Origin of the sequence: Flavobacterium sp. PL12, assembly GCF_039123485.1 — a bacterium.
GTDB classification, from domain to species: Bacteria; Bacteroidota; Bacteroidia; order Flavobacteriales; family Flavobacteriaceae; genus Flavobacterium; species Flavobacterium weaverense.
Genome location: NZ_JBANDI010000004.1, coordinates 115,343 through 173,013 on the forward strand (window position 1 = coordinate 115,343; position 57,671 = coordinate 173,013).

General features: G+C 32.6%; 60 protein-coding genes and 1 riboswitch (2 of these 61 running past the window's edge). Of the genes, 25 read left to right on the forward strand and 35 right to left on the reverse strand.

Features of this window, described 5'->3' with window-relative positions:
- From RCH19_RS03245 to RCH19_RS03260, 4 genes are all read right to left on the reverse strand, one after another.
- A protein-coding gene (locus RCH19_RS03245; protein ID WP_343022013.1) for an ABC transporter ATP-binding protein crosses the window boundary here: on the reverse strand, positions 1–217 show its start. 1,652 nt of this gene lie to the left of the window's left edge; the window shows 217 of its 1,869 coding nt (coding positions 1–217); it begins with the start codon at positions 215–217; the stop codon falls past the left edge of the window.
- A gap of 75 nt (positions 218–292) precedes the next feature.
- Positions 293–2,020 carry a phospho-sugar mutase gene (locus RCH19_RS03250; protein WP_343022014.1) on the reverse strand — a complete coding sequence of 576 codons (1,728 nt, stop codon included), beginning with the start codon at positions 2,018–2,020 and terminating at the stop codon, positions 293–295.
- 360 nt (positions 2,021–2,380) lie between these two features.
- Entirely contained in the window at positions 2,381–3,340 is a 960-nt protein-coding gene (locus tag RCH19_RS03255; RefSeq protein ID WP_121926016.1) for a glycosyltransferase family 2 protein, read from the reverse strand.
- 6 nt (positions 3,341–3,346) lie between these two features.
- Entirely contained in the window at positions 3,347–3,877 is a 531-nt protein-coding gene (locus RCH19_RS03260) for a DUF4199 domain-containing protein (RefSeq protein ID WP_343022015.1), read from the reverse strand.
- 242 nt (positions 3,878–4,119) lie between these two features.
- On the opposite strand from RCH19_RS03260, the gene RCH19_RS03265 reads away from it, so the two are divergent.
- From RCH19_RS03265 to RCH19_RS03275, 3 genes are all read left to right on the forward strand, one after another.
- Entirely contained in the window at positions 4,120–4,371 is a 252-nt protein-coding gene (locus tag RCH19_RS03265; protein WP_121926018.1) for a type B 50S ribosomal protein L31, read from the forward strand.
- A gap of 177 nt (positions 4,372–4,548) precedes the next feature.
- Positions 4,549–5,724: a GlmU family protein gene (locus tag RCH19_RS03270; RefSeq protein WP_343022016.1), complete on the forward strand. Its 1,176-nt coding sequence runs from the start codon at positions 4,549–4,551 to the stop codon at positions 5,722–5,724.
- A gap of 302 nt (positions 5,725–6,026) precedes the next feature.
- Positions 6,027–7,490 (forward strand): alanine/glycine:cation symporter family protein, encoded by a 1,464-nt coding sequence (locus tag RCH19_RS03275; RefSeq protein WP_343022017.1) that lies wholly within the window; start codon positions 6,027–6,029, stop codon positions 7,488–7,490.
- Between the two features lie 217 nt (positions 7,491–7,707).
- Here RCH19_RS03275 and RCH19_RS03280 read toward each other — a convergent pair whose 3' ends face one another.
- The gene (locus RCH19_RS03280) at positions 7,708–8,241 is read right to left on the reverse strand and encodes a murein L,D-transpeptidase catalytic domain-containing protein (RefSeq protein ID WP_121926021.1); all 534 of its coding nucleotides are present in this window, start codon (positions 8,239–8,241) and stop codon (positions 7,708–7,710) included.
- 339 nt (positions 8,242–8,580) lie between these two features.
- Here RCH19_RS03280 and RCH19_RS03285 point away from each other — a divergent pair, with 339 nt between their 5' ends.
- On the forward strand, positions 8,581–10,215 hold the full coding sequence (locus tag RCH19_RS03285) for an ABC-F family ATP-binding cassette domain-containing protein (RefSeq protein ID WP_343022058.1): 1,635 nt from the start codon (positions 8,581–8,583) through the stop codon (positions 10,213–10,215).
- Positions 10,216–10,271: 56 nt separating this feature from the next.
- Here the strand turns inward: RCH19_RS03285 and RCH19_RS03290 are convergent, their stop codons facing one another.
- Both RCH19_RS03290 and RCH19_RS03295 read right to left on the reverse strand, forming a co-directional pair.
- Positions 10,272–10,574, reverse strand: a complete 303-nt coding sequence (locus RCH19_RS03290) for an N-acetyltransferase (protein WP_343022018.1) — start codon at positions 10,572–10,574, stop codon at positions 10,272–10,274.
- An 11-nt stretch (positions 10,575–10,585) separates the two neighbouring features.
- Positions 10,586–11,302 (reverse strand): pirin family protein, encoded by a 717-nt coding sequence (locus tag RCH19_RS03295; protein WP_343022019.1) that lies wholly within the window; start codon positions 11,300–11,302, stop codon positions 10,586–10,588.
- Between the two features lie 112 nt (positions 11,303–11,414).
- Here RCH19_RS03295 and RCH19_RS03300 point away from each other — a divergent pair, with 112 nt between their 5' ends.
- Positions 11,415–12,128 carry an alpha/beta hydrolase gene (locus RCH19_RS03300; protein ID WP_343022020.1) on the forward strand — a complete coding sequence of 238 codons (714 nt, stop codon included), beginning with the start codon at positions 11,415–11,417 and terminating at the stop codon, positions 12,126–12,128.
- Positions 12,112–13,005, forward strand: coding sequence for a lytic transglycosylase domain-containing protein (locus RCH19_RS03305; protein ID WP_343022059.1), 894 nt, complete (start codon positions 12,112–12,114; stop codon positions 13,003–13,005). Before RCH19_RS03300 ends, RCH19_RS03305 begins: the two co-directional genes overlap by 17 nt.
- 52 nt (positions 13,006–13,057) lie before the next feature.
- On the opposite strand, the gene RCH19_RS03310 is transcribed toward RCH19_RS03305, so the two are convergent.
- Entirely contained in the window at positions 13,058–13,573 is a 516-nt protein-coding gene (locus tag RCH19_RS03310; protein WP_121926025.1) for a DUF2892 domain-containing protein, read from the reverse strand.
- Between the two features lie 162 nt (positions 13,574–13,735).
- Between RCH19_RS03310 and rpmH the strand changes: the two genes are divergently transcribed.
- Positions 13,736–13,897: a 50S ribosomal protein L34 gene (gene rpmH / locus RCH19_RS03315; protein ID WP_007136275.1), complete on the forward strand. Its 162-nt coding sequence runs from the start codon at positions 13,736–13,738 to the stop codon at positions 13,895–13,897.
- A 157-nt stretch (positions 13,898–14,054) separates the two neighbouring features.
- A complete protein-coding gene (carB, locus tag RCH19_RS03320; protein ID WP_121926026.1) occupies positions 14,055–16,907 on the forward strand; it encodes a carbamoyl-phosphate synthase large subunit in 2,853 nt (950 codons plus the stop codon).
- Positions 16,908–17,091: 184 nt separating this feature from the next.
- On the opposite strand, the gene RCH19_RS03325 is transcribed toward carB, so the two are convergent.
- The 9 genes from RCH19_RS03325 to RCH19_RS03365 form a co-directional block, all read right to left on the reverse strand.
- Positions 17,092–17,676: a zeta toxin family protein gene (locus tag RCH19_RS03325; RefSeq protein WP_121926027.1), complete on the reverse strand. Its 585-nt coding sequence runs from the start codon at positions 17,674–17,676 to the stop codon at positions 17,092–17,094.
- A 216-nt stretch (positions 17,677–17,892) separates the two neighbouring features.
- On the reverse strand, positions 17,893–18,339 hold the full coding sequence (locus tag RCH19_RS03330) for a hypothetical protein (RefSeq protein ID WP_343022021.1): 447 nt from the start codon (positions 18,337–18,339) through the stop codon (positions 17,893–17,895).
- Positions 18,340–18,347: 8 nt separating this feature from the next.
- A complete protein-coding gene (locus RCH19_RS03335) occupies positions 18,348–18,734 on the reverse strand; it encodes a helix-turn-helix domain-containing protein (protein ID WP_343022022.1) in 387 nt (128 codons plus the stop codon).
- Positions 18,735–18,740: 6 nt separating this feature from the next.
- Positions 18,741–19,265: a hypothetical protein gene (locus tag RCH19_RS03340; RefSeq protein ID WP_343022023.1), complete on the reverse strand. Its 525-nt coding sequence runs from the start codon at positions 19,263–19,265 to the stop codon at positions 18,741–18,743.
- A 354-nt stretch (positions 19,266–19,619) separates the two neighbouring features.
- On the reverse strand, positions 19,620–20,228 hold the full coding sequence (locus RCH19_RS03345; protein WP_343022024.1) for a YkgJ family cysteine cluster protein: 609 nt from the start codon (positions 20,226–20,228) through the stop codon (positions 19,620–19,622).
- 98 nt (positions 20,229–20,326) lie between these two features.
- Positions 20,327–23,467, reverse strand: a complete 3,141-nt coding sequence (locus tag RCH19_RS03350) for a DUF3427 domain-containing protein (protein WP_343022025.1) — start codon at positions 23,465–23,467, stop codon at positions 20,327–20,329.
- Positions 23,464–23,865 (reverse strand): (deoxy)nucleoside triphosphate pyrophosphohydrolase, encoded by a 402-nt coding sequence (locus RCH19_RS03355; RefSeq protein ID WP_343022026.1) that lies wholly within the window; start codon positions 23,863–23,865, stop codon positions 23,464–23,466. Before RCH19_RS03355 ends, RCH19_RS03350 begins: the two co-directional genes overlap by 4 nt.
- A gap of 350 nt (positions 23,866–24,215) precedes the next feature.
- The gene (locus tag RCH19_RS03360; protein ID WP_343022027.1) at positions 24,216–25,085 is read right to left on the reverse strand and encodes a DUF808 domain-containing protein; all 870 of its coding nucleotides are present in this window, start codon (positions 25,083–25,085) and stop codon (positions 24,216–24,218) included.
- Between the two features lie 3 nt (positions 25,086–25,088).
- The gene (locus tag RCH19_RS03365; RefSeq protein WP_343022028.1) at positions 25,089–25,982 is read right to left on the reverse strand and encodes a dienelactone hydrolase family protein; all 894 of its coding nucleotides are present in this window, start codon (positions 25,980–25,982) and stop codon (positions 25,089–25,091) included.
- A 598-nt stretch (positions 25,983–26,580) separates the two neighbouring features.
- Between RCH19_RS03365 and RCH19_RS03370 the strand changes: the two genes are divergently transcribed.
- The 6 genes from RCH19_RS03370 (at position 26,581) to RCH19_RS03395 (ending at position 32,383) form a co-directional block, all read left to right on the forward strand.
- Positions 26,581–27,477, forward strand: coding sequence for a MerR family transcriptional regulator (locus RCH19_RS03370; RefSeq protein ID WP_343022029.1), 897 nt, complete (start codon positions 26,581–26,583; stop codon positions 27,475–27,477).
- 36 nt (positions 27,478–27,513) lie between these two features.
- Positions 27,514–28,983, forward strand: a complete 1,470-nt coding sequence (gene crtI / locus RCH19_RS03375; RefSeq protein ID WP_343022030.1) for a phytoene desaturase family protein — start codon at positions 27,514–27,516, stop codon at positions 28,981–28,983.
- Position 28,984: 1 nt separating this feature from the next.
- Positions 28,985–29,827 carry a phytoene/squalene synthase family protein gene (locus RCH19_RS03380; protein WP_343022031.1) on the forward strand — a complete coding sequence of 281 codons (843 nt, stop codon included), beginning with the start codon at positions 28,985–28,987 and terminating at the stop codon, positions 29,825–29,827.
- A 45-nt stretch (positions 29,828–29,872) separates the two neighbouring features.
- Positions 29,873–30,313: a sterol desaturase family protein gene (locus RCH19_RS03385; protein ID WP_121926039.1), complete on the forward strand. Its 441-nt coding sequence runs from the start codon at positions 29,873–29,875 to the stop codon at positions 30,311–30,313.
- Between the two features lie 313 nt (positions 30,314–30,626).
- Positions 30,627–31,088: an SRPBCC family protein gene (locus tag RCH19_RS03390; RefSeq protein ID WP_343022032.1), complete on the forward strand. Its 462-nt coding sequence runs from the start codon at positions 30,627–30,629 to the stop codon at positions 31,086–31,088.
- The gene (locus RCH19_RS03395) at positions 31,088–32,383 is read left to right on the forward strand and encodes a deoxyribodipyrimidine photo-lyase (protein ID WP_343022033.1); all 1,296 of its coding nucleotides are present in this window, start codon (positions 31,088–31,090) and stop codon (positions 32,381–32,383) included. Before RCH19_RS03390 ends, RCH19_RS03395 begins: the two co-directional genes overlap by 1 nt.
- Positions 32,384–32,858: 475 nt before the next feature.
- Here the strand turns inward: RCH19_RS03395 and RCH19_RS03400 are convergent, their stop codons facing one another.
- The 9 genes from RCH19_RS03400 to RCH19_RS03440 all read right to left on the reverse strand — a co-directional run bounded on the left by RCH19_RS03400 (position 32,859) and on the right by RCH19_RS03440 (position 41,087).
- A complete protein-coding gene (locus RCH19_RS03400; RefSeq protein WP_343022034.1) occupies positions 32,859–34,277 on the reverse strand; it encodes an SDR family oxidoreductase in 1,419 nt (472 codons plus the stop codon).
- Between the two features lie 242 nt (positions 34,278–34,519).
- Positions 34,520–35,119, reverse strand: a complete 600-nt coding sequence (folE, locus tag RCH19_RS03405) for a GTP cyclohydrolase I FolE (protein WP_343022035.1) — start codon at positions 35,117–35,119, stop codon at positions 34,520–34,522.
- A 41-nt stretch (positions 35,120–35,160) separates the two neighbouring features.
- Positions 35,161–35,844: an SDR family oxidoreductase gene (locus RCH19_RS03410; RefSeq protein WP_121926044.1), complete on the reverse strand. Its 684-nt coding sequence runs from the start codon at positions 35,842–35,844 to the stop codon at positions 35,161–35,163.
- 46 nt (positions 35,845–35,890) lie between these two features.
- Complete coding sequence (locus RCH19_RS03415) at positions 35,891–36,175, reverse strand: TIGR03643 family protein (protein WP_121926045.1); 285 nt, start codon at positions 36,173–36,175, stop codon at positions 35,891–35,893.
- Positions 36,176–36,215: 40 nt separating this feature from the next.
- Positions 36,216–37,700 carry an FAD-binding domain-containing protein gene (locus tag RCH19_RS03420; RefSeq protein WP_343022036.1) on the reverse strand — a complete coding sequence of 495 codons (1,485 nt, stop codon included), beginning with the start codon at positions 37,698–37,700 and terminating at the stop codon, positions 36,216–36,218.
- Positions 37,701–37,706: 6 nt separating this feature from the next.
- The gene (locus tag RCH19_RS03425) at positions 37,707–39,011 is read right to left on the reverse strand and encodes a DASH family cryptochrome (protein WP_343022037.1); all 1,305 of its coding nucleotides are present in this window, start codon (positions 39,009–39,011) and stop codon (positions 37,707–37,709) included.
- Positions 38,987–39,121, reverse strand: a complete 135-nt coding sequence (locus RCH19_RS03430; protein WP_121926048.1) for a DUF2256 domain-containing protein — start codon at positions 39,119–39,121, stop codon at positions 38,987–38,989. Before RCH19_RS03430 ends, RCH19_RS03425 begins: the two co-directional genes overlap by 25 nt.
- Positions 39,121–40,428, reverse strand: coding sequence for an AarF/UbiB family protein (locus RCH19_RS03435; RefSeq protein ID WP_343022038.1), 1,308 nt, complete (start codon positions 40,426–40,428; stop codon positions 39,121–39,123). Before RCH19_RS03435 ends, RCH19_RS03430 begins: the two co-directional genes overlap by 1 nt.
- On the reverse strand, positions 40,428–41,087 hold the full coding sequence (locus RCH19_RS03440) for a TetR family transcriptional regulator C-terminal domain-containing protein (RefSeq protein WP_121926050.1): 660 nt from the start codon (positions 41,085–41,087) through the stop codon (positions 40,428–40,430). The genes RCH19_RS03435 and RCH19_RS03440 overlap by 1 nt, the downstream gene beginning before the upstream one ends.
- A 117-nt stretch (positions 41,088–41,204) precedes the next feature.
- On the opposite strand from RCH19_RS03440, the gene RCH19_RS03445 reads away from it, so the two are divergent.
- Positions 41,205–42,119 carry a TIGR01777 family oxidoreductase gene (locus RCH19_RS03445; protein ID WP_343022039.1) on the forward strand — a complete coding sequence of 305 codons (915 nt, stop codon included), beginning with the start codon at positions 41,205–41,207 and terminating at the stop codon, positions 42,117–42,119.
- A 2-nt stretch (positions 42,120–42,121) separates the two neighbouring features.
- Here RCH19_RS03445 and RCH19_RS03450 read toward each other — a convergent pair whose 3' ends face one another.
- The 4 genes from RCH19_RS03450 to rmuC all read right to left on the reverse strand — a co-directional run bounded on the left by RCH19_RS03450 (position 42,122) and on the right by rmuC (position 45,114).
- A complete protein-coding gene (locus tag RCH19_RS03450) occupies positions 42,122–42,661 on the reverse strand; it encodes a YceI family protein (protein WP_343022040.1) in 540 nt (179 codons plus the stop codon).
- A 161-nt stretch (positions 42,662–42,822) separates the two neighbouring features.
- A complete protein-coding gene (locus tag RCH19_RS03455; protein WP_343022041.1) occupies positions 42,823–43,371 on the reverse strand; it encodes an acyl-CoA thioesterase in 549 nt (182 codons plus the stop codon).
- Positions 43,372–43,737, reverse strand: a complete 366-nt coding sequence (locus RCH19_RS03460) for a 6-phosphogluconate dehydrogenase (protein ID WP_343022042.1) — start codon at positions 43,735–43,737, stop codon at positions 43,372–43,374.
- Positions 43,738–43,743: 6 nt separating this feature from the next.
- Positions 43,744–45,114 (reverse strand): DNA recombination protein RmuC, encoded by a 1,371-nt coding sequence (gene rmuC / locus RCH19_RS03465; RefSeq protein ID WP_343022043.1) that lies wholly within the window; start codon positions 45,112–45,114, stop codon positions 43,744–43,746.
- A gap of 214 nt (positions 45,115–45,328) precedes the next feature.
- Here rmuC and RCH19_RS03470 point away from each other — a divergent pair, with 214 nt between their 5' ends.
- Both RCH19_RS03470 and RCH19_RS03475 read left to right on the forward strand, forming a co-directional pair.
- Positions 45,329–45,568 (forward strand): CopG family transcriptional regulator, encoded by a 240-nt coding sequence (locus RCH19_RS03470; protein WP_121926055.1) that lies wholly within the window; start codon positions 45,329–45,331, stop codon positions 45,566–45,568.
- Positions 45,561–45,836 (forward strand): type II toxin-antitoxin system RelE/ParE family toxin, encoded by a 276-nt coding sequence (locus RCH19_RS03475; RefSeq protein ID WP_343022044.1) that lies wholly within the window; start codon positions 45,561–45,563, stop codon positions 45,834–45,836. The genes RCH19_RS03470 and RCH19_RS03475 overlap by 8 nt, the downstream gene beginning before the upstream one ends.
- Before the next feature lie 230 nt (positions 45,837–46,066).
- Here the strand turns inward: RCH19_RS03475 and RCH19_RS03480 are convergent, their stop codons facing one another.
- Positions 46,067–46,441 (reverse strand): hypothetical protein, encoded by a 375-nt coding sequence (locus RCH19_RS03480; RefSeq protein ID WP_343022045.1) that lies wholly within the window; start codon positions 46,439–46,441, stop codon positions 46,067–46,069.
- Between the two features lie 172 nt (positions 46,442–46,613).
- Between RCH19_RS03480 and RCH19_RS03485 the strand changes: the two genes are divergently transcribed.
- Entirely contained in the window at positions 46,614–47,180 is a 567-nt protein-coding gene (locus RCH19_RS03485; RefSeq protein ID WP_343022046.1) for a pseudouridine synthase, read from the forward strand.
- A gap of 80 nt (positions 47,181–47,260) precedes the next feature.
- Positions 47,261–47,716, forward strand: coding sequence for a tRNA (cytidine(34)-2'-O)-methyltransferase (locus RCH19_RS03490; RefSeq protein WP_343022047.1), 456 nt, complete (start codon positions 47,261–47,263; stop codon positions 47,714–47,716).
- A gap of 1 nt (position 47,717) precedes the next feature.
- Here the strand turns inward: RCH19_RS03490 and RCH19_RS03495 are convergent, their stop codons facing one another.
- Genes RCH19_RS03495 through RCH19_RS03505 form a run of 3 tightly spaced genes read right to left on the reverse strand, consistent with a single transcriptional unit; the run spans position 47,718 to position 50,669 of the window.
- Positions 47,718–48,500 (reverse strand): ABC transporter ATP-binding protein, encoded by a 783-nt coding sequence (locus RCH19_RS03495; protein WP_343022048.1) that lies wholly within the window; start codon positions 48,498–48,500, stop codon positions 47,718–47,720.
- Positions 48,500–49,531, reverse strand: coding sequence for an iron ABC transporter permease (locus RCH19_RS03500; RefSeq protein ID WP_343022049.1), 1,032 nt, complete (start codon positions 49,529–49,531; stop codon positions 48,500–48,502). Before RCH19_RS03500 ends, RCH19_RS03495 begins: the two co-directional genes overlap by 1 nt.
- Before the next feature lies 1 nt (position 49,532).
- Positions 49,533–50,669: an ABC transporter substrate-binding protein gene (locus RCH19_RS03505; RefSeq protein ID WP_343022050.1), complete on the reverse strand. Its 1,137-nt coding sequence runs from the start codon at positions 50,667–50,669 to the stop codon at positions 49,533–49,535.
- A 318-nt stretch (positions 50,670–50,987) separates the two neighbouring features.
- Positions 50,988–51,187: riboswitch (cobalamin riboswitch) on the forward strand.
- A 29-nt stretch (positions 51,188–51,216) separates the two neighbouring features.
- On the opposite strand from RCH19_RS03505, the gene RCH19_RS03510 reads away from it, so the two are divergent.
- Complete coding sequence (locus tag RCH19_RS03510) at positions 51,217–53,052, forward strand: TonB-dependent receptor (RefSeq protein WP_343022051.1); 1,836 nt, start codon at positions 51,217–51,219, stop codon at positions 53,050–53,052.
- 3 nt (positions 53,053–53,055) lie between these two features.
- Positions 53,056–54,084, forward strand: coding sequence for a DUF5074 domain-containing protein (locus RCH19_RS03515; RefSeq protein ID WP_121926064.1), 1,029 nt, complete (start codon positions 53,056–53,058; stop codon positions 54,082–54,084).
- Between the two features lie 170 nt (positions 54,085–54,254).
- On the opposite strand, the gene RCH19_RS03520 is transcribed toward RCH19_RS03515, so the two are convergent.
- Positions 54,255–55,706 (reverse strand): S41 family peptidase, encoded by a 1,452-nt coding sequence (locus tag RCH19_RS03520; protein WP_343022052.1) that lies wholly within the window; start codon positions 55,704–55,706, stop codon positions 54,255–54,257.
- 123 nt (positions 55,707–55,829) lie between these two features.
- On the opposite strand from RCH19_RS03520, the gene RCH19_RS03525 reads away from it, so the two are divergent.
- The 4 genes from RCH19_RS03525 to RCH19_RS03540 form a co-directional block, all read left to right on the forward strand.
- Entirely contained in the window at positions 55,830–56,339 is a 510-nt protein-coding gene (locus tag RCH19_RS03525; RefSeq protein WP_343022053.1) for a sigma-70 family RNA polymerase sigma factor, read from the forward strand.
- Positions 56,326–56,823 (forward strand): hypothetical protein, encoded by a 498-nt coding sequence (locus RCH19_RS03530; RefSeq protein ID WP_343022054.1) that lies wholly within the window; start codon positions 56,326–56,328, stop codon positions 56,821–56,823. The genes RCH19_RS03525 and RCH19_RS03530 overlap by 14 nt, the downstream gene beginning before the upstream one ends.
- Before the next feature lie 180 nt (positions 56,824–57,003).
- Entirely contained in the window at positions 57,004–57,498 is a 495-nt protein-coding gene (locus RCH19_RS03535; protein WP_343022060.1) for a DUF4252 domain-containing protein, read from the forward strand.
- 4 nt (positions 57,499–57,502) lie between these two features.
- On the forward strand, positions 57,503–57,671 hold the start of the coding sequence (locus RCH19_RS03540) for a DUF4252 domain-containing protein (protein WP_343022055.1). It continues 365 nt past the right edge of the window; only the first 169 of its 534 coding nucleotides appear in the window; its start codon is at positions 57,503–57,505; its stop codon lies beyond the right edge, outside the window.

The window sequence follows — 57,671 nt, forward strand, 5'->3', positions numbered from 1 at the left end:
TTACATCCTCAAAAAAATGATTAGTACTTACATATCCATTGTACAATGGTAGAACTGTATTTTTCTTTGTTTGGTCAAATAAAACCTGCATCATTGGTATCAGCGCCATGAAAGACAAAGTACTAAATAGGGCATAGAGAACGTTAAAAAAAATATTTAAGTAAGCATATCTTTTATAAGGAACTATAAAGGGGAAAATTTTCTTAAAATTACTCATTATGTTTTTTTTACCATCAAGACCCGACCGGTTTTAAAGCGGGTCGGGTCTCTCAGAAAAATTATTGTATTGTAATTAACTCAATTGCATCGCTGCAATAATGTTTTTTATTTTATTGTCTAAGATGTTTTCTACTTCTTTAAAATCTTCGACATCTTCTAATTCTGTATTTACACTGATGTAGAATTTTATCTTAGGTTCTGTACCACTTGGTCTCGCACAAATTTTAGAGCCATCTTCCATATAGTAAATCAATACATTTGATTTTGGAATATCTAAAGTTGTAACTTCATCATCCAACAAGTTTTTAGCAGTTGAAGACTGATAATCCTCTAACATAACAACACGTTGGCCATTTATTTCTTTTAAAGGATTTTCTCTCATGTCAATCATCATCTGACTGATTTCTTGCAAACCGTCCATTCCTTTTTTAGTCAATGAAACTAAATGTTCTTTATAAAATCCATTATCTACATAAAGTTTTAATAACTCTTTGTAAACTGTGCTTCCTTTTGCTTTAGCTTGAGCGGCCATTTCGCAAATTAATAAAGTAGCAGCAACTGCATCCTTATCACGAACGGCATCGCCTACCATAAATCCAAAACTCTCTTCTCCACCACCTATAAATTCAAGTTCTGGAAAGTCTTTTATCATTTTTGCAATCCATTTAAAACCTGTCAAACCTATCTTGCATTCCACTCCATAGCTAGTTGCTAATTCCATCATCATAGGAGTAGAAACAATTGTAGAACCTACGAATTGCTTTCCATTTATTTTGTCTTTCTTTTTCCATTGTTCTAATAGAAAAGCAGTCATTAATATCATGGTTTGGTTCCCATTCAATAAAGTCATTTCACCTTCATTGTTTCGAACAGCAACTCCTAATCGGTCGCAGTCAGGATCAGTACCAATCACGATATCCGAGTTTGTTTTTTCAGCTAATGCTGTAGCCATCGCTAATGCTTCTGGTTCTTCAGGATTAGGTGATTTAACTGTTGGGAAATCTCCATTAGGGACTGCTTGCTCAGGAACAATGTGAACATTTGTATAACCTGCCTGATCTAAAACATCAGGAACTAATGTTATTGATGTGCCGTGTAGCGATGTAAAAACAATTTTTAAATTTTCTTTGGCTTCAGCCGAAGTATTAAAACTTGCATTTTCGATTGAAGACTTTATAAATGCTTTATCAACTTCTGTATCAATATAATGAATCAAACTTTCATTAGCTGTAAATTTAATTTCGTTATAATTTAAATTTTCTATAGTAGCAATTATACCTTCATCTTCTGGAGGAACAATTTGTCCACCATCTTCCCAATACACTTTGTAACCATTGTATTCGGGTGGATTATGAGAAGCAGTAAGCACAATTCCAGCTTGACAACCCAAATGTCTAACCGCAAAAGATAACTCCGGAGTAGGACGTAAATCTGAAAATAGATAAACTGAAATTCCGTTAGCACTAAAAACATCAGCAACTAATTTAGCTAATGATTTGCTGTTATGACGACAATCGAAAGCTATTGCAACCTTTAAATCTTTGTTAGGGAATACTTGGCGCATGTAGTTAGAAAGGCCTTGTGTGCTCTTTCCAAGAGTATATTTATTAATGCGATTGTTACCAACGCCCATCACACCGCGCATTCCGCCTGTGCCAAATTCTAAATTTTTATAAAAACTTTCCTCTAACTCTGCAGGAGATGTAGTCAACAATTCCTTAATTGCAACGTGAGTTTCGTTATCAAATGTTGGTGTTAACCATTCATTTACAGCGTCTAATATGTTTTGTTTGATCTCCATTTTGAGTGATTTTGTATTATTTATCTAAAAAAGAACATTTCTGATTTCGATAATTCAATCCGTTGAACTCCACTAAAAAAAATGGGTTTTAGTTGCATTAAATCTTCTTTGTCAGCAATTCTAATTTCTAAATTATTTTGTTATTCTTCTAATTATCCAGCGCAACTCTTATGATTAATCGCGAAATAAGTTTTTCATATTCTTGAAATCTTGTTTGCTCGAAAAATTACAGCTAAAAATGTATTGTATTTAATATTTTATAAGATAAATGGGTAAGTCAAGCGTATTGTTGTTTTATATTTAAGTTTTGCATCAATTTTAGTTTCTAATTTTGATTCAATATAAAATCAGAATTCTAATTTACAAAAAATTCACTTCGCTCGACACTTTATAACGTTCTTCGTTGTTTTTAGTTCGCAAAATTATCTCGCCAAGAAAACCAGCAAGAAATAATTGTGTCCCTAAAACCATTGAAGTCAGTGCGATGTAGAACCACGGATTGTTAGTTACTAATGTATAGCGCATGTCATTATACATATGATACAATTTTGCAACACCAATAAAACCTGCAACTATAAAACCGATAATAAACATCAGCGATCCTATGGCGCCAAATAAGTGCATTGGTCGTTTGCCAAAGCGAGAAAGAAACCAAATGGTAATTAAATCTAGGAAACCATTAACAAATCGTTCCATACCAAATTTAGTCTCACCATATTTTCTAGCTTGATGTTGGACTACTTTTTCACCAATTTTTCCAAAACCTGCATTTTTTGCTAGAACAGGAATATAACGGTGCATTTCCCCAGAAACTTCGATGTTTTTAACAACGATATTTTTATATGCTTTTAGACCACAGTTAAAATCATTCAATTCTACTCCTGATGTTTTTCTAGCAGCCCAATTAAATAATTTTGAAGGTAGATTTTTAGCAACTACTGAATCGTATCGTTTCTTTTTCCAACCAGAAACTAAATCATATTTGCCTTTGACAATCATTTCGTACAGTCCAGGAATCTCTTCAGGGCTATCTTGTAAATCGGCATCCATCGTGATAATTACATCACCTTGCGCTTTAGCAAATCCAGCATGTAGAGCTTGAGATTTTCCAAAGTTTTTCATGAAACGCACTCCCTTAACAGCTGTGTTTTCTTGCGCAAAACTTTCAATAATAGACCACGAATCATCAGTACTACCGTCGTCTAAGAAAATAATTTCATAACTATAATTATTTTCTTGCATCACTTTAATAATCCAAGTGTACAATTCTTTAAGTGATTCCTCTTCGTTGAGAAGCGGTATGAGTATGGATAAATTCATTTTTAATTATTCTTGTGTAGATCTAGTTTTGAAAAATGCAGCTAAAATTAATCCAAAAACAGAACTGAATATGATGCTAAAAACCGCTCCTTTTAATAATTCGATAGTCGAATAAGGATTAGTCTCTCTCATTTTTGCCATAGCTTCATTGATTGCAGCAGCAGGTGTGCCAAACTTTTGCATCATATTAGAAGTTATCTTCATTGTCATTTCATGCAAAGTATCTTTAGCAGAAGGATCAATCACATTAAATAAAAGAACATTAAACAGAACAGAAATTAATATACCCACCACAGCAGCAATAAAATAAGTGGTAAAAGCATCTTTAAAAGTGTATATGGTTTTGACTTCTTTCTTTGTTTTCGCAAGTAACATTATTCCTAATATCAAATAGATAGCAATGCTAGAAAGTCCAATCCACCATGAAGAAAAAAGATTTAAATCAATAGCATATATTGACGCCGTGATTAATGCTGAAACAATTCCAATTAACACTCCAAAAGTAATTCCGTTTCTTTTTATGATTTCATTTATCATTGTGAGGATTTTTTATATTAAAGCACAAATATAACAATTCCCAATATATAGAGGTGTAAAAATCTATTTTTACGATTATATAAAAAAAGTGAAGCAAAGAGTTGAATATTGAAAAATAATTGTAAATTTGCAAACTCAAAATAATATTGTAAAACAAAAAGTTGTAATGAGTTTATACCTTTTCTGTTAGAGGAAAAGCTTCAAAACAAGTTATAGCCAACAAATAAAAAAAGATTAACAAGATGAAAAAAGGAACGCACCCAGAAAATTACAGATTAGTTGCATTTAAAGACATGTCGAATGACGAAATCTTTATCACTAAATCTACTGCAGATACTAGAGAAACAATTACTCACGATGGTGTTGAATACCCAGTAGTGAAAATGGAGATTTCTAGAACTTCTCACCCTTTTTACACAGGTAAATCTAAACTTATTGATACTGCAGGACGTATTGATAAATTTAAAACTAAATATGCTAAGCACGCTAAATAATTATAGCTTGTTTTTAAATATACTGAAGCCACGTTTTATAAACGTGGCTTTTTTGGTTCAATTATTTAATATAATTGTCTAATTTTTATTTAAAATTAAGTTAAAAAATGCATTATTATGATTAATTTCGCGTTTAAAAAACAATACTATATTAAAACCAACAAATAACTTCTTTTTATGAATTATATCCTTTTTGACGGTCCTGCACGAAATGCATTATTGCCTTTCACTTTTACACGTCCAGTTGCTGACATCCTTGTAGGGATAATGACGATTCGTCAAAAATGGGAGATGCGTTTGGGTTCGACCACAACAACTTTGACAGAGGAATATTTATCGGATAAATTTCCAATGGTCGAGTTAGAACAAAACGTAATGATTAATGCTTCTTTTCTTCCTAATGATGTTTTGGCGGAAATGGTAGGTAACTTAGAATCTAATCAAGCTATTTTTAAAGGAGATGAAGTGATTGCTTTTTATACTAACGATGAGCAAGAAGAAGTAGATTTTGATACTTATGATATTATCGAATTCCATGACGAGTGTATTACAATTAAAAACACATGGGATATTTTTTCGAAAAATAACCTAGCAATCGAAGAGGATTTTAAATATATAACAGAGGGTAGAAAATCACAAGGTATTCCAAGAAGCGTAAACGTTATCGCTGCTGACAATATATTTATTGAAGAAGGAGCTAAGTTAGAATTTGTTACTCTTAATGCTTCAACTGGTCCTATATATATAGGTAAAGACGCAGAGATAATGGAAGGTTCGATGATAAGAGGTCCTTTTGCTTTATGCGATAACGCATCAGTTAAGATGGGTTCAAAAGTATATGGCGCTACTACAGTTGGTCCGCACTCTAGAATAGGTGGTGAAGTTAAAAACACAGTTATTTTTGCACATTCTAATAAAGGTCATGAAGGTTATTTAGGTGACTCAGTTATTGGGGAATGGTGTAATATGGGTGCTGACACTAATAATTCAAATTTAAAGAATAACTACGAAGAAGTGAAACTGTGGAGTTATGAAACAGAGGGTTTCATAAAAACAGGATTGCAATTTTGTGGTTTGATGATGGGTGATCACAGTAAATGCGGAATAAATACAATGTTTAACACAGGAACTGTCGTTGGGGTGAGTGCTAATGTTTTTGGAACCGGATTCCCGCGTAACTTTATACCAAGTTTTTCTTGGGGTGGTGCTGCGGGTTTTACGACATACATAACTAAAAAAGCATTTGAAACGGCGCGCTTAGTAATGGGACGTAGAGAAATAGAGTTTGATGAAAGAGAGGCTGCTATTTTAGAACATGTTTTTGAAGAAAGTAAAAAGTGGAGGAAAGATTAATTTCTTTAATCTAAACCAATATATACTAAAAAACTGACTCATTGATTGTAATGAGGCAGTTTTTTTATGACTTTTAGTTTCGTAATAAAATTTCGTTATGTGAAAATTTATTGTTAATAATGGTCTTATATAGTAATAAATCTAGTTTTTATTAACAGTTGATTTTTAGCCAATTAATGTTTTTTTAATTTTTATAATACTAATAGTTAGTTTTTTTTGTAAGTATGTTTTAGTTTTATCGAAAATTAGTAATAAAACTATTGTTTTGTTGGTTTTATGATAATTATAAATGAAATAAATATATGGAGAATTTTGTTGGTGTCGTAAACGACATTGTTTGGAGTAATGCTTTAATTATTTTATGCTTAGGAACCGGTCTTTATTTTTCTTTACGTACGCGCTTTTTACAAGTGCGACACTTTAGAGAGATGTTTCGCTTATTATTTGATGGAAAAAGCACAGAATCGGGAGTTTCTTCTTTTCAAGCATTATCGATGTCATTAGCAGGTAGAGTAGGGACAGGAAATATAGCGGGAGTTGCAACAGCGATCGCCTTTGGTGGACCTGGTGCAATGTTTTGGATGTGGTTAGTTGCTTTTTTAGGAGCAAGTACAGCGTTTATTGAAGCTACTTTAGCCCAAATTTATAAAGAGAAACATTTAGGACAGTTTCGTGGTGGACCTGCATTTTATATTGAACGTGGATTAGGTATAAAATGGTTTGGAGTTTTATTTGCAATCGTTTCCGTAATTTCTGCGGGTGTTCTATTGCCTGGTGTTCAAGCCAACTCAGTGGCTGATGGAATAAAAAATGCATTTAATTTAGATACATGGATTACTGGTCTTGGAGTAGTTTTAATATTTGCAGCAATTGTTTTTGGTGGCGTTAAGAGAATTGCAAAATTCACTGAATATATTGTGCCGTTTATGGCAATTGGTTACATGTTAATAGCTGTAGTTATCATTGCATTTGATATTCAAAACTTACCTAATGTTGTGCTTTTAGTTTTTAAAAGTGCATTTAACATGGAAGCAGGTTTTGGAGCTGTATTTGGTTTAGCAGTTCAATGGGGTGTAAAGAGAGGAATTTATTCTAATGAAGCAGGACAAGGAACGGCTCCGCACATTGCTGCTGCTGCAAATGTATCTCATCCAGCCAAACAAGGTTTGGTACAATCATTCTCTGTTTACATTGATACTTTATTAGTATGTTCAGCTACTGGATTTATGTTGTTGATGACTGGAAAATATAACGTTTATAATCCAGCGTATGGCGCAGGCGATACAGCTGAATTTTTATATGCTGGTGCTCAGAATATTGCTGTAGGACCAGGGTTTACTCAAAGTGCTATGGATAGTGTTTTTCCAGGTTTTGGCTCTTACTTTGTAGCCATTGCATTATTCTTCTTTGCCTTCACAACAATTTTAGCATATTACTATATTGCAGAAACTAATATTTCATATTTGACTAGAAAATTTGAATCGCCAGTTTTTAATTATGTTCTTAAAATAATTATGATGCTAGTTATTATGTACGGTTCCGTGAATCAAGCTAAATTAGCTTGGGATATTGGAGATATTGGCGTTGGATTAATGGCTTGGTTTAATATCATTGCAATTCTCTTGCTACAAAAACCTGCCTTAGCTGCTTTAAAAGATTATGAAAAACAAAAGAAACAAGGTTTAGATCCTACTTTCAATCCAGATGATATAGGAGTTAGCAATGCTCATATTTGGCATACAATAAATAATAATAAGCAGTTGTAGACACAATTGCTTATACATTAAAAAGCTTCTTACGCAGATATAAATCTGTTTAAGAAGCTTTTTTTATTTTAATGGAATCGTATATAAAGTTGAAAGTATAAACGCCGTTGTTGCACTAAATATTTATTTCTACTCAATAAATTTTATTTAATTACTACTTTTTTAATTTGCTGTTGTTTAAAGATAATTTATCTACTAGGAGAGAAATCTTAAACTCTTACTGATAAGCATAAATTAGCGAACCATTTTTAATCAAATCAATAAGTGCATTTGAATCTTTATCTGGAACAGAAAAGCAACCTAAGCTGAATTTACTATACATTTTTCTAGAAGAGTGCACTACTATATTTCTTTTAAGTGCATTAGAGTTTTTGTCTTCTTCTAATCCATTAAGTCTTAAAGAATATCCCCATGTTCCATTGTATGTTTGCATGGTAACGTAACAACCTAATGAAGTGGCGTTACTTCCTACTACATTGCTGAATGAGCTCGGAGTTTGTCCAGTACCAGAACCAAAACCGTGGTCAACATTACTAGTTAAAAGTATTTTACTATTTTTTACATCAACAACATAAAGTCTTGCTTCGTCTATTGATTTTGAAAAATCAATCAGCGTAATAATACTTTTGTTTTTAGCTTTAGAACCCCATTTTGTTCCAATTTCACTCGCTTTTTTTAAAATTTCTTCATTGCCTTGTGCGACCATAGAATGTAAAGCGCCTAGTAGAATCAATGTTAGTATTTTTTTCATGAACTGCTGGTTAAGATTTATAAACCCTTATGGAGTGGGTTTTTTGTTGTGGTATTGGTATTGTTCATTATACTTTTGTCGTTTTAACACTGAACAAGCGGCAATTAAGATCAGTCCGATAGAACGGGGTCAATACTTCTTTAAACAACTGTCTATCAATTACAAAACTAATAAAATATATTATTAATGTTACATAATTTTAATTTATTTTTATATTATTTTACGATAAAAATGTTGTAGCGTTATCAATTGCTCAATAACTGAATTAATCTATATTTGCATTTTTAAAAAATGACGCTGATTCAACGACGATTAGCAAATAAACAACTTGATATAATAATGATTACAGTTAACGATATTTCCGTGCAATTTGGTGGAACAACTCTTTTTAGTGATGTTTCTTTTGCAATTAATGAAAATGATAAAATTGCCCTCATGGGTAAGAATGGAGCTGGAAAATCTACGCTACTTAAAATAATCGCAGGTCAAAGCAAACCATCAACAGGAAATATATCAGCACCAAAAGATGCTGTCGTTGCTTATTTGCCTCAGCATTTGTTGACTACTGATGGCGCAACTGTGATGGAAGAGACTTCTAAAGCTTTTGGAGAAATCTTCTCTATGAAAGCTGAAATAGATGACATTAACGAACAGTTGACAATTCGTACGGATTACGAAAGTGATGCGTACATGAAATTGATTGAAAGAGTTTCTGATCTTAGCGAGAAATTTTACGCTATCGAAGAGGTGAATTACGAAGCGGAAGTCGAAAAAATATTAATCGGTTTAGGATTTGTTAGAGAAGATTTTGGTCGTCAAACTTCTGAGTTTTCTGGCGGTTGGAGAATGCGAATTGAGTTGGCCAAAATCCTTTTACAAAAACCAGATTTAATTTTATTAGATGAGCCTACGAATCACATGGATATTGAAAGTATTCAGTGGCTTGAGGACTTCTTAATAAATTCAGCTAAAGCGGTTGTAGTAATTTCGCACGATAGAGCGTTTGTAGATAATATTACTAATCGTACTATCGAAGTTACGATGGGACGTATTTATGATTACAAAGCGAAGTATTCTCACTATTTAGAATTGAGAAAAGACCGCAGAATGCACCAGCAAAAAGCATACGACGAGCAACAGCGCATGATTGCTGATAACAGAACTTTTATTGATCGTTTTAAAGGAACTTTTTCTAAAACGGATGCGGTTCAATCGCGTGTTAAAATGTTAGAGAAATTGGTTATTGTACAAGTTGACGAAGTTGATACTTCGGCACTGAAATTAAAATTCCCTGCTGCAGTTCGTTCTGGTCAATATCCAGTAATTGTAAAAGATTTATCTAAAACCTACGGCGAACATGTTGTTTTCAAAGATGCAAATATTGTTATTGAAAGAGGAGAGAAAGTAGCTTTCGTAGGTAAAAATGGAGAAGGGAAATCGACAATGATTAAAGCCATTATGAAGCAAATCGAAATCGATGGCGGAAGTCTCGAAATTGGTCATAATGCTCAAATTGGCTATTTTGCTCAAAATCAAGCTTCGTTATTAAATGAAAACGCTACCATTTTTGAAACTATAGATGATATTGCTGTTGGTGATGTTCGAACAAAAATCAAAGATATTTTAGGTGCTTTTATGTTTCATGGTGACGATGTGACTAAGAAAGTAAAAGTTCTTTCTGGTGGAGAAAAAACACGTTTGGCAATGATAAAACTATTGTTAGAACCAGTAAACTTGCTAATTCTGGATGAACCTTCAAATCACTTAGATATGAAGACTAAAGATATTATTAAAGATGCTTTGCGCGACTTTGACGGAACTTTAATCTTAGTGTCCCACGATAGAGATTTTCTTGATGGTTTAGCAACTAAGGTTTTTGAATTTGGCAATAAAAGAGTAGTGGAGCACTTTGAAGATATAGCTGGTTTCTTAGCGCACAAGAAAATGGATAGTATGACGGAAATTGATAAATAATCGATTTTATTACATAAAAAGAAAAGGCTGTATTTTACGATACAGCCTTTTCTTCTTTACAATCTAATTCCCGGAGGAAGCAACTCTTTATACACTGGGTTTTTCTTGAAAAACACCACTATTTTTGGAAGAATAGGAACTACTTTGAATTTTCGTTCTACAGCGATTTCCATAATATTCTTTAAAAAATTACAGATAAACTCTTCATTTTCATACGATTCTGGAACGTTGATTTTCGTTAAAAATATCTTTTTCTCTTGAAAAGAATATTCTACTGAAACTAATCCTTCTTCAACCGTAGTTTCAAATTGTCGTGCAAAAGTGTTGTCTTTAATTTCGATAGTGATTAATCCATCCATGATAATTAACTCTAATTCATTGGTACTTCGACCAAAAGTATTTTTGATTTGGTTATAATCTCGATTTCAAAATTTTCAAAATCTGTTATTCCCATGGCATCTCTTGCCTTTAAAACTTGATTATTTATTCGTATTTCGCCTTCAATCAAAAATAAATAAACACCATTTTTAGGGATTCTTACTGTATAATTTGAAGTGGTATTTCTTTCAAAAATTCCTAAATGTAAAAAGGTTTTCTGGTAAACCCAAAGTGCATTCCCGTCATTCATATCGTTTGGCGAAACAATATTTACAAAGGTATTGATTTGATTTTCAATATCAAATGATTTTTGGTCGTATCTTGGTGTAGCATTTTCTCTATTTGGAAAAACCCAAAGTTGCAGTGTTTTTGCTCGTTCTTCTTTACTTGCATTCATTTCAGAATGTTCTACACCCGATCCGGCACTCATTACTTGCACTTCACCAAATCGGATTACTCCTTCGTTACCCATGCTATCTCTATGCTCTAAACCTCCTTCAAGCGGAATAGTGATTATTTCCATATTTGCGTGACCATGGGTGCCAAAGCCAGTTCCGCCAGCAATAGTGTCATCATTTAAAACGCGAAGCATTCCGAACTGCATTTGCTCTGGATTGTAATAATTCCCAAAGGAAAACGAAAAATTAGCGTTCAACCAGCCGAAATTAGCGGTACCTCTAGTATGTGATTCTATATATTGTGTTGTCATAAATTAATGGTAATAAAGATAGAAGAGCCGTGATTTTGAATAAAAAAAATTAATTTTATACAAAATTCGAGATTAAAAATCAGAATATTGTTATAAAATCGTTAAAACACTTATGAGTAAAATACCCGTTTATATGATGCCAGGATTGGCTGCTAGCACCGCTATTTTTGAACGAATTGCTCTTCCAGAGGATGATTTTGAAATTCATTTACTAGAGTGGGAAATCCCATTAAAGAGTGAATCTTTAACCGAATATGCTAAGAGAATTGTTGAGAAAATTAAACATCCCAATCCAGTGTTGATAGGTGTGTCTTTTGGCGGTATTTTAGTTCAGGAAATGGCTCGATTTATAAAGGTTAGAAAAGTGATTATTATTTCTAGCGCTAAAAGTAATTTAGAGTTTCCACGCAGATTCAAACTTGGAAAAACTACAAAAGCATACAAATTAATTCCTATGAGCTTGTTATTGAATATTGAGAATCTTGCAAAGTTCTCTTTTGGGGCAACCATTAATAAACGAATCAAGCTTTATGAAAAGTTTCTTTCGGTTCGTGATATTGGATATTTAGAATGGGCAGTGGAGCAAATTATACTGTGGGATCGAACAGTAATTGATGAAAGTGTAATTCATATTCATGGAGATGCGGATGATATATTCCCTATCAAATATATAAGTAATTGCATTGTTGTAAAAGGAGGGACGCATATTATGATATTGAACAAATACAAATGGTTGAATGAAAACTTAACTGCGATAATAATGGGTACATGGAAGGACGAAGAGGATAAAGATCAAATAAAAAAAGATGATGAAACAAATTCATAAAATACTGCTACTTACGGCCGTTGTTCTTGCAAGTGGGATCTTTATTTACGCGAGCACGTATACTGTCAAAGATAAAACCGCTACGGTAGAAAACGAAAGCCGTTTTCCATCAAAACTAGATTTTGCTGGTGAGAACACACCACTACAATTGGATGATGTAGGAGAACGATTTGATCGTGAATTATTGGTAAACGTAAATTTACATGCATCGACGATTTTAGCCATTAAAAGAGCACATCGTGCGTTTCCAATTATTGAACCTATTTTAAAGAAAAATGGGATTCCAGATGATTTTAAATATCTAGCGGTTATTGAAAGTGGATTAGTGAATGCAGTTTCTTCGGCTGGTGCGAGAGGGATTTGGCAATTTATGCCAGAAACGGCTAAAGAGCGCGGTATGGAAGTAAATGACAATGTTGATCAACGCTACGATCTGGCAAAATCTACTCAAGCAGCTTGTAGTTATTTGCTAAATGCCAAAGCAAAATTAGGAAGTTGGACTTTAGCTGCAGCTTCATACAATGGAGGAATGGCAGGTGTAAATAAACAAATTGCAATTCAGAAAGTTTCTAATTATTATGATTTGCTGTTAACAGAAGAAACGTATCGCTATGTATTCAGAATTTTAGCTTTAAAGGAAATTATGAATAATCCGGTAAAATACGGCTACACTATTGCAAAAGATGAAATGTATAGTGGATTACCAACACGCAAAATCGAAGTGGATAGTTCCATAAGTGATTTGGCTGATTTCGCTAAAGCGCAAGGGATTAATTATAAAATATTAAAAATTCATAATCCGTGGCTTCGGGAAACAAAATTGATTAATGCAGAAGGTAAAAAATACCAAATCGAAATTCCATTAAAAGGATATTGATTGCGTGAAAATGAAAAGGGCCAAATGTGTATCATTTGGCCCTTTTTTAAATTTAGATCTTTTTCATCTGATCTTTCATCATTACAATTTGCTCTTTCAACATGCCTTGCTTGTCGAGTCTTTTAGCTTCATTCAATAAAGTTGTCGCTTCTAACTTTCTTCTTCGTGACATTGCTACTCCTGCAAGGTTTAATTTGGCTACAGCCAAATCCATATCCATTGATAATCCCAGTTCGATTGCTTTTTTGAAATATTTCTCTGCTTGGTTGATATTGGTTTGAGAAAGCATGATACCATGTAAATAATTAAAATAGCCTTGTTGTTTTTTCACCAATGCTGTATCTGGATTTTTGATGTAGGCTAGCCATTTTTTAGCACCTTCAAAATCTTGTTTTCTTAGTTTTAAGAACGCTAATAAGATGAATTCATTTTTGAAGTAAAGGAAAATAGGAATTGCACTTAATAATATAAGGAAAATTCCGTTACCAATATTACTTTCAGTAAATTGCCAAAAGCCAGTAGCAATGATAAGTCCGGCGATAATAAGTTTAATATTTCTGTGAAACATAGTGTGATTATTTTAAGTTCACAAATATAGTAAAATGAATTGAAAATATTTTTACAAAACTACTTGTGAGGAAAAAAAGTCTTTGTATATTTGCACTCGGATTTCGGGTAACAGGTATCCGAATTAAGAAAGATATAAATAAGTTTTTAAAGATACAAAGCAATGAGCAAAAGAACGTTTCAACCATCGAAAAGAAAAAGAAGAAATAAGCACGGATTTATGGACAGAATGGCTTCTGCGAATGGAAGAAAAGTTCTTGCTAGAAGAAGAGCTAAAGGAAGACATAAATTGACTGTATCTTGCGAACCAAGACACAAAAAATAATGTTTGTATAAACATAAATAAGGCGTTACTTTCTTTAGTATCGCCTTTTTTTATACCTAATCGGTACTTAAAGCCTAGGAGTCAGCGCTTAAAGCAGTAAATTGACACCGCTTTATCTGTTCAAAATATAACTACACAACACAATAATTACAATAAAATGCCAAAAGATACATCCATAAAATCAGTTTTAATAATAGGCTCAGGTCCTATTGTTATTGGTCAAGCATGCGAATTTGATTACGCAGGATCACAATCTGCTCGTTCTATTCGTGAAGAAGGAATTGAAGTTATTTTAATAAATTCGAATCCAGCAACGATTATGACCGACCCATCTATGGCCGATCATATTTACTTGAAGCCATTAACGACTAAGTCGATTATTGAAATTTTGAAAGAGCATCCTCAAATCGATTCTGTTTTGCCTACAATGGGTGGACAAACTGCTTTAAACTTGTGTCTGGAAGCAGATGAAAAAGGGATTTGGAAGGATTTTGGTGTAAAAATGATTGGTGTTGATGTAAACGCAATCAATATTACTGAAGACAGAGAGCAGTTTAAACAATTGCTTAAAAAAATAAATGTACCGTCTGCACCTGCAGAAATATGTACATCTTACCTTAGAGGTAAGGAAATTGCACAAGAATTTGGATTTCCATTAGTAATTCGTCCTTCATTTACACTTGGTGGAACTGGAGCTGCGATTGTATATAAGAAAGAAGATTTTGACGAACTTTTAACTAGAGGTTTAGAAGCATCACCTATTCATGAGGTGTTGATTGATAAAGCTTTGATGGGTTGGAAAGAATATGAACTGGAATTGTTAAGAGATAAAAACGACAACGTAGTTATTATCTGTTCGATCGAAAATATGGATCCTATGGGAATTCATACTGGAGATTCAATCACGGTTGCACCAGCAATGACTTTATCAGATACTACTTTCCAAAAAATGCGTGATTATGCGATCTTGATGATGCGTAGCATCGGAAACTTTGCAGGAGGTTGTAACGTGCAGTTTGCCGTTTCGCCAGACGATAAAGAAGATATTGTAGCAATCGAGATTAACCCTCGTGTTTCTCGTTCTTCGGCTTTAGCATCGAAAGCGACTGGTTATCCAATTGCAAAAATTGCTTCTAAACTAGCTTTAGGATATAATTTAGATGAATTGCAAAATCAGATTACTAAATCAACTTCGGCATTATTCGAACCAACTTTAGATTATGTGATTGTGAAAATTCCACGTTGGAACTTTGATAAATTTGAAGGTGCTGATAGAACTTTAGGGCTTCAAATGAAATCAGTAGGTGAAGTAATGGGAATTGGACGTTCGTTCCAAGAAGCATTGCACAAAGCCACTCAATCATTAGAAATTAAAAGAAATGGTTTAGGTGCTGATGGAAAAGGATACACAAACTACGAACAAATTATCGAGAAACTGACTTATGCGAGTTGGGATCGTGTTTTTGTGATTTATGATGCGATTGCGATGGGAATTCCATTGAGCCGTATTCACGAAATCACTAAAATCGATATGTGGTTCTTAAAACAATATGAAGAGCTTTACACTTTAGAGAAAGAAATTTCTAATTATAAAGTGGATACTTTGCCAAAAGAATTATTGCTAGAAGCCAAACAAAAAGGTTTTGCTGACAGACAAATTGCGCACATGATGGCTTGTCTAGAAAGCGAAGTACACAGTTTGCGTGATGTAATGAATGTGAATCGTGTATTTAAATTAGTAGATACTTGTGCAGCTGAATTTAAAGCAAAAACACCGTATTACTATTCAACTTTTGAAGCTGAAATAGAAAAAGCTGACGGAACGCGCTACGTGGATAACGAAAGTGTAGTTTCAGATAAAAAGAAAATCATTGTTCTTGGATCAGGTCCAAACAGAATTGGTCAAGGAATCGAATTTGATTATTCTTGTGTGCATGGTGTGCTTGCCGCTAAAGAATGTGGTTACGAAACGATAATGATCAACTGTAATCCAGAAACGGTTTCGACTGATTTTGATACAGCAGATAAATTGTACTTCGAGCCTGTTTATTGGGAACATATTTACGACATTATACAGCATGAAAAACCAGAAGGTGTAATCGTGCAACTTGGTGGTCAAACTGCTCTTAAATTAGCGGAAAAACTATCAAAATACGGTATAAAAATTATAGGAACTAGCTTCGATGCTTTAGATTTAGCTGAAGATAGAGGACGTTTCTCTGAATTACTAACCGAATTAAAAATTCCTTTCCCACAGTTTGGAATTGCTGAAACAGCTGATGAAGCTTCTGCATTAGCAGATACTTTAGACTTTCCTCTATTGATTCGTCCTTCTTATGTGTTGGGTGGTCAAGGAATGAAAATTGTAATCAACAAACAAGAACTAGAAGAGCACGTTATCAATTTATTGAAAACTATTCCAGGGAATAAATTACTATTAGACCACTATCTTGATGGTGCTATTGAAGCAGAAGCGGATGCAATTTGCGACGGTGAAAATGTGTACATCATAGGAATTATGGAGCACATTGAACCTTGCGGAGTACACTCTGGAGATAGTAATGCAACTTTGCCTCCTTTTAACTTAGGAGAATTTGTAATGCAACAAATAAAAGATCATACTCATAAAATTGCTTTGGCATTGAAAACAGTTGGTTTAATCAACATTCAGTTTGCGATTAAAGATGACACCGTTTATATTATTGAAGCAAATCCTAGAGCGTCTCGTACGGTTCCTTTTATCGCAAAAGCATACGGTGAGCCTTATGTGAATTATGCAACTAAAGTAATGTTAGGTCACAATAAAGTAACTGATTTCAAATTCAACCCACAATTGAAAGGTTATGCAATCAAGCAACCGGTTTTCTCTTTCAGTAAGTTCCATAATGTAAACAAAGCATTAGGTCCAGAAATGAAATCAACAGGAGAAAGCATCTTGTTTATTGACGACTTAAAAGACGATCAATTCTACGAATTGTACTCTAGAAGAAAAATGTATTTAAGTAAGTAATACTTAGATTATACATATCGAAAAAGCCCCGTCTGGGGCTTTTTGCATTTATTATGGTTTTACTCTAACTATTTTATTATCCTTAAGAATGACTAGTTCACTATTTGATTTCTTTTTGAACTCGATTAATTTTTCATATACTTTGCTCATTCCATCAATTATTTTTTGTTGGTTCAGCGATCTTTTATATTCTTTCATTCCAATTTTTTTTTAAGTTATTGAATTTAATAGGACTTAAAATTTTCATTTCACTATCGAGAGATTTTTCAGCAATTAACTCCGGTACTCCAAATGAATTATCAAAAATAAGTACTTCGTCTGCAATATCAACATAAATTTCAAAAAGATTTTTAATACCGTTTTTATATCTTCTTTTTATAACGTCTGTATCGATGTTGTGACCACCTTCAAGAACTCGTGTTCTGACTCTTTCAATTGCTAGATCTACATTTTCTAACCAAAAAAACAAAAGAGTTACGTTATAGTTGTGCTTTTTTGCCTTTATAATTTTTCCTCTATAGCTTTTAGTAGCTAGAGTGGTTTCAAAAGCAAATGATTTTTCTGCATCTAGTAGTTCGTTGATTCTTTTTATCATTATTCTTCCGGCTTCAAAGGCAACTTTCTCAGGTTGAAAAGGAGATAAACCTTTGGCTATTTCATCAGCGTTTACAAATTCTTTACAGCTTAAGATATCAGGTAAAATTGTAAACGAAGCAGTTGTTTTGCCCGCTCCATTACAACCTGCTATGACGTAAAGTTTCTTGTTCATTTATCAAAGATAATTCATTTTGAGTTCTGATTAATGAATCAATTTTTATTAAAAAAATCAACAGGAGAAAGCATCTTGCTTATTGATGAATTAAAAGACGATCAGTTCTACGAATTGTACTCGATAAGAAAAATGTATTTGAGTAAGTAATACTTGGATTAAATATATTGAAAAAGCCCCGTTTGGGGCTTTTTTTGCGGGGTTTATGATTGTATATTATTGAGTGCTATTTAAAAGTTGAGGAACTGAAATAACAGGAATAATTAAAGATTCTAAAAAAGTATTTTTCCATGTTGAGAATAGCATTCCTCTCATTGTCGAATAACTTATTCCTAATAATGTTGAGACAAATAGTCCATTAAAAATGGGCTTACCATCTGTTATTTGATACTGTTCGTTTAAATCTTCTATTTGATAGAAAAAATCTACTTCATAGTTTCCACCTTGTTTGATGTTTTTAGAATCGATTGTTCCAACAATATCAACAAAAATTCTAATTTTCACTATATTTTTATCGAGATTATGCATCATATTATGAGCTACTACAATGTCATAAATAGGGTTTTCATTGAGATTTTCGTCCAATAAAAGAGTATTTTCTTTGATCCATTTAATTTGATTTAAATGAATTTTTTCAGGAATTATTTGGTTATTATTTTCCATTGAATCAATTATGAAGCTTTTTTATCTTTTGATAAACTATCTGTTTTTACTTCAGATTTCTCAAAAAGCATTTCTTCCATTTCTTCATGATTGGTAACCATAACTTTAAAATAAATTTTTTGAGGCTCAATATGAATAATGTCTTCCTCTAAAACTGCTTCTATTTTTGTAATTGTTTTTGTGGTAAACGTATGAGTTCCTGTTAGCCATTTACTTATTTCTGATGGTTTTTTATCTAGGAGTCTAGCTAAATCGGCTGGTTTTAATCCTCTTAAATTTAAAAGCTCGTGAATTTTGGTAGCTATCGCTAAATTCTTTTCAACTAACTTAGTTATTTCTGGGCTACCATTTTTTTCAAGCCAAGTATCGATGCTATTGTTTTTTGGGAATTCCATAATTTCTTAATAATATAGTTTAAAATCTTTTTCAAAATCAATTTGTGTAAAGTCAACATTCCACACAATTTCTTTATTAATAAAAGCATTGTCAATTGATTTAGATAATTGATTGGCTAATTTAAAATGTTGTCTAACATTAGGGCAATCCTGCGCATATTTAGTGGTTTTAATAGCTCCATTAAATAGGAAGACTACATTCTCATTTGCTCTTAAACAGTATAACCTTAAATTGTTTGCTTTCTTTTCATGATTTTCAATAAAATGTGGTTTTCTCCCTATGCCTTTTGGCGGTAAAGCTGAGGCATCAGCTGTTTCAGCTTCTGGTCTAAATAGATGTGATTGCGCACCGTATTTAGTACCGATTATTTTTATCCACTCCAGAATATGATTTAATTTATTTGTGTTTTTTTCGGTATGATTTTGCAGAAATTCCTCAAAAATAGATAGTTGAGATTCTTCAATACAAACCGAATAATAAGAAACCTTATCGTATTGAGCTATTGGTTTTATTTGTGCAAATGTATTCACTTATAAGTTAATTTACAAATTAGTGTTCACTTTTAAGTTACTATTAACGAATTTTTGTGCTAATACAACTTTTTTAACAATACAATACTACTGTTTTATTTTGAACTAATAACTTGATATAGTGAAAAGTAGTTTGTAAAGGGCAATTATTTTTACTCTTTCAGTCTTAAATTGAGTAATCTTTTTCACCACAAATTGCACAACCGTGTGATAGGGAACTGACGAAGTAATTTTCACTGAGATTGCAGTGAGAGTTTGTAAATTATATTTTTTTCCGTCTAATTATAATATTGTTTTAAATTTTTAACCTTTACGTGATTAGAGTAAAATTAAGACTTAATTTCTCTAATGCTGTTAAGCACTATTTCCTAAACCATTTGGTAAAGGTCTGTAGGCGTAATAATGCAATACTTCTTCTATGGCTGTTGCCAAAGCTTTATTTATAGGAAGTAGAGTGGTAGCGAGTCGATTGTCTATTTGTGACAATTGCATGTAGTAATCTGTAAATACAGGAACATAAAGTCCTTTACTAATCGCTTCTTCAGCGATATTGTAGTTTTCTTGTTGTCCTTCTTTTATTATTTTGCAAGTGGCTAAATGGAGTTGGCCATATTTATCTTTACTCGCTGCATATCCAAAAAGTCTACAAATTAAACCTCTATGTCTATAGTTGCTGCAGCTTCCCATACTTCTATCAATAAAAGAATGCGGGCGGTATAAATGGCAGTTGGAGTCTGATTTTTGTTGGAGTTGGAGCAACATATCTTCTGCCTCTCCATTTAAAAACAAATGAAATGCCCAAGGTAAAAACTCCAATGGCGACGCATCGATTTCTGGAGTAGAGCAACACTTGCCGCATCCTGCAATACAATGCAAGTGCGTTTCTGACTGGAATACTGCAATTTCTTTTTCAAGACGGTCGAATAACTCTTCAACCAATCGAACCTTGTGCTCCATAGCCATTATTTTTTTTTGAAAGGTAGTTTATTCTAGTTTCTTACAGAGAAAATGAGGTTTTTTGTGATAAATTTATTTTTTGTGCGATGAGGTTGATTTTAAAATTATCCCACAGACATTTTCGCTGATTCTTTCCATAAGTAATTTGGTATTGGTTCGCATAATTCCCATCTAATATTCATCGGTTTTGAACCTTCATTATCTTTAAAGTTTGCTTCACCAATAAAAACATATCCCATTGTATTTCCTCTTTCATCTTTAGCTTTTTCTCTAACAAAAAGCAATATTTTTTTATTTCTTTCTTTGTGGTTAATATATGACAATCCTTTCCCTGTTTCAGGTCTAGATGAATTTTGACTTTGCCAATGAAATGATGTTTCACTAATTGCATAATCGTCATACATAGTGGTTGGAGAAAAATCTTCTTCAGATTTAATTAAATTAATAAAAAGAAGTTCAGTATTCATTTCTTTATTTTCTAAAACTCCTTCTAAACTTAAATATTTTTTTTCAAATGTTGATTTTCCAAAAGCTACTAAAATCTGCTCTCTTGTGTAACGCGCATGTACTTTTAAAGGTTGTTCATATGGCAAGCTAATTTCAATTTCTTTAAAGTCAATTCTATCTATTAAAATTTCTAAAACTTCTATAATTTCATTTACCAAAATTTTATTTTTGCCAATTTGCCTTACACTCTCTTGCAAAGAATTAAACCCAGCTGCATTTTGCCAAACATCATAATGCAACATTAAAAGCATTGATAATTCATTTTCTGAAAAGTTATTTATATCAATTTTAAAATTCTTTTTAGCAAGATCAAGAATGAATTTAAAATAACTTAAAGAATTAGTTGAAAACCATTTGTTTTTTATTGCGGAATATATTTGTCTTTCATTTAGAGTATCAAATTCATCGATAACTCCTGCACGTTGACATAATCTTGACCAATTATCTCTCTTATAAATCGCTTCCAACGAAATTGTATGTAATTTCATGAAGTTATTTAGTGTCAATGGTAATTTAAAATGATGTTGAAAGTCTCTAATTTTTTTAATCAACTGATTTACATTGAAGGAAGTAGCTTTTCTGATATTCTCTAAAATTGTCTCTTTTGTTCTTTTCTCCAAAACAATAGAACATCCTAAAGGTAGATGAGGAAAATCTGCTTCAATCTCTTTTTGAACTGAAGTGGTTGTTTTTCCAATTAAAGCTCTGAACTTACTTTCAAAATCATATTCAGGTCTTGAGTTTCCAACAAAATCTAGAACTGTTAGACAATCTTTACCCTCTGCCAATCGTAAACCACGTCCTAATTGTTGAAGGAAAACCGTCAAACTTTCGGTAGGTCGTAAAAATAAAACGGTATCAATTTCAGGAATGTCTACTCCTTCATTAAAAATATCGACAACGAATAAGTAATTAAATTCTTTGTTCTTAAATTGATTTCGAATCAACTCTCGTTCACCTGAGTTTTTACTTGTTAGAAAAGCAGCTTTAATTCCAGCAAGATTAAATTTTTCCGCCATGAAGGTAGCATGCTCAATAGTTACGCAAAAACCGATTGCTCTAACATCATGTATGTCATTGGTGTATTTTTGAAGTTGATTAATTATTTCGCCAACTCTAACATTATTCTTGGTATAAATACTTGTCAATTCACTCGCAACATATCTTCCTTTCTCCCATTTAACCTTGCTTAAATCGATACTATCTGTTATTCCAAAATATTGAAAAGGAGAAAGCAACTTTTTATTTAAGGCTTCGGGAAGTCTTATTTCTGCAGCAATTCTATTGCAAAAATCTTCAAGAATGTTTTCCCCGTCCATTCTTTCTGGAGTTGCTGTTAGACCTAATAAAATCTTCGGTTTAAAATAGTTGAGGATTGGTCTATAAGATGAAGCTGAGATGTGGTGAACTTCATCAATAATTATAAAATCATAATATTCTGGAGATAAATTTGAATCCTTTAATCGATTGTTCAAAGTTTGTACGGATGCAAAAACGTACTCATTGTTTGTTGGTGTAATTCCGTCAACCATCAATTCTCCAAAATTGTTATCTTTTAAAACACCTTGAAAAGTAGCTTTTGCTTGTTGTAAGATTTCTTTTCGATGTGCTACAAAAAGAATTTTAGATGACTTATTCTTGTCTCTAAAATTCTTATAATCAAACGCTGAAATAACAGTTTTACCAGTACCTGTTGCGGCAACTAATAAATTTCTGTATCGATTATGAATTGTTCGTTCAACTTCTAACTTTTCTAATATCTCTTTTTGATAAGGATAAGGTTTTATATCAAAAAAAGTTATTGGTGCAGAGTATTCTTTAGAAAATTTACCTTCTTTGAGAGCGGTCACTAATTTTTGAGAATGGTTCTCAGAATTAAATAATTCAAAATCTGAATCTTGCCAATAGGCTTCGAATGTTTTTCTGAACTTATCAATTATATGTCCGACTTCCTTGGTTGTAATTTTCAAGTTCCATTCCAAACCATCTGTTAAAGCAGAACGTGAGAAATTAGAAGAACCAATGTAACCTGTATGAAATCCGGTATTTCTCTCAAATAAATACGCTTTGGCATGCAGTCTTTCATTTCTTGTATTGTAAGAAACTTTTACTTCCGTATTTTCCAAAGATGCAAGAAACTCGACTGCTTTTGAGTCAGTTGCTCCAACGTAGGTCGTCGTAATTACTCTTAATTTTCCACCACGACTTGTAAATTCTCTTAACTCTTTTTCTAAAATTCGTATTCCTTGCCACTTTATAAATGAAACTAAAAGATCTACTCTATCAGAGGAGAGAATTTCTTTTCTCAATTCACTTTCAAGTGTCGTCCCAGAATTTCCTCCCGTAAAAAGTTCACTGTGGATTAATCTAGTGAATGGAGTTATTTCTTTAAGTCTTAAATCTAAATCTGTGAAATGGTTATCAACGTTCGTGAAAACTGCTTTTAGGATTTTACCTTCAGTAATAATTAAATCATCTTCAAAATCTTGTTTTTGAAGTTCTTCTTTCAAAAATAGAATGATCTTATTTGCGATTTCAATTTGTTTAAAAATAACATCATCTCCTTTTATTAAAGTTAATGCATGTTTTAAAGTTCCTGAAATATGGTGAGATAATAACTGGGCTGCTTCGGCTTTATCAATTGAAGTAGTCTTGACTTGAAAATTATCTTTCTCTAATTCACCAAGTTTAAAACTTACTAACTTAGTTACTAGCTCCTCGTAAATTCCTTGATTCATAACGCTAATTTTAATAATTCTTCAACAATTGGTTTGTCTGCTTCTGCCCAATCTAAATTGCTTAATTCAGAGATGTCTAATAATCTATATTCTTTATGTTCAGCCAATTTAATATCGCCAGAAACAAAATTTGCTATAAACGGAATCAATTTAATTTGGAATGATCCATAATCAAAAACACTATCTGAAAGCTTCTTATCTATTTCTATTTTAATATTGATTTCCTCTAAAATTTCTCTCTTTATACAGTCAATCTCACTCTCATTTGGTTCTAATTTGCCACCTGGAAATTCCCATTTTAATGGAAGTTTCATTGTTTCACTTCTTTGAGTAACTAGAATTTTATCTTTAAAATAAATTATTGCACAGGTTACATCAATGCATTTTTTTTGAGGCATAATTAACTATTTTATTTAGTCCAATAAATGAATATTTTGATTTCTTATCTACTTTCAATTACAATACTAAACAATCCTTTTGAAAGAAAAATACGTAAAACCGTAAAAAATTAAATATTTTCTTCAATACTTAATTTTGCATTTACACAAAGATCTTCTCAATTCTTTTCCTTAATAGCGTCAACAACAAACTAAATCCTCATTTCACACAATTTTGCGTTAGGGATTAAAGTGAAAATCCTTTTGTTTTTGAGAAAAAACAAAAGATTGTAGCGGAAAGCTTGGTTCGCCGCGGCGAAAAACGCCCAAAATGAAAGTATGCTTTGGAAAGAGATTTTAGAAATAGGTAATTATTTGGTTTTAATCTTGGACCAGAGGAACATTAGCGCTTTGACAACGGCGAATGAAAGTATTGCACCAACTATTCCTGCAAGAAATTCGCCTACAAACTGCGGTAAGCTCTCCACTAAATGATGCACGTATTCTATCTTGTGTACAAATATTCCGCCAGCTACTGATATTAAAGCGATGGTTCCTACAAAGGCGAGACCTTTAATTACTAATGGAAGTAAACGGATTAATTGTTTTCCTATATATTGAGCAGTTTTAGAATCTTTTTTAAGTAATACCATTCCAAAATCGTCCATGCGGACAATAGCAGCGACGATTCCGTAAACTCCTACGGTGGCGAGTAAGGCTACAAAGGTTACAACCATTACTTGGGTGGCAATGGGTTTTCCTTCTACACTTCCTAATGCTATGATCACGATTTCGACTGATAGTATGAAGTCGGTTACGATGGCTGCTTTTACTTTTTGCTTTTCTAGGACTAAAACTTCTTCGGGAGTTAGCGCTGCAGCATCAATAATTTTTTCAGCATGATCATGCGGTACGATGTACTCGTATATTTTTTCGGCTCCTTCATAGGCAAGGTAAACGGCACCCAAAATAAGTACAACCGTAATTAACCATGGTATGAAATAGCTTAATAGAAAAGCAAGTGGTAGAATTATTAACTTGTTTAGAAAAGAGCCTTTAGTAATGGCCCATAATACTGGTATTTCTCTGGAGGAAACAAAACCAGATGCTTTTTCGGCATTTACTGCAAGATCATCGCCAAGTATTCCAGCCGTTTTTTTAGTAGCGATCTTGCTCATTAATACCACATCATCCATAAGTGCAGCGATATCATCTAGTAATGCAAAAATTCCTGAAGCCATAATTTATTTCTTGTTTAGTTTTTCTTTGAAAAAATCGATTGTTCGTCGCCATGATATCGTAGCAGCCGCTTCGTCATATCTAGGAGTTGTATTGTTGTGAAAGCCGTGATTGACTGCGGGATAAATAAAAGCAGTATTTTCCACTTTATTTTTATTGAGTATGGTTTCAAATGCGGGCCAACCTTCATTTACTCTTGCATCTAATCCAGCATAATGTAATAGGAGTGGAGTTTTGATATTCTCAGCTTCGTCGGCAGTGGGTTGTCCACCATAATAAGGTACGGCTGCATTAAGTTCTGGGATTCTTACCGCCATCATCGCTGCAATCCAACCACCAAAGCAGAATCCAACAACGCCAACTTGCCCGTTACAATCCTTATGTGACTTTAAAAAGTTATAAGCCGCGATAAAATCCTCGAGCATTTCTTCGCGAGTTCGTTTTTTTTGTAATTCTCTTCCATCATCATCATTTCCCCGATAACCGCCCAAAGGTGATAGCGCATCAGGAGCTAATGTAATAAATCCTTCCATTGCGGCTCTTCGTCCCACATCTTCAATGTATGGATTAAGTCCGCGGTTTTCATGGACCACAATAATGCCGGGTAATTTCTTATTAGATTTTGCTGGTTGTGATAAAAGTCCTTTGATTGAGCCTCCGCCTTTTGGCGAATTGTACGTAATGAGTGCTGATTTCAGTCGGGGATCATCTGATTTTATCAAAATGGAATCCAAATAATTAGGAGTCATGAAACTAAGTAATGACGGAAGCGTAAGTGCACCAACAGCAAACAAAGATAGGTTTTCAACAAATTGTCGTCTCTCTATTTTATTGTGGGCGTAATCATCGTATAAGTCAAATACTTCTTGACTTATATCTTCTTTGGTTAGTTTGTTCATTTCTAATTTTTCAGACACCTAATGTAAGAAAAAAACTTTTTTTGATGCAATACTAATATTGTTAATGTTTTAGTTAAATGATGGCGATGATTAAAAAGTTTTTTAAAAGGGAAAAGAGTGTAGTTTAGGTAAGAGGTATGTAATTGTATTTAGTTTTAAAATTTGATTTTTTAGCCACAGATTAATATGATTTAAAGGATTACATTATTAAAAATTTGAGAATTAGTGGAAGTTGAGAGCATCAGTGGGAGCTAAGTCAATTTTTTTTATTGTATAAAAAAAATCTATATCATTTTATTGAAGTTATAAAATAAAGTTATTTTAGAGTAGTAAGATTCTTGAAACAGATTATTCTGATTATCATAATTTTAGATTTGGAAATGGTTATTATTGAAGCTTTTGATAACTTACTTTAGCATCTACTCTTATTATTTTTTGCAACAGATTAATTTATCTATAAAAAAGTAGGAAATCTTTTTTCATTTGGTTTTGTTTAACCTTTTTGGTCGAAAAACAAACTTTTTTGCAAAGTTTAAAGTCTATTGCGAGGTTTGTAATGAAATTTATTTTACATTTGTTTAATAAATTTGAAGTAACGATGAACAATATAAAAAATGTATTCAGCATTAAGGATTTGGAGAACCTTTCGGGGATAAAAGCGCATACGATACGAATATGGGAAAAACGATATGATATTTTGCAACCTATGCGTACCGATACGAACATTAGATTATATGATTTGGCTAGCTTACAAAAGCTGTTAAATATCACGTTGTTACATGATTATGGATATAAAATATCTAAAATAGCTACATATCCACAGGACAAAATACCATCATTAGTACGCGAAATAATTTCGAATAAAACAGCTAAAAGTCATGCGATTAGTGAGCTGAAAATGTCGATGATGAATTTTGATCAAGAGTTATTTTTCAATACATACAACTGGCTTATCGCTGAAAAATCATTCAAAGAAATCTTTCATCAGGTTTTTATTCCATTAATGAACGAATTAGGTTTGTTATGGCAATCTGATACGATTACACCAGCACATGAGCATTTCATTAGTTACCTAATTAAACAAAAGTTATTAGTTAATACTGAGAAATTACAAGTACTAAAACCGAGTAAAACAGATAAGGTTTTTGTTCTTTCTTTACCAATGAACGAAATTCACGAATTAGGTTTGATGTATCTAAATTATGAAATTTTGTTACAAGGTTATAAGACGATTTATTTAGGCGAAAGCATGCCAGTCGATAACTTAAAGCATTTAAAAAAGCATTTTGAATCAATTGTTTATGTTTCTTATCTTACAGTTCAACCGGAACGTGATTTACTTGACGGATATATCAATAAAATGTCAGAAGAATTAGTTGATGATACTACAGAATTATGGTATATTGGTAGAATGGTAGAATTTATAAAAAGAGATGGACTTTCAGAGAATATTTCGATTTTTGCCTCTATTGGCGATTTAGTAAATCAAATTTAGTATTTTGTTTAATCTTTTTGTATATTTGCTAAACAAATGAAACATACAATTACAATTATAGGTTCGGGATTTTCAGCAATGTCCGCATCTTGCTATTTGGCTAAAAGCGGACATCAAGTTACCGTTTACGAAAAAAATTCAAGTATTGGTGGTCGTGCTAGACAGTTAAAAAGAGAAGGTTTTACATTTGACATGGGGCCGAGCTGGTACTGGATGCCAGATGTATTCGAACGATTTTTTGCTGATTTTGGAAAGAAAACTACAGACTATTATGAGTTGATTAAATTATCACCAGCGTACCGCGTGTATTATGGAATTGATGATTTTATTACCATTGCTGACAATTTAGAAGAAATTTTTACTTCATTTGAAGCAATTGAAAAGGGTAGTGGAAAGTTATTGAAAAACTTTATGGCTGAAGCCAAAAGTAATTATGATATTGCTATAAAAGAATTAGTGTATCGTCCGGGTGTTTCTCCTCTAGAATTGATTACTCCTGAAACTGCTATGAAAGTAGGACAGTTTTTTAGTAATATCAGTAAGGACGTTAGAAAGAAGTTTAAAAATAAACGATTAATTCAAATTCTAGAATTTCCGGTTTTATTTCTTGGCGCAAAGCCATCAGATACACCCTCATTTTATAGTTTTATGAATTATGCTGATTTTGGTTTAGGTACTTGGCACCCAAAAACAGGAATGTTTGACGTAGTTCGTGCTATGGAAACATTAGCAAGAGAATTGGGAGTGCAGTTTGTTACGAATGCCAATATTGAAAAGATAATCGTTGAGAATAAAACGGCTAAAGCGATTGTTGTTAATGGTAAAAGAATTGATTCTGATTTAGTGTTAAGTGGTGCAGATTATCAACATACAGAGACTTTATTGGATCAGGAACACAGAGCCTATTCAGAGAAATACTGGGACAGCCGCGTGTTTGCGCCTTCGTCATTGTTGTTTTATGTTGGCTTCAACAAAAAAATAGAAAATATATCACATCATGCTTTATTCTTTGATGTTGATTTTTACCAGCATGCAAAAGATATTTATGATGAGCCGCAATGGCCTGCAGAACCTTTGTTTTATGCTAACTTTCCATCGGTAACTGATAAAACTGCTGCTCCCGAAGGAATGGAATCTGGATTTTTTCTAGTGCCATTAGCACCAGGAATAAATGACACTGAAGCCTTACGTGAAGAATATTTTGATAAGATAATGGATCGTTTTGAGTCGCTGACAAAGCAAAGTGTCAGAAATAATATTATATTTAAACAATCGTTTTGCAAAAATGATTTTGTTTCTGAATACAACTCATACAAAGGGAATGCTTATGGAATGGCGAATACGCTGTTGCAAACTGCATTTTTGAGACCGAAGTTAAAGAGTAAAAAAGTTAAGAATTTATATTTTACGGGACAATTGACTGTTCCAGGACCAGGAGTTCCACCTGCATTAATTTCTGGAAAATTAGTGTCGGAATTAATTAATAAGCAATTTTCAGAGCAATAATATGAAGCAATTATTTGACGATGTATCTTTTAAGTGTAGTAAGCTAGTTACTAAAAACTATAGCACTTCTTTTTCTTTGGCGGTATATATGTTGTCGCCAAGTATTAGAGACGCCATCTATAGCATCTATGGATTTGTTCGTTTTGCGGATGAAATTGTGGATAGTTTTCATGGTTTTGAAAAGGAAGATTTAATTACCGAGTTTGAAGAAGACTATTACAAAGCTTTTGATAGAGGAATTAGTTTGAATCCAATATTGAATTCTTTCCAACAAACAGTTAAGGAATACAACATCACTGACGATTTGATTCAGGCGTTTTTACGCAGTATGAAGTTAGATTTGATAAAGTCAGATTACCATAGTAAAGAAGAATATGATGCGTATATTTACGGGTCGGCTGACGTTGTAGGTTTGATGTGTCTTAAAGTTTTTGTAGCAGGTGATAACGAACGTTATAATCAGCTTAAAGATGAAGCGATGCGTTTAGGTTCAGCATTCCAAAAAGTGAATTTTCTGCGTGATTTAAAGGATGATAATTTAGTTTTAAACCGTAATTATTTTCCTGGTGTTGATTTGAATTCATTCGATGAAAATGCGAAAACAGCAATCATTAATGAGATTAATGAAGATTTTAAAGTGGCTTATGAAGGGATTGTAAAATTACCTATCGAAGCAAAATTTGGTGTTTACACTGCTTTTGTATATTACAAAAAACTGCTTAAAAAATTAGAAAACACACCTTGTGAAGAAATAGGAAGCGCAAGAATCAGGGTTTCTAATTATACTAAAGCAGGACTTTTAGCAAGGTCTTTTGTGTCTTACAAATTAAAGTTAGTGCAATAAGCCGCTAATTTTATAAAGGAATTTTAAATTAAATAGAGAATAAAAATGATATTTTTTCTGATTTTTTTCGGTACTTTTTTAATAATGGAATGTGTTACTTGGTTAACACATAAGTACGTAATGCACGGATCAATGTGGTATTTCCACGCAGATCATCACCAACCAAAATATGCCAACGTCTTCGAACGAAATGATGTGTTTTTTGTAATCTTTGCGATTCCTAGTATAGCACTTTTTTACTTTGGTGTAGAAGGAGGATTGAATTATTTATTCTTCATCGGCTTGGGTATAATGTTTTATGGTTTTTGCTATTTTATGATACATGATGTATTAATTCACCAGCGTTTTAAATGGTTCAAGCACACTAACAACAAGTATTTAATTGGGCTTAGAAAAGCACACAAAGTACATCACAAGCACTTAGGCAAAGAGCACGGAGAATGCTTCGGGATGCTTTTCGTTCCTTTCAAGTATTATAAAATTTAAACGGTTTTAAGCTAGATATTTTATTACAAATAACAGATGTAGAATTAAGTAATTAATTTTTGATAATTTGTGTAATTTGTGGTTATAAAACATTAAAATCTTTTTCTAATATAGCATCATTTTTATCATGGCGTTACACCGCTTTCACTCTCCGACAAATCGGAAGTGACAGCGGTGCTGGGCTATTCGTTCCCGCTTTTTTATACCTAGCAAAAGCCAATTATACAAAAACCTCCACGTTACCTGCCATGCTTTAGGCATGGTCCCACGCGCGGCTCACAGATTTCATCAATATTTTTCTTAAAAATCAATCATGAAAATTTACAAACAAGAAACCGTTCAGCACGTAAATGCAACAGTAGAGGAATGCTGGGCTTTTTTCTCAAATCCGCAAAATCTTCAAAAGATAACTCCTGAAGGAATGGGTTTTCAAATCACAGATTTCGATCATAAATCGATGTATCCAGGACAGATAATTCAATATAAAGTAACGCCACTTTTTGGTATCACATTATCTTGGATGACACTGATTACGAACGTTAAAGAAAATAGTTATTTTATAGATGAGCAGAAGTTCGGGCCTTACAGTTTTTGGCATCATAAGCATTTCTTCGAAGCAACTGCAACAGGTACAAAAATGACTGATGTTGTTCATTATGGTTTACCGCTTGGTTTCATAGGTCGTATTATGAATACATTAGTGGTTAAAAATAAATTAAAATCTATTTTCGAATACCGCGTAACTAAGGTGGACGAAATGTTTAATGGAAAATAATGAGCAAGCAAGAAGTTTCTTTTTTTTGGTTTAGACGTGATTTGCGTTTAGAAGATAACGTAGGTTTGTTTCATGCTTTGCAATCTAAATATCCCGTCATTCCTTTATTTATATTTGACGATGCTATTTTAGAAAGTTTACCTGAGACTGATCCCAGAGTTGGTTTTATTCATGAAAATCTTTCAAAGATTAATGAGAAATTAAAAGAAAGTCAAAGCTCTATTTTAATTAAAAAAGGTAAAACGCTAAACGTTTGGCAAGCACTTTTAGAGGAATACGACATTAAAGAAGTTTTCTTCAATAAAGATTACGAACCTTATGCTATAAAAAGAGACGTACTAATTAACGAACTATTAGAAAAGAATAATGTTCTTTCTAGTTCTTTTAAAGACCAAGTAATTTTTGAAGAAAAAGAAATTACAAAAGCTGATGGATTGCCATACACCGTCTATACTCCTTTTAAAAATAAATGGTTAGAGAAGTATAAAACAATGGCTCCGGTTACTGAATACGATAGTTTAAGCCTTCTACAGAACTGCTTTAAGAGTAAATTCCATTTCCCTACATTAGGAGATATCGGTTTTAAAGAAAGTAAAATAAAAGTAAGAGATCACAATTTAAAATTTGTTTCTAATTACCAAGACATACGCGATTTTCCAGCATTAGACAAGACGAGTTATTTATCAGCACATTTACGTTTTGGAACAGTAAGCATCCGTAAATTGGTGAATTGGGCGTTTCATAAAAACGATGTTTTTTTGAGTGAATTGATTTGGAGAGAATTTTTTATGCAAATCCTTTTTAGTTTTCCAAAAGTAGTTACTCAAAATTTTAAAGCTGCTTATGACGGCATCCGATGGCGTAATAATGAAGACGATTTTAAGCGTTGGTGCACCGGAACAACAGGATATCCGATGGTTGATGCAGGAATGCGCCAATTAAACGAAACTGGATACATGCACAATAGAGTTCGTATGGTTGTGGCTAGTTTTTTATGCAAGCATTTACTAATTCAATGGCAATGGGGCGAAGCTTATTTCGCTGAAAAATTACTTGATTACGAAATGTCAGCTAACGTTGGGAATTGGCAATGGGCTGCAGGAACGGGTTGCGATGCTACACCATATTTCAGAGTATTTAATCCTGAAATCCAGCAAAAAAAGTTTGATGAAAAGGGAGTTTATGTTCGTAAATGGATTAAAGAATTCGAATTAGGATACGGAAAACCTATGGTTGAACATGCTATGGCGAGAGACCGTGCAATTGCTACTTATAAGGCTGGAATTGTAAAGTAATTCTTTTTTACCATGTAAGTTAATTAAGTTTTTTTGCGTAATTAGTCAGTTTGTGAAGCAGGATTTAAGAAATATAAGTTTTTTGAACACGGTTTACACAGATTTAAAAGGTTAACGCAGATTCTTCTTTTGTGTTTTTTTGAAGTTATGAGCTGCTTAAATTTATAAAATTAGGACTGTTTCAACAATGGAACTTTATAAACCATTAAGAAAATTAAGTTAGTTAAGCTTCATGTTTACTTTATATTGACTACTACTTAAGTACTACTTAGTGCAATATTCTTCAATGATACCACATATTATAAGCTAAATTCAATTAATTCGTCAGTTCGCGATCGCCCGGCTATGAGATTAAATTTTTTACACTTCATCAATTTGTGCTAATCTGTGAAATCTGTGTGAAAATTTTTTAATATAAAATTTGTGCCTTCGTGACTTTGCGGCAAATACAATCAACGTGTGGTTAAACTTAAAATTACTTAATTAACTTCGCCAGCATTCCCTTAAAAATAAATCCGTGGAACGGTAAAACAGAATACCAATACAATTTTCCCCAAACTCCCCTAGGTCGGAAAGTAGCAGCTTGATAAAGCGTGTTGTGAATTATTTTAAATTCCAGCCAAGCTTCCCCTGGTAATTTCATTTCAGCAAAAAGAATTAATTTTCCCTCTTCCTTATTCGCATATAAAACACGCCAAAAGTCCAAAGCATCACCAGAATGTATATCGTGTCGGTTTGTTCTACCTCTTCGAGATCCCACACCACCATATAATTTATCGATAAATCCTCTTAAACTCCATAACCAGTCACCGTAATACCAACCCGTATCTCCACCAATTGACCATATTCTATTAATTGTAAAATCGCGATCTATGATTTCCATCTTGCGACGATCGATAAAGCAGTCTTTTTTCGGAACTTTTAAATATGCGGACATATTTTTGCTGAAACGACCACTAACTAAAGAGTCTTTCCAACTAGACGCTACCTTATCTTCATCAACTTTTATTAGCGCACGGGCTAGTGCTTGTTCATAAGTCATTGGAGTGACATCGAGTAATTCATTTATTCTGGTGTCATTACAAACGACTTCCACCTTCATGCTGCTCACTAATGCAGATGCGAGGCGATATGATGTTGAGGTTACAAAATACAGCCAGTAAGAAGATAATTTCGGAGTCATTACTGGAACCGTAAAGATCCAGCGCTTTAAATGTTTTGCCTCCGCAAAACCCATTAGCATTTCTTTGTACGTCAAAATATCAGGACCGCCTATGTCAAAACTTTGATTGTAAGTTGCAGGATTTAGTAATGATTTTGATAAAAATTCAAGTACGTCTGGTATAGCAATAGGTTGGCATCTTGTATTTAGCCATTTTGGCGTGACCATAACAGGCAGTTTATTTACAAGATCCCGTATAATATCAAAAGAGGCACTTCCTGAGCCTACAATAATTCCAGCTCTTAAAGTAGTGGTCGCAAACGTTCCAGAATTCAAAATTTCCTCCACTTTTTTACGGGAAGATAAATGTTTAGAAAGTGAGGAATCATTTATAATTCCGCTTAAATAAATAACTTGCTTAACTGTAGTTTCATTTACTCTTTCGACAAAATTTAAAGCAGAATCACTTTCTAGTTCATCAAAATTAGTTGCTGAACCCGACATCGAATGTATTAAGTAATAAGCGGCGTCAATATCTTCTGGAATATTTGACATCGTTTCCTGATTGAGAAAATCAACTTCGACTACTGTTATTTTATCTATCAATTCAGCAGGAGCGTAGAACCTGTTTTTGTCTCTTACACAACATACTATATCATGTCCTTGTTCTATCAATAATGGTAAAAGTCGTTTACCGATATAACCTGTCGCACCTGTTAAGAGAATTTTCATAGTTCTATTTTGTTTGGATTTTAGACACTAAATTAATTGTGATTGTGAAATATTTAATTTCGTTATAAATTAATTCGCTGTTTATTTGATTTGTGAAGCTATGTAATAAGCAGATTCTATTCTTTATTTATCACATTTGCCACATTTTTAAACAAGTATGGAATCTATAAAAGATTCCATATTTGAACGATCAATTAAATCTGTAATTGATTACAATATATCCTTTACTTTAAGGACTAAATTTAGCTTAATTTATTGGAAACTAAACTAATAAATTCTTTTCTAGTTTTGTTTTTCTCAAAAGCTCCTGTAAAGGAAGAAGTTGTTGTTACAGAGTTTTGTTTTTGAATTCCGCGCATTTGCATGCACATGTGTTGTGCTTCGATTACAACTGCAACTCCTAGTGGTTGTAACGCCTCTTGGATACAATCTTTAATTTGGTCCGTCAATCTTTCTTGAACTTGCATTCTTCTTGCAAAAGCATCAACAACTCTTGGAATTTTGCTTAGACCTACAATTTTTCCGTTGGGAATATACGCTACGTGCGCTTTTCCAAAAAACGGTAACATGTGGTGCTCACACATAGAATATACTTCGATATCTTTCACTACTATCATTTGTCTATGATCTTCAGTAAACATCGCTGATTTCAAAATCTCTAGTGGATCTAATCCGTAACCATGCGTCAAGTATTGCATTGCTTTTGCAACTCTTTCTGGTGTTTTTTCAAGACCTTCTCTATCAACGTCTTCTCCTAATGTACCTATTATTGTTTTATAATTACCAGCTAATGCTTCTGTAACTTCTGTATCGTATTGTTCTATTTTTTCGTAGCTTTTCATCTCTTATTATTATGGTTATATATTTTATTATCTGGTTTTTATTAGATTTTGAATGTTACGATTCCGTAGTCCATTTCAAAAATTTGTCCTGAAATTGATTTCGCATTTTCAGATATTAAGAAGTTAGCCATACTTGCTACTTCTTCTGGTTTTAAGTATCCTTTCATTGGATGACGTTCCACCATATTTTCTTTCATTCGATCATTTCTTAAAATTCCAGCAGCAAGTGTAGTTTCTGTAATCGTAGGAGCAATCGCATTGATACGAACAACTGAAGCTAACTCAGCACCTAATGATTTTACTAAACCTTCAATTCCTGCTTTTGCTGTAGCGATACTAGCATGATATGGCATTCCTAGTTTTACCGCAACAGTACTAAATAAAACGATTGATGGATCAGTTCCTTTTTTTAGTGTCGGTAAATACTTTTGGATTGCTTTTACTGCGCCAATAACGTTTATTTCAAAGTCAGTTCTAAAATCTTCAATACTTAAACTTCCTATTGGTTTTAAGTTGATAGAACCTGGACAATAAATTAAGGTATCAATGCTTTCAATTTCAGGAAGTGCATCTTGCAATACATCTAATGAAAAGTGCTTTAAATTAGCATGTTCAATTTCTGGAGCATTGCGGCTAATGTTGTAGACTGCGTTAGTTTCTAATTGTTGTAACAAAATCGCATTACCAATTCCTTTGCTACCACCTATGATTACAATGTTTTTCATGTTTTATATCAATCAGTTATTATTCTTATTTTACTTTTAGCGAAGGTTAACGCTTTGAAATCTTATTATTATTAATTTGCCTTTGCATACTGCATTTAAAGCGACCTTCTCGAAAATCCCTTAATTTTTCATGCTTTGTTTTTCGGCCTTGAACTCTTTCGCGCCACATTCTAAAACTAGAGGCTTTCATTTCAGTTCGCATTAAGTCGATTACTTCTTGCTCTTTTAAGCCAAATTGCATTAAAATTGCGTCAAAAGTGGTTCGGTCTTCCCAAGCCATTTCTATGATTCGATCTTTGTCAATATCGTTAAGTTCTTTTTTTGTCGTCACGATTTTAAATTTTATGATTTGTTGTACTTCTATTTTTTTACTATTCGCTGTCGCCAATGTCAGACATAGTATGTAATTTTAATATTCGCAGACTTTCCTCTTTTACCATTGGATTTTTTTTCATTTTCCACAAAAAGTCACTTGCAAATTTTCTAGTTCGTTCCATATTTACAATAGGTTTTGGATAATTCACTCCTAATTCGAAATCATTAAATTTTTGGTCTAAATAGGTCATTTTGTATGGTTCATGTACAAATGCTCTAGGTAAATTGTCTAATTCTGGAACCCATTTTTTTATAAATTCTCCGTCGGGATCGTGATCGTAACTATTTTTTATTGGATTATAAATACGTAACATATTGATTCCAGTTTCGCCAGCTTGCATTTGTAATTGTGGAAAGTGAATACCAGGTTCAAAATCTAAAAACATTTGCGACAGGTGAGATGTAGCATCTTGCCATGGTTGCCACAAGTTATGAGTAAAAAAAGAAACTAGCATGGCTCTCATTCTAAAATTCAGGTAGCCAGTTTCATTTAAACAACGCATACATGCATCAATTAAAGGAAATCCTGTTTGCCCTGTTTTCCACGCTTCTATATAATTTTCGTTCTGTTTCTTCTTCAGAGAATGAAAACCTTTATTAACACTTTCGAATTCCATGATCTCTTCCATTTCAAATTTCTGAATGAAATGTGCTTGCCAAGTCAATCTAGATACAAAAGAGTCAATTTGCTTTTTATCAGAACAGGTAGGTCGGAATGTCGCTGCCTTTTGTAAAACTTGTCTTGAAGATAAATTTCCCCATGCAATGTAAGGCGATAATCTGCTGCAACTTTTTCTAGCAAGCAATGGTTTTGAAATATTGTAACTATAACTGTGATACCGATCATCTAAAAATGTCTGTAGATATTTCCCAGCCATGGTTGAACCTCCTTTTTGGAAAATAGCATCCGGAATGGATTCTAAATTTTTCTTATCTAATACATTTTCAAGTTCTATAATTTCGCTATTTTTCAAGAAATCATTTGGGGTTGGATTAAAAACGAATAAAGAATCATTCATGTAATTTTCCCAATTAGTGACCCAATTTGATCTATTACTTAAACCTCTAAAAATTCCATTATTGATATTTTCTACCCAATTGATTTGGTTGTTTTTGCAAAATCTTTTAAAACTCTTGTCCCTTTCGTAAGTAATTTTTAAACCGGTTTCTTGGTGAGAAAATACAGTGTCAATTTTATAAGTTTCCTCGATAATATTCAACGCCTGAATCACTTCTGATGAAACGGCTAAAACGTGTGTATTAAGCGGTTGCAATTGAGTATTAATATCTATAATAGATTGCTTAATAAAATTCCAATGTCTCGCACTGTAATGCGAATCATGCTCTAATGATTTTTCGAAAACATAAAGCAATAAAGTTGGAATACCTGTTTTTGACGCATTAAAAATCGCCTCGTTGTCTTGCAAACGAAGGTCTCTTTTAAACCAAACTACATTAATAATTTTTTTATTTGTGCTCATGTGTTTCTAAAATAATTGTTGTTGCAACCATAACTTCTGAAATTTTGATTCTCCATCATATCGTTCCGCTTGCAATGGAATATTGAACTTTCGATCTCTTGGATCATTGCCCACACCAGATACATACATCCAATTGCCATAATTACTGTGGACATCATAATCTATTAACGTTGACTCAAAGTAAGCAGCTCCAATACGCCAATCTAAAAGTAAATTCTTAGCAAAGTAAGATGCTACATTTTGTCTTCCACGATTGCTCATCCATCCTGTCTGCTTTAATTCTATCATGTTAGCATTTACAAAAGGCTCAGCTGTTGTTCCATTTATCCACGCGTTAATTGCCGATGGATTTTTTTTCCAATCGTAGTTTTTATCTAAAATTCCTCCAATTTTAAAAATCGAATTGCCATTTTTAAGAGAAACATATTTGAAATAATCTCTCCAAATCAATTCAAAAATTAACCAATACGTCGAATCATTTTTCCCTATTTCTCGTTCGTATTTTAATATTTCCCAATAAATAGTTTTAGCTGAAATACTGCCATTAGCTAACCAAGGAGAAAATTTTGAACTAAAATCTTTACCTATTAAGCCATTGCGCGTTAATTTATAAACACCAAGTTTTTTAGTTTCCCAAAAATAGTGTTGAATTCTTTCTATTGCCTGATTTTCGCCACCTTGATACGGAAAAGCAGTTCGAGAATCTGTAGCAAAATCACTAAAACCTAATGCCTCCAATGAAGGGATCTCAGTTTCATTTGTTATCAGATTCTCTTCTGCCACTCTATTTACTACAAACTCAGCCCTAACCTTTGTGTATTTTTCGCACTTTGTTCTAAATTGTGTAAACACATTTGGAATAAAATTCAATTCAAATGGAACATCGACTGGATGAAATAAAAACTGATTGTAAGTCGATTTAAATTCAATCTCGCTAGAAACCTTAGATTTTACATTTTCTAAAACTTCCATTTCTTCAGTTGTCCATTCTTCCTGAAGGTATATTGAATTAATTTCGTGTGATGCTATAATCTCAGCAATGCAGTCTTCTGGTTTTTGATTGTAAACCAAAAGAGAAATATTGAGTTTTTGTAAATTCTCCTTAAGTTCCGTAATCGTCTCAATTAAAAACTTAGCTCTAAATTTTTCAGTCTTTTTAAATCCGAAAGGAGTCACTTCATAATGTCTGGGATCAAAACAATATGCTGCAATAACAGAATCGTTTTCAGCAATTGCATTAGTCAATGATTCATTATCATTTACTCTCAAATCATTTCTAAACCAAACTAACCCTTTTTGTTTCTTTTGCATTTTTCACTACAATATTTGACTTCTTCCCAAACTTTCTCCCATTTCTTCCGCCATGTAAAAGGTCGGTTGCAAACCAAACACATTTTAGTAGGCAGATTTTCCTTCTTCACTATTCGTACTTTTCGAATTCGTTGACAGTTATTTTAGCTTTCAAATCAAACATTAAGTTGTACAAGCCAAAAAACGTTCTATTCATGTATATAAAGTGTTTCGAACCTCTATTTCCATTCATTTTTTTCAAATTCGTGTCTTTGGAAAAGCGTTCGCCTAATTGAGCGATACTTTCAAAAAACGTTTCGTCAGAGAAATCAAAAGTTTTATCTTGGAATGGTTTAGTAAATAAAGAAAGTAAATCATGGAACATTTCAGTGAAATAGGCTATTTCCTCTTTCGAATCATCCGTGCGTAAAATTTCTAATTCAAATAATTTTGCATTAAAGATTTCAGCATTATTAATTACATTTTTATCTATTAATTCAAAGTAAGGAATATAGAAGTCGGTTGGAATTTTTTTCATACAACCAAAATCCAGTGCAACTAATTCATTTTTATCGTTTACTAAGAAGTTTCCAGGATGCGGATCAGCATGTACTTTTTTCAAAATATGAATTTGGTACATATAAAAATCCCATAGCGCTTGACCAACTTTATCAGCTACTGCTTGATCTGTGTTTTTCTTGGTGAACTCAGATAAGTGAATCCCTGTCATCCAATCCATTGTAATGATTTTTTCAGAAGAATATTTAGCATAATATTCTGGAAAAACTAAATTTTCAATTTTTTTACAAGCTTCGACAACTTCTTGACTTTGTTCTAGTTCCAATAAATAATTCGTTTCCTCTATCAATTTATCTTCTACTTCTTTAAAGTACTTATCAGAATCTTTTCCTTGCAAGTTGAACATTCTAATAGCTATTGGTTTAACCATTGCTAAATCAGATGAGATGCTATTTGCCACTCCAGGATATTGAATTTTGACAGCTAATTTCTTTCCGTCTTTCATCGCCACATGGACTTGACCAATACTTGCTGCATTTACTGAAGTTGCATTGAATTCATCAAATATCTCGTAAGGTGTTTTACCAAAGTTGTTTTTGAAAGTCTTCAACACTAAAGGTGCAGATAAAGGTGGAACTGAAAATTGAGAAAGTGAAAACTTCTCTACATACGCTTGCGGTAAGAAACTTTTGTCCATACTCAACATTTGCGCAACTTTCAATGCACTTCCCTTTAGGCTTTTCAAACCATCGTAAATATCCTCAGCATTATCTTCGTTGAGTTTATCCCGTGTCAAATCTGAATTGACCATTTTCTCACCGTAATATTTCAAATAATTTACTCCTACTTTTGCACCAGTTTGCACTAGTTTTGTAGCTCTTTCAATTTTTGAAGTTGGTATGTAGTCTATCGTTTTCATTATTTGTTGTATATTTTTTCTTTGAAAATAAATTTTCCAAAGTCGATTAAGCTGTCTATTGGAGCGATGTTCATTAATTCGAAAGTCGCTTTTACTGATTTTTCAATATAAATATCTGTTTTTTCAAAAGCAGGTGATGAATCTTCCATCCAGAACTTTAATGTCAACAGCAATTGAATCCATGAAGTTTCTTGAAATGCTTTCTCTTGAAAGTTTTGAAGTTTCTCTTGTTGTGTTCTAAAATCATCTGAAATAATTTCAGTCAAATAATTTTTAAAGCTGTTTCTAAGACCAGACAATTGCATTAGTTTTTTCAACTGATTACTCTGCTCTTTTAAAACTAACATCACATAACTTCTGTTTGCCGTTAGGATTTCAAAGAATGTAAAGTAAAAGCTTAGCATCTTGCTTCTCATGTCGTAAGTTTCATAATCTGCATTTTTAGCAAGCAGTTCTGTAGTCTTTTCGACAAACATTTTGAAAATTTCCTTCTCAATACTTTCTAATGTTCCAAAAAAAGCATAAAATTCAGTTTCAGTAAAATCATTCATTTTCGTGAAATGATAAACAGATTTTGGTTTTTCACTATGCTCCAATACATAATCCATGTACATTGAAACGATTTTGTCTTTTGTTATTGCTGTTTTTTTAGTAGCCATTTTGTGTGTATTTCAAATTAGAGTATAAAGATAATAAATGTTTAACGATATTTTAATAAAGTTAAACAAAATTTAATATAATTTTATAGTATTAAAAATGAGTAGCTTTACGGTATTATGAAAAAGAACGTTTTAATTAGTGGTGGTTCAGGATTTATAGGTAGACATTTGACTGATTTATTGATTAGCAAAGGCTACACAGTTTCAATTCTAAGCAGGTCGGAAAAACAAAATAAAAAAGATATTTTCTATTATAAATGGGACGTCGCGGCTCAGTTTATTGAGGAGGATGCAGTCTTGAAAGCAGATTATATTATTCATCTTGCAGGAGAGAATATCGCTGAGAAGCGTTGGACTGCCAAAAGGAAAGCGGCTATTATTGATAGTAGGGAGAAATCAACGCAACTCCTATATATGGTACTTAAAAAACATTACAAGAAATTAGATGCTTTTATTTCTGCCTCAGCTGTTGGTTACTATGGTGCTGTTAATGGAGAAGAGATTTGTAAAGAAAGTGATGCTCCAGCAAATGACTTCTTGGGTTACGCCTGTCAGAAGTGGGAAGATTCGATTGATTTCATTGAGAATTTAAACATTCGCACGGTAAAAATAAGAACAGGCTTAGTAATGGGCAGAAACGATGGATTCTTAAAGCAATTGATTCCACTATTCAAATATAGATTAGGTTCGGCTTTAGGTTCTGGAAAACAGTATATGCCGTGGATTCATATAGATGATTTATGTGGAATGTATTACCAAGCTATAATTAAGGAAGATATGGCCGGACCATATAATGCTGCTGTATGTGATAATACAAACAATAGTGTTTTTTCTAAAACTTTGGCTCGTGTTTTTGGTTATTCAATATGGTTGCCGAACGTTCCTGAATTTGTATTAAAAATGGCTTTAGGAGAAATGTCAAAAATTGTTTTAACTGGGAGAAGAGTTTCATCGAAAAAGATAGAAGAAACTGGTTTTAATTTTAAATATACACAATTAGAAGAAGCACTTAAAGATTGTGTGAAGGATTAAATTTATTTAAGTAAACAGATAATTCGTGTATTTACATTTTTAGAAATTTTACCTCGAACTAATAAAGGTATTTCTATTTTGAAATCATCCGTGTTTAAAGGGAACTCTGACGTGAATTCGATACCTTTTTCGACTTTTCTTAAAGTTCCTTTCACAGACATTTTTTTAGAACGACCATGTAGTGTCATTTTACCATTAATTTGATAAGAGTTTGGTTGAGAAGTAATAGTAGTTAAATTAAATTTTTCAATTATTCCTTTAAACAGAGCTTTAGAGTAACGATCACTTTCCATGTAGTTGCTGTTGAAGTGTTGCTCCATTAAGCTTCTTTCAAATTTAAAATCCTTAACCGTAACCCAACAAGTAAACTCGCCTGTTTTTGTAATTAGTACACACCTCGCTTTGTTATTTGTAGCTTTCACTTCTTCGAATAAAGGAATAGATGCTTCAAAATTTATGATGCCATTATTAGACATCATTTTTTCTTGAGCATGTGCTATAAATGAAAGTAATGTTAAAACTAAAAAAGTAATTTTTTTCATATTAGTCTATGAGTTAATTACTTAAAGTTACAAAAAAATAATTCGTATTCAAAACGAAAATAAAGGCCGCTGATAGCGCTGACTGTATAAAGATTGTTGTCCTATTATATAAGGTAGAATAGATCGTTGTTATGGGAATGAGCTAACGTTATTAATGAAACTTATTTTAGCTCTAATTTGATGTTATAATTCTTCAGACTTTCGATCGACTCCTCAGAGTTGTAATCAAATTCTTCTTCGTGAATATTTTGTTCTTTTTTTAATGCAATTTGCTTGATACAATTTATAAAGCGTCTCACATCTTTCTTTTGAGATAAAATTAGTCCTGGAACAGGAATATTTACTCCATCTTTATCTTTAGCAACCATTGTAAAATAAGAGGAATTGCAATGTTTTATTTGGCCGGTCTGAATGTTCTCAGCTTCTACTCGAATACCAATAATCATGGAGCTTTTACCAACATAGTTTACACTTGCTTTCATAGTAACCAATTCTCCCACCTCAATAGGATTCAGGAAATTTACTGTATCTACGGAAGCGGTAACACAATAATTACCAGAAAATTTTGAAGCACAAGCAAAGGCGATCTGGTCTAATAAGGATAAGATATAGCCTCCGTGAATTTTACCACTAAAATTGGAATGGCTGGGAAGCATTAGTTGTGAAATACTGATATCAGACGAAGAAACAGTTTTAAAAATTGAATTCATTTATTTTATTTTAAATGGAGAATTGACTTTTTTAACAGACGTAATAAAGTAGCGCGTGTCGCCCCACCAAGGAAAAGTTTTATATCGTTCTTTATAACTTACTTGGACATATTGGCCTTCCATATTTTTTAAATCTATAATTACGTTTTTTTCATTATCTAAAACTGAAAAAGAAAAGATTTGCGCTCCTGAAATTCCCTGACTTATTTCGCCTTCCCACGTTTTAAACAGAATTCCTTTATGACTCACTTTTATAAGTTCGCCTGAACGCACGCCTTCGCTATACGATGCATTGTGCAAAAAGCCAAAATAAACTCCGACTGCTACTGCGCTTATAGCAACTATTATTAATAGAAATTTTTTCATGGATAATTAATTTAATAGATGATTTTCGTCTTTTTCTGCTCGATTTATAATATTTTCAGGAAGTGCTTTTTTAGCTTTAGCTCCCATTTTTTTTAATTTTTCAACGCTAGTTATTAAATTACCTTTTCCATCGACTAATTTATTCATTGCGCCCGTATACTCCGTTTTTGTTTCGTCAATCTTTTTTCCTATCCGAATTAAATCACTTACAAAACCTTCAAATTTATCATATAAAGCTCCCGCTTGTCGGGCAATTTCTAATGCATTTTCTTGTTGTTTTTGATTCGTCCACATGCTATCTATAGTTCTCAAAGTGGCTAATAAAGTTGCGGGAGTCACGATTACGATATTTTTTTCGAATGCTTTATTGTATAAACTAGTATCTTCATTCAGCGCCATCGCAAATGCAGGCTCAATTGGAATAAATAAAAGTACAAAATCTGGGCTCTCGATTTGGTATAATTCGTGGTAGTTTTTATTTCCTAATTGCTCGACGTGTCTTTTAATAGATAATACATGTTCTTTCAAATAACCATTCTTTACGATATCATCTTCTTCGTTTATGAATTTTTCATAAGTTGTCAATGAAACTTTCGAATCTACAATCATTTTTTTACCATCTGGTAAATTAATGACTACGTCAGGAAACACGCGATTTCCTTCTGAAGTAGTAAAAGCTTGCTGCACTTCATATTCACGTCCTTTCTCTAATCCTGATTTTTCAAGCACACGTTCGAGAACTAATTCACCCCAATTACCTTGCATTTTACTATCGCCTTTTAACGCTTTAGTCAAGTTTATGGTTTCCTTACTCATTTGGATATTCATTTCGCGTAAACCCAAAATTTGTTGGCGCAATGCAGCATGATAATCAATACTTTCTTTATGTGTGTCTTCTACTTTTTTCTCGAATAACTGAATTTTATCTTGCAGTGGAGTCAAGATATTTTTCATATTCTCTTTGTTTTGCTCTGTAAATTTATTCGATTTCTCTTCGAGAATTTTATTGGCTAAATTTTCGAATTCCTTTGTGAATTTCTCTTGCAGCTTTTCGACTTCTTCTTTTTGTTCTTTATTGCGTTCCCACAGATTTTCAAAATCAACTTCTTTCTTAGAAAGCTGAATAGCTAGACTGTCTTTCTCCGTTCGGATCGATTCTTTTTCAGAATTGCTGTTTTGTAACTGCTTGCCGAAATTGGCTTTTTCAGCATCAATTTGTTCTTTTAATTGATTGATCTGCGCATTAGCAGCAATCATTTTTTCTTCCAAACTAATTTTTTCCGAAAGGAATCGAGATGAGAATATTAGTTTGCCAATAAAAATGCCTAGGAGTAGCGCAATGATAAAAACGACTAAAAACGGTAGTACAGTAGACATGAGAAATAGGTTTTGAAAAGTAAAAGTAAGGAATAATATGAATTGTAAGATTTAAAATGCGTTTAGTGCCGGTGATTGATTTAATAGTTTTTTTTTGGAGCTGATTTCTTCAGCATAAAAGACTCTAATTAGGAAATATTCTGCTTAGGTTTATAATAAATTTTTTAATTTTGAATTTATATTGGTGTATATTTACACCACTAATATTTTAATTATGTCAAGACAAAGTATCACATTAGCAGAGAAAAATGACGAATGGTTAAAAAATCAAGTTGCTGAACAAGAATTTTCGAGCAAAAGTGAAGCTGTGAATTTTTTGATTAAGCAAGCGCGTGAGCGTGAAGAGTATCATGAATACGTTCAAATGAAAATTGATAGAGGTTTAAAAAGTGGATTTAGTACTAAAACTAAAGAAGAGCTTTTAGAACAAATTAGAAGTCGCTTGAATGTATAAGTTTACCCTTTCGTTTGAGGCAGAGGAGGATATTACCAGGATTTTTGAATTTGGTTTGGGAAGATTTGGTTTACTTCAGGCAAATAAGTATTACAGTATGTTATTTGAATGTTTTAACAAAATTGCTTTAAATCCCTTTTTATTTCCTGCGGTAATTAGATATAAAGATGTAGAGCGTTATTGCGTTTGCGGCGTCGATACAATCTATTATAATATTAACGGTGACGAAATTGAAATTGTAACGATAATTGGAAGGCAAGATTATTAAGTAAAATTTATATTAATCAACATGTCTACATTGAACCTTACTTGAGTGTTGTTTTCTATCTAATCGAGCTGATTCTAAATTTGCTTGACTTTAATCCAAATATGCTTTAATCCCCTAATTTTAATTCCGTTTCTCCTTTTATTTTAAAATTTTAATATTAAATGTTCTACAAAAAAAAAGCCAATAAGAATTTTAAATCCTATTGGCTTTTTCTGAAAAAAATATAAAAACTATTCGTCTAACTTGATATTACCTCGATCTTCGTGATTGTCTGGATGAGATGCAGGATAACGATAAGCGGTAATGTCTGAATTTAAATCTTTATTTTCAACAGTTCGCATTTCCTCTTTTTCAGAAGAGACAGAACGACTTAAACTTTCGTTTTCGTTCCAATTTCTCTCTTCGTCAGGAATTGATGCAACACTTCCATCCACATTACGCGCTCTTTGAACAATTTTTTTATTGCCATTAGCGTCAATTTCTACTTCTTCTGTAATATTTGATGTAGCAGAGTTGTAATCTTCAGGGATGTTTTCACCACTAAATCCCTCATTTGTATTCTGCTTATTATTTGTCTTTTTTGAACCTAAATCGTTGCTTTCCATAATGATTAATTTTAATGAATATCATTTTACTTAGGTATAATATTACGAATATTAAGTGGTGAATTTGAATTATTTAACATGTTTTTATGTAGAATGATTTAAATGCAGCTAATTACCATTTCACATTTAGTGAAAACAAAACTATCTTTGCATTTACTAATCGTATCGCTTCATGTCTCATTCTCATTTCATTATTCATAAGCCGTACGGCTATTTAAGTCAGTTTATTTACGAATTAAAAAGGAAAAAGAAACTGCTAGGCGAATTGTATGATTTTCCGAAAGGAACCATGGCTATAGGGCGTCTAGACGAGGACTCCGAGGGATTACTTTTACTTACTACAGATGGAATGATGAGTGAAATCATCAGGAGTAAAAAAGTAGATAAAGAGTATTATGTCCAAGTCGACGGAATCATTACTCAAGCCGCAATAGAGCAATTGCAAAAAGGAGTTGAAATAGGATTTAATGGAACTAAGTACATTACGAAACCTTGTCAAGCTAAATTAATTACAGAAATTCCTGCTTTTGGACCGAGAGGTAAAAAGATACGGGATGAACGACACGGACCAACTTCATGGGCGTCTATTACAGTAAATGAAGGTAAATTTCGTCAAGTTCGCAAAATGACCGCTGCTGTTGGATTTCCTACTTTGCGCTTAGTACGCGTTCGAATAGGAAATTTGCACCTTAATGACTTACAAGCTGGAGAAGTTATTGCAGTTGACAGTTTTCAATAGCAATAGTAATTTCAGATGAAATAAAAAACCTTCAGTCAATCACGCAACCTCAGAACTTTAATAAAAAATCAAAAATCTAAATGTTAAATATTGTTTTAATAGAACCTGAAATACCTAACAATACTGGAAACATCGGTCGTTTGTGCGTTGGTACTGAAAGTCGGTTGCATCTAGTTCATCCTTTTGGTTTCGTGATTAATGATAAAAACTTGAAACGTTCCGGACTCGATTATTGGGTGCATCTTGATGTAACTGAATATGAAAATGTAGCGGAATGGAAATCGAAAATTTCTGATTTATCGCGCGTTTTTCTAATGAGTTCGCATGCCGACAAATCCTATTTAGAAATAGATTTTCAAGATGGCGATTGGTTGGTTTTTGGAAAAGAAAGCAAAGGATTATGTTTTGAGGTTTTGGAGCAATTTGAAAATCATCTCACGATACCAATGTCAAATTTAATACGAAGTTTCAATATTGCAAATTCCGTAGCTTTTGTTATTGGTGAAGCCAAAAGGCAAATTATGTTAAACAAGTAGTTTAAATAATTATAAACTTTCCTTTTTCTGGGTCAAAAACAATATGTTCGTCATTAAATAATCTACTAAAACTGCCCTTTGCAATAAAATTACAAGGTTCGTCTTGAATTACAGTTTCTGTTGTCATAATGATCATCTCGTCACTCAATTGTATCGCCATATCGATATCATGTGTAGAAAAAAGAATACATTTATCTGTTTCCTTTGTTAACTTTTTAAGCAATTTAAAAAGCGAAACTTTATGTAACAAATCAAGATGTGTAGTGGGTTCGTCCAAAATTATTAAAGGTGTATCCTGAGCCAGCGCTCTTGCAATCAAAACCTTTTGTAATTGACCATCGCTTATTTCGAAATGCTTTTTATCAGCTAAATGAGTAATTTGAGTTAACTCCATTGCCTCATTTACCTTAGTAATGTCTTCTGCGGTTAATTTTCCAATCCAGTTCGTATACGGTTGTCGCCCTAACGCAATCAATTCGAAAACAGTTAAATTGCTAGGTGGTAACTTTTCAGTCAGTACTACACTTAAATTTTTGGCTAGTGTTAGAGCATCTAGTTCGTGAATGTTAACTTCTTTAAGTAGTACGGTTCCCGAAATTGTTTTCTGAATTCCCGTTATCGTTCGCAAAAGTGTCGATTTTCCAATTCCGTTGGCGCCAATTAAAGAGATCAACTTTCCTTTTTTCAGAGATAAATCAATATCAGATGCGATAACAGTATTGTGTTTTTTGGAGGTATAACCAATGGATATTTTAGAAGCTTGTAAAATGATTTCGTTTTTCATTAATTGATCATTTTTTGTTTTCTAATCAAGAGCCAAATTACGATTGGTGCGCCAAAAATACTGGTAACAGCGTTTATTGGCAATGTAATGTCACTTCCCGGAAGTTGGGAAATACTATCACAAATAAGCATAATTAATGCACCAAACAGGATAGTACTCCAAAATAATATTGTGTGGTTACTCGTTTGGAAAACTAGTTTTGCAATGTGAGGCACTGCTAATCCTATAAATGCAATGGGTCCTGCAAAAGCGGTGATGCTTCCAGCCAAAATACTAGTTGCAAATATGATTATGATTCGTGATTTTTTATAATTCAATCCTAAACTCTTTGCGTAGTTTTCGCCAAGAAGTAAAGCGTTCAAAGGTTTTATGCTGAAAATACTTAAGAGTAAACCGCTCACAACGCAACAAGCTAAAATCACAATTGCAGTCCACGATAAATTGCCTAAATTACCTAATGACCAAAAAGTGAATTTTTGTAATTGTTCTGCAGTGCTGAAATAAGTTAGTGTTCCTACAATTGCACTGGTTAAACTACCAAACATAAGCCCGACAATTAATATTGCCATAGTATCGCGCAAACGATGAGAAACCGTTAAAACTGCCAGTAAAACTGCAAAACTTCCTAAACTGGATGCCAAAACAATTCCATAAGAAGACAATAAAAACGTGGCTAAAAATGAAGGCATCAATGCAGCGCCTAAAATAACTACTGCTACTCCTAGACTAGCGCCAGAGCTCAGTCCTAAAACGTAGGGTCCGGCTAGAGGATTTCTAAATAAAGTTTGCATTAATAAACCACTTATAGATAAGCCCATTCCCACTAGAATAGCTGCTATAGCCTTAGGTAAACGATAATTAACAATGATATAATGCCAAGTTTCTTTAACGGGAGTTCCTCCAATAAGACTATTAAAAACTTCCTTTAAAGGAATGGACACTGATCCTAAACTAATGTTTATTAAGAACAACAAAATAACTCCAAAGGTTAGGAGTACAAAAAGTAAGGAGTTTCGGTTTGAGTTGTTCAATTTATTCTAATTTCTGAAAGAAAAAAAGTTCGTGGTTCGGCAGTAATTCAGGATGAAATATTTTAATTAAGTCTTTTAGTACCCAGTCTGGGCGTGTTGGCGACCATTCAAAATAAACAATTCCTCCTTTTAAACCTTTTTTTACACTATACGAATATACTTTTTTATTCTTAAAAGAATCAAATTCCTTATAATGTGGATTACTATCCTCCATCTGTTTTAAGGAGGAAAAATCTCCAGGGCTAACCCAGAATTCGGCACTTTTAGCTTGATCAATTACGGTTTCAAATGGCAAAGTTAAACTTCCAGTTCCCTTAGTATTTGACCATAAATAGTTTGATTGTGCGTCTTTCATAAATAGTGCTGCCCAACTTTCGCCTTGTGGAACGTACCATTGCTCTTGATACATCGCTCCGCTTAAAACAGTAGGTTTTGAAAGCGCTTTTTTGGCTAAAGCCAAAGTGCTATTGTATTCTTTTTCGATTTCAGTGAATATTTCATTTGCTTTATTGTCTAATCCGTACAACGCGCCAAAAAACTTGATCCATTCTGCTTTTCCAAGTGGTGATTGCTCGGTCCAATCGCCATTAAAAATTACTTTTAAACCACTTTTTTGTAAATTGTCAACAGTGGGATTGCTGTTGCTTAAACCAAAACTAACTATTAAATCCGGTGCCATATCTATGAGCACTTCGGTATTTAATGATTCATTTTTTCCAACTTCTCGAACTTTCCCAGAATCAATTAATTTTCTTGTTAGTGCAGATGAAATATAGTCGGTGTTTGGAAATCCAACTAATGTTTTTTCGACACCTAACATTTCTAAGGCGGGTATGTGAGTAGTTGATGTTACTACTATTGATTTTAAGGGAATAGGTATAACAGGAAATTGCTTTAAACTATCTGGAATAATTCCGTCTTTTTCTTGTAAAATATAATTGAAATTTTCTTTCGCTCCAGGCCAAGGCTTCGTTATTTTAAGTATCGAAAAACCTTTGTATTTGTAAATTTCAAGTCCTTTAGCGTATAAGATTTCGTTTTTTACTGCAACTGTGTTTTCAGCACCCGTTTCTTTTTTACATTGGACGAATAACAAAAAGAAAAGAAAAAAGTAAATTGTATTTTTAACGAATTTCATAAAGCAATTTTTTTTACAAAAGTATAGTTTTGTTTCAATAAAAAAACTGATGTGTGATATTAGGCACTTATTTTCTACCATCGATAGCGTAACTTTGACAAAAAATAAACCATGAGAGACAATTCAAACACCTTCATATATATCGTTGCCGGCGTTATCATATTGCATTTTATAGTTGGTTTCGCTTATTTAGTTTATAAATTAACTAAGAAGGAAGATAAGAGTAAATAAATAGTTTAAATAACTGTTAACTAGTGTTTTAAGAGAGTTTAAATTTATAATCCTTGTTCTTTAACCTTACATTGTTTTATTTTTCTACCTTTGCATCCGAATTAAGGTTGTATTTTGTTTTATGCAAAACACATTAAAAGGGAATTAGGTTTAAAACCTAAGCTGTTCCCGCAACTGTACGCTATTAAGCTTGTTGTTATCTACAAAACCACTGTCACGCCTTGCGCGATGGGAAGGTAAACAACAAGACGCAAGCCAGGAGACCTGCCTTATTTCTTAACTAATATCGAACTTTCGGGAAAAAGGTTCAGAAATTATGGCAACTAAAAAATTTCTTCTTTCTTGCATTTTGTTATTTGGTCAACTTATTGTTGCACAAAATAATACGGCTATACCTTTGAATGAAGTTATAGTATCTGATAACCAACTCAAGAATTTTACTGACTCACAATCTGTTCTTAAACTGAACGATTCTATCATTAGTAAAAATCAATCTTCGCTGACTTCACTTTTAAACTACAATTCGGTAATTTATTTTAAAGAAAATGGTTTGGGAATGGTTTCTTCACCGTCTTTCAGAGGAACCACAGCACAGCAAACTGCCGTAATATGGAACGGTATTAATATCAATTCGCAATTATTAGGGCAAACCGACTTCAATACGATTTCGACGAGAGGCTATAATTCGATAGATGTTAAAGCGGGTGGTGGAAGTGTAATTTACGGAAGTGGCGCAATAGGAGGGACAATCCATTTAAATAATGATTTGAAGTTTAAAAACACTTTCAAAAATAATCTAGAAGTATATTACGGCGACTTTAATACGCTGAGCGCAGTTTATGGAATTACATCTGCAACAAATAATTGGAGCGTAAATGCAAGTTTAACTAGAAACAGTTCCGATAATGATTTTAAATTTGTTGGTCAAGAGGATAGAAATGTCAATGGACAGTATTACAATAATAATTTAAGTACAGCAGTAGGGTACAAGATTAACGCTAAAAATAGTATTAAGTTTTACAGTGAACTTTATGATGGCGAACGACATTTTTCATTAACGTCACCATACGCAGTCAAAACAAAGTATCAGGACTTCAATACCAGAAATTTAGTGACATGGACGAGCATTGTAGGGAATTCTACTTCCAATTTGAAAGTAGCTTATATCACTGAACATTACAACTACTTTGAGGATATCGATACTAAAGAATATGAGTTGGGTGGAGTAAATAGTTTTATTGCAAAATATGACTTTCTCTATGCTTTTACTCCAAAAATGATTCTCAACACAATTGTAGATTACAATAAAAGTAAAGGTATTGGATCTGGCATCGGGACGGAAAGCAGAGAAATAGGAGGCGTAAGTGTTTTATTAAAACATAGCCTTACCGAAAGATGGAATTACGAACTCAGTTTTCGAAAAGAAATCTCCGACGTTTATAAGAGTCCAATTCTTTTTTCAGCGGGATCAAAGTTTGATTTTTCGAAATTATATCAGTTGAAACTTAACGTATCACGCAATTACAGAACGCCCACATTTAACGATTTATATTGGTTAGGAAGCGGTAACCTTGATTTGAAACCAGAAAACTCGTATCAGGTAGAAGTGAGTAATGATTTCCAATACAAAGATTTTACTTTATCCGCTAATGCTTACGCTTCTAAAATCGATAATATGATTCGCTGGTTACCTAATAATAGTGGTAATTGGTCTCCTGTAAATACAGATAAGGTCTCTATTTATGGTGCAGAAGCGTTGTTAGGTTGGCAAAAACATTTTAATAAACATTCTGTAGGTTTTAATGGAACGTATTCATACACCGTTTCTACCGATGACAAAAATGATAAACAATTATTTTATGTTCCTTATCATAAAATGACAGCATCCTCCTCTTACGCATATAAAAACTTTGCGCTGTACTATCAATTTATGTTTATTGGTGAAGTTTTCACAACATCTGATAATGATCCTAATACTATTTTAACTGATTATAATGTTTCAAATATAGGAATGGATTATAATTTCAGTAAAAAAGATATATTTAAAATTGGCTTTAAAATAGCCAATGTCTGGAACGAAAAATATGAAAGCCTTCCTAGTCGTATGATGCCCGGAAGGAATTTAACTCTTTATTTAACCCTTAATTATTAAACAATGAAATTTAAAAATGTTTTTTTAGGAATTTTCGCAAGTGCTTTATTACTTGCTTCTTGTAGTAATGATGATGCCACTGATAATAATGTTCCTTTAGGAGCATATGATAATGGAGTTCTTGTTTTGAATGAAGGTAACTTTGGTACACCAAATGCTTCTGTTTCATATATTTCTAATGATTTTACAGTAGTAAATAATATTTTTGGCATAGAAAACAGCGATAAAAAATTAGGGGATGTAGCGCAATCACTAAGTTTTTCAGACGATAAAGCATTTATTGTACTAAACAATTCAAATGTGGTTGAAGTAGTAAATAGATATACTTTTAAAAGTATAGCAACTATTACAGATCAACTTAAAAACCCTCGTTACAGTGTTGTTTTAAACAATAAATTGTATGTGACCAATTCGAAAACTAAAGCAGTAACGGTTTATGATGCAAAAACGTACAGTTATTTAGAAACTATTGTGATTAATAAAACATCAGAGAAAATAATTACTGCTAATGGTAAATTATATGTTACTAATGGTGCTTTTGGAAGTGGAAGTAATGTCACGGTAATCAATCCATCAAGTAACAATGCTATGAGTACGATCATAGTTGAGAATGGAGTTAATTCAATTGAAGAGAAAAATGGATTTGTTTATGTTTTGTGTGGTAACAGCACGAAAAGTAAATTATTTAAAATTAATACAACCAATGACACTGCAACTTCTATAGAATCAACTACGTTTACGAAAGCGTTGAATATGGATATCGAAGGTGATAAAATATATTATACTAAAGGAACAGGAATTTATGCTATGTCATTAAATGCTACTACTTTCAATGAAACACCACTGTTTTCAGTTGTTGATAATAATTTTTCTACTTTGTATGGTTTTAGTGTAATAGGAAATAAAATTTATACAGCTGATGCTAATGGATTTACAGCTGCAGGTACTGCAAAAGTATTCTCTAATACTGGTACTGAGCTAAAATCGGTTACTGTAGGTTTAGGACCAAATAGTTTCTACGCTAATAATTAAAAAAAAATGATAAGGAGTCATTAATTCTTCAACCTTATTATTAATATTAAAAAAGCACCATTTTTCATTACGAAAAATGGTGCTTTTTTGGTTTTAATAGCATTTGTATTAAAGTAAAACGTAATACTAAATTAAAAATAGTAATACGATAACTATATAGGAGAGTTTATTTATTCTAAAGCTTTTAAAAGTCCTTCGGGAGCTTTATCAATATACATTTCGTTTTGGAATCGTGTCATCGATTTAGAGTCTTTAAAAAACTTAAAAGTTTCTGTCGAATTTTGTTTTAACATTCTTCCTGTTCCTGTAATTTTTCCAATTGCAACATTTAATAGAGGTTCTGAGCTTTCGCCAAGAGTTCCAAATGTGCTCAAAGTTTCTTTTATTGCAAAATCAGGTTTTAGACCTGTGAAATAATCACCAAAACCAACAGAGTTTACAATTTTTAAAACAATTGGTTGCATTGCGTATTTGTGTTTCGGATTTCTATTTTTATCAGTGAAATCAGGAGAGTCGTATAAGGTTACAGAACCTACGTTTTTACCAACTGTTAGATCACCAATTTGGATCACATTAATGTGAGGTTCTAATCCGTTAATTACTAATTCACTTGCTGATGCAGTACCGCTAGCAGTCAATATGTAAACTCTAGTTAAGTTTAAACTATTAAGTGGTGTAGCTTCAATTTTATCAGTGAAATAATTAAATAATTGAGAAGGATCTTCTCTTTCAAAATAGGCGTTAATTTTTGAGTTCCATTGTTGCTTAGCAAAAACTTTACCTTTAAATTGACCTGTAATCATACTAGCTAATCGTGTCGCAGTTAAGACAGATCCTCCACCATTGTATCTTAAATCTAAAACTAAATCTGTGACTCCTTGCGATTTTAAACTTCCAAAAGCATCATTTAACTTGCTGTCAAAATCACCATAAAAACCATTGTACATCAAATAACCAATCTTGTTTGCTCCAGATGCAATGACTTTATTAATTAAAATTGGATTTTCTGTCAACACTGTTTTTGTCAATGAAACTGATTTTCCATTACTTACTACAGTTGTACCATTCAAATCTGCCATATTTAATGTGTAGTTCTCATTAGATCCAAAAAGTAAGGCTGAGTAGTTACTAGCTGTTAATGGCGTTCCATTGACTGCAGTAAAAATATCACCACGTTTTATATTCTTAGTTGACGCATCAGAATTTGCGATAATGTAACGAACGTAACCGAATATTTCGGTTTGGCTTCCGTTTTTATAACTCAATCCAAATTCAACACCATTGTTTTTAGTTGTACCTTGAAGTTGTCCTTCTAACTCTAAGTAATCATCCACAATCCAGCTAAATCTATCAATAGACTCATCTACTCTTAAAGCATCAAATAGTTCTTCGGGAACTGGATATTTATTTAAAAAAACGTTTAAAGCTTTTTGATCGGCAAAGCGATCATCACTTAAATTTGGCACATCTGCTTGCCATAAATAATATTGGTTTAAACCTTTCCAAATAAAATCTTGAACCTCTAAAGTTGCAGGAGGAGCAACATCATCATTATCTTGACAACTTTGAAAAGTAAAAAGAACTGAAAATAATAAAAACGAAAATAGGAGTGTTTTTTTCATGTTTGGGATATCGATATCAATTATAAACGTAAAAATACTAACTTTAGTTTTATTTCCTCTTCTTTGTAACAAAAAGAAATCTGAATCGTCTTAAAATTAGAATCACTTTAATAACTACTCTTTATGAACCAAAATGAGTTTATAAGTCTCGTATCGCCATTTAAAGAAAAAGTCTATAGACTCGCTAAACGTCTATTGATAAGTAGAGAGGAAGCCGAGGATGCAACTCAGGAGATTTTGGTAAAATTATGGAATAAGAATAGTGACTTATCAACTTTTAAAAGTCTGGAAGCATTTGCTATGACAATTACAAAGAATTATTGTCTAGATCAGCTGAAGTCTAAAAGAGGAGGAAATATTACTTTAAATGATACTGATTTTAAAAGTAGTGATTCAGGATTGGAGAAAAGAGTAGAGGATTATGATAGTTTGTATTGGGTTGAGAGATGTATTAATAAATTACCTATGCAACAGCGAATCATTATCCAGTTGCGAGATATAGAACAATACGATTTTGAAGAAATGGCAAAAATATTAGACTTAAGTGAAAGTACAATTAGAGTTTCACTATCAAGAGCTAGAAAAGAAGTTAGAGGATTTATGATAAAAGCACACAATTATGGAATCAAATAGAGTCGAAACGCTGCTGCAGAAATATTTTGATGGAGAAACCTCGATTGATGAAGAAATAGAATTAAAGGAATATTTTTCATCTAACCAAGTTGCCTCTCATCTAATGGAACATAAACCTTTATTTCAGCATTTAGCTAATGCAAAAAAGCAACAGTCTACAAATACAGAATATAAATTTAAAATGAACAAAGATCAAAAGATTATTAAAAAGAGAAATTTTTATTGGCTTTCAATTGCCGCTTCTATGCTTGTTTTGTTAGGAGTTGGATCTTATATGTTTTACGCTTCGGATAACAGAATTGAAAATGACGAACTAGGAACTTACGATGATCCTAAAGTTGCTTTTGAAGAAACACAGAAAGCGTTGTCGTTACTATCTCTCAAAGTAAATGTTGGCATAGAAAGTGTACAGTATATCGAAGAATATCAAAACACAAAAAACAGGATATTTAGAAGTCCTAAAAATAACTCTCAAGGGCTGTAAAAGTTCCTGATAATCAAGGGCAACAGCAGTAGTTGCAGTAATTAATTTAAATAATACTAATAAATTTATAAAATGGAATCAATCAATCAAAATGCGAGCTTTTCTGGGAAAGCACAACAAAAAACACGAAACAGTAAATTCAGTTTTGGTAAGGCTTTTTTTCTAACACTATTATTTGCTATGGCTTCGACTGTAACTTTTGCGCAATCAGCTTTCGATAAATTCGACGGTCAAGATGATGTCACTTCAATTATTGTCAATAAAAAAATGTTTGATTTAATGAGTAAGGTAAAAGTAGATGCTTCTGATAAAGAGACACAACAATACCTTAGTCTGATCAAAAAACTAGATAATTTAAAAGTGTTTACCACAAAGAATTCAAAAGTTGAAGGTGAAATGCGATTAGTAGCTGATAAGTATATTAAAACTGCTGGTTTAGAAGAATTGATGCGTGTAAATGAAAATGGAAGAAATGTCAAAATTTTAGTGAAGTCTGGAACAACTGATTCTCAAATCAGAGAATTATTAATGTTTATCGAAGGAGCTAAAAACACAGATAGCGTGTTAATGTCGTTAACTGGTAATTTTGATTTGAACGAAATCTCTATTCTTACGGATAAAATGAGAATTCCAGGCGGTGAAGACTTGAAGAAAGCGACAAAAGGTAAAAAATAATACTATGAAAGCACTAAACATAATCGTACTGTTTTTTAGTTTATTTTTAATTAGTTGTAATTCAGAGCCAAGTTTGCAAAAGTATTTTGTGGAAAATACTGAAAATAAAAACTTTATAGCGTTAGATGTATCTCGGGAGATATTAAACGTCGATAAGAATAAGTTATCAGTTG

Coding starts and splice junctions, on each gene's coding strand:
- RCH19_RS03250 (WP_343022014.1), bottom strand. CDS start 2,020: ATGGAGATCAAACAAAACATATTAGACGCTGTAAATGAATGGTTAACA.
- RCH19_RS03255 (WP_121926016.1), bottom strand. CDS start 3,340: ATGAATTTATCCATACTCATACCGCTTCTCAACGAAGAGGAATCACTT.
- RCH19_RS03260 (WP_343022015.1), bottom strand. CDS start 3,877: ATGATAAATGAAATCATAAAAAGAAACGGAATTACTTTTGGAGTGTTA.
- RCH19_RS03265 (WP_121926018.1), top strand. CDS start 4,120: ATGAAAAAAGGAACGCACCCAGAAAATTACAGATTAGTTGCATTTAAA.
- RCH19_RS03270 (WP_343022016.1), top strand. CDS start 4,549: ATGAATTATATCCTTTTTGACGGTCCTGCACGAAATGCATTATTGCCT.
- RCH19_RS03275 (WP_343022017.1), top strand. CDS start 6,027: ATGGAGAATTTTGTTGGTGTCGTAAACGACATTGTTTGGAGTAATGCT.
- RCH19_RS03280 (WP_121926021.1), bottom strand. CDS start 8,241: ATGAAAAAAATACTAACATTGATTCTACTAGGCGCTTTACATTCTATG.
- RCH19_RS03285 (WP_343022058.1), top strand. CDS start 8,581: ATGATTACAGTTAACGATATTTCCGTGCAATTTGGTGGAACAACTCTT.
- RCH19_RS03290 (WP_343022018.1), bottom strand. CDS start 10,574: ATGGATGGATTAATCACTATCGAAATTAAAGACAACACTTTTGCACGA.
- RCH19_RS03295 (WP_343022019.1), bottom strand. CDS start 11,302: ATGACAACACAATATATAGAATCACATACTAGAGGTACCGCTAATTTC.
- RCH19_RS03300 (WP_343022020.1), top strand. CDS start 11,415: ATGAGTAAAATACCCGTTTATATGATGCCAGGATTGGCTGCTAGCACC.
- RCH19_RS03305 (WP_343022059.1), top strand. CDS start 12,112: ATGAAACAAATTCATAAAATACTGCTACTTACGGCCGTTGTTCTTGCA.
- RCH19_RS03310 (WP_121926025.1), bottom strand. CDS start 13,573: ATGTTTCACAGAAATATTAAACTTATTATCGCCGGACTTATCATTGCT.
- rpmH (WP_007136275.1), top strand. CDS start 13,736: ATGAGCAAAAGAACGTTTCAACCATCGAAAAGAAAAAGAAGAAATAAG.
- carB (WP_121926026.1), top strand. CDS start 14,055: ATGCCAAAAGATACATCCATAAAATCAGTTTTAATAATAGGCTCAGGT.
- RCH19_RS03325 (WP_121926027.1), bottom strand. CDS start 17,676: ATGAACAAGAAACTTTACGTCATAGCAGGTTGTAATGGAGCGGGCAAA.
- RCH19_RS03330 (WP_343022021.1), bottom strand. CDS start 18,339: ATGGAAAATAATAACCAAATAATTCCTGAAAAAATTCATTTAAATCAA.
- RCH19_RS03335 (WP_343022022.1), bottom strand. CDS start 18,734: ATGGAATTCCCAAAAAACAATAGCATCGATACTTGGCTTGAAAAAAAT.
- RCH19_RS03345 (WP_343022024.1), bottom strand. CDS start 20,228: ATGGCTATGGAGCACAAGGTTCGATTGGTTGAAGAGTTATTCGACCGT.
- RCH19_RS03350 (WP_343022025.1), bottom strand. CDS start 23,467: ATGAATCAAGGAATTTACGAGGAGCTAGTAACTAAGTTAGTAAGTTTT.
- RCH19_RS03355 (WP_343022026.1), bottom strand. CDS start 23,865: ATGCCTCAAAAAAAATGCATTGATGTAACCTGTGCAATAATTTATTTT.
- RCH19_RS03360 (WP_343022027.1), bottom strand. CDS start 25,085: ATGGCTTCAGGAATTTTTGCATTACTAGATGATATCGCTGCACTTATG.
- RCH19_RS03365 (WP_343022028.1), bottom strand. CDS start 25,982: ATGAACAAACTAACCAAAGAAGATATAAGTCAAGAAGTATTTGACTTA.
- RCH19_RS03370 (WP_343022029.1), top strand. CDS start 26,581: ATGAACAATATAAAAAATGTATTCAGCATTAAGGATTTGGAGAACCTT.
- crtI (WP_343022030.1), top strand. CDS start 27,514: ATGAAACATACAATTACAATTATAGGTTCGGGATTTTCAGCAATGTCC.
- RCH19_RS03380 (WP_343022031.1), top strand. CDS start 28,985: ATGAAGCAATTATTTGACGATGTATCTTTTAAGTGTAGTAAGCTAGTT.
- RCH19_RS03385 (WP_121926039.1), top strand. CDS start 29,873: ATGATATTTTTTCTGATTTTTTTCGGTACTTTTTTAATAATGGAATGT.
- RCH19_RS03390 (WP_343022032.1), top strand. CDS start 30,627: ATGAAAATTTACAAACAAGAAACCGTTCAGCACGTAAATGCAACAGTA.
- RCH19_RS03395 (WP_343022033.1), top strand. CDS start 31,088: ATGAGCAAGCAAGAAGTTTCTTTTTTTTGGTTTAGACGTGATTTGCGT.
- RCH19_RS03400 (WP_343022034.1), bottom strand. CDS start 34,277: ATGAAAATTCTCTTAACAGGTGCGACAGGTTATATCGGTAAACGACTT.
- folE (WP_343022035.1), bottom strand. CDS start 35,119: ATGAAAAGCTACGAAAAAATAGAACAATACGATACAGAAGTTACAGAA.
- RCH19_RS03410 (WP_121926044.1), bottom strand. CDS start 35,844: ATGAAAAACATTGTAATCATAGGTGGTAGCAAAGGAATTGGTAATGCG.
- RCH19_RS03420 (WP_343022036.1), bottom strand. CDS start 37,700: ATGAGCACAAATAAAAAAATTATTAATGTAGTTTGGTTTAAAAGAGAC.
- RCH19_RS03425 (WP_343022037.1), bottom strand. CDS start 39,011: ATGCAAAAGAAACAAAAAGGGTTAGTTTGGTTTAGAAATGATTTGAGA.
- RCH19_RS03435 (WP_343022038.1), bottom strand. CDS start 40,428: ATGAAAACGATAGACTACATACCAACTTCAAAAATTGAAAGAGCTACA.
- RCH19_RS03440 (WP_121926050.1), bottom strand. CDS start 41,087: ATGGCTACTAAAAAAACAGCAATAACAAAAGACAAAATCGTTTCAATG.
- RCH19_RS03445 (WP_343022039.1), top strand. CDS start 41,205: ATGAAAAAGAACGTTTTAATTAGTGGTGGTTCAGGATTTATAGGTAGA.
- RCH19_RS03450 (WP_343022040.1), bottom strand. CDS start 42,661: ATGAAAAAAATTACTTTTTTAGTTTTAACATTACTTTCATTTATAGCA.
- RCH19_RS03455 (WP_343022041.1), bottom strand. CDS start 43,371: ATGAATTCAATTTTTAAAACTGTTTCTTCGTCTGATATCAGTATTTCA.
- RCH19_RS03460 (WP_343022042.1), bottom strand. CDS start 43,737: ATGAAAAAATTTCTATTAATAATAGTTGCTATAAGCGCAGTAGCAGTC.
- rmuC (WP_343022043.1), bottom strand. CDS start 45,114: ATGTCTACTGTACTACCGTTTTTAGTCGTTTTTATCATTGCGCTACTC.
- RCH19_RS03470 (WP_121926055.1), top strand. CDS start 45,329: ATGTCAAGACAAAGTATCACATTAGCAGAGAAAAATGACGAATGGTTA.
- RCH19_RS03475 (WP_343022044.1), top strand. CDS start 45,561: ATGTATAAGTTTACCCTTTCGTTTGAGGCAGAGGAGGATATTACCAGG.
- RCH19_RS03480 (WP_343022045.1), bottom strand. CDS start 46,441: ATGGAAAGCAACGATTTAGGTTCAAAAAAGACAAATAATAAGCAGAAT.
- RCH19_RS03485 (WP_343022046.1), top strand. CDS start 46,614: ATGTCTCATTCTCATTTCATTATTCATAAGCCGTACGGCTATTTAAGT.
- RCH19_RS03490 (WP_343022047.1), top strand. CDS start 47,261: ATGTTAAATATTGTTTTAATAGAACCTGAAATACCTAACAATACTGGA.
- RCH19_RS03495 (WP_343022048.1), bottom strand. CDS start 48,500: ATGAAAAACGAAATCATTTTACAAGCTTCTAAAATATCCATTGGTTAT.
- RCH19_RS03505 (WP_343022050.1), bottom strand. CDS start 50,669: ATGAAATTCGTTAAAAATACAATTTACTTTTTTCTTTTCTTTTTGTTA.
- RCH19_RS03510 (WP_343022051.1), top strand. CDS start 51,217: ATGGCAACTAAAAAATTTCTTCTTTCTTGCATTTTGTTATTTGGTCAA.
- RCH19_RS03515 (WP_121926064.1), top strand. CDS start 53,056: ATGAAATTTAAAAATGTTTTTTTAGGAATTTTCGCAAGTGCTTTATTA.
- RCH19_RS03520 (WP_343022052.1), bottom strand. CDS start 55,706: ATGAAAAAAACACTCCTATTTTCGTTTTTATTATTTTCAGTTCTTTTT.
- RCH19_RS03525 (WP_343022053.1), top strand. CDS start 55,830: ATGAACCAAAATGAGTTTATAAGTCTCGTATCGCCATTTAAAGAAAAA.
- RCH19_RS03530 (WP_343022054.1), top strand. CDS start 56,326: ATGGAATCAAATAGAGTCGAAACGCTGCTGCAGAAATATTTTGATGGA.
- RCH19_RS03535 (WP_343022060.1), top strand. CDS start 57,004: ATGGCTTCGACTGTAACTTTTGCGCAATCAGCTTTCGATAAATTCGAC.